Consider the following 55657-nt stretch of genomic DNA (forward strand, 5'->3'; position numbering starts at 1 on the left):
CGGCTGGTTCTTTTTTTTATTATACACATTTGTCCTGTTTTGTTTTGTTTACCGGGCCACCCCACCCCCGTCGTGCTTGGCTCTACACCTCTCCCCCGATCGACGGGGTAGAGGAAGGGCGCGAACTTATGCAGACCGGCGCCTTTCCTCTCCCTCCGGAGGGGGGAGAGGTGGCGCCGCGAAGCGGCGACGGAGTGGGGGAAGTCCTTCGCGAAACGCGAAGCCGCCGAAAAACGGCGGCAACTCGGCCAGCGCAAAAACTCAAACAAGAAATAACGTCATGACCAAGAAGCCGGAAAAGCCGGGCTCCGCCAGCATTCGTGTCCTCAAGACGCGGATCAAGAAGAAGAGCGGCCTGAAGGAATCGTCGCGCCGCTGGCTGCAGCGCCACATCAATGATCCCTATGTCCAGCGCTCCAAGGCCGACGGCTATCGCTCGCGCGCGGCCTACAAGCTGATCGAGATCGATGACAAGCATCATCTGCTGAAACCCGGCATGAAGGTCATCGATCTCGGTGCGGCCCCCGGCGGCTGGTGCCAGGTGGCGGCCGCGAGGACGAAATCGACGGCTGATAATCCACATGTCATCGGCATCGACTATCTCGAAATGGATGCGGTGCCGGGTGCGCCGGTGCTGCTGATGGATTTCCTCGACCCGGAAGCGCCGCAAAAGCTCGCCGAGGCGCTGGGCGGCGACCCCGATATCGTGTTGTCCGACATGGCCGCGCCGACCACCGGCCACAAGCGAACCGACCATATCCGCACCATGCATCTGTGCGAGGTGGCCGCCGATTTCGCGCTGTCGGTGCTGAAGCCGGGCGGGCACTTTTTGGCCAAGACGTTTCAAGGCGGCGCCGAAAACGAGCTGCTGTCGATGCTCAAGAAGAACTTCCGCTCGGTGCACCACGTGAAGCCGCCGGCGTCGCGGGATGAGTCGGTGGAACTGTATTTGCTGGCGAAGGATTTTAAGGGCAGAGACGGCACGGCGTGAAAGACGCTTCGTAGCGTTCCGTCCCTCTGTCCTGCCGGACATCTCGCCCGCAAGGGGGAGATTGGCAGCTGCGACCGTCTCGCCATTCCTTCAAAGTTGCAAGATTGGCGAAAGCCGCGTGATATCCGATCTCCCCCCTTGCGGGGGAGATGGCCGGCAGGCCAGAGGGGGGTGTGAAGGATCGCCGACGTCGACGATTTTCGTCGCGCCGCCCCTTACTTCCCAGCCGTGCTCACCGGCTCCAGTGTCTTCGGCGTCGTCATCCGGCCATGACCCGACACGGCGTTGCCGGCATCCGGCGCCAGCCGCATGAACGATACCGACGCCGCCGCTGACACTACCGCCACGATGAAGAAGGCAATGTGGAAATCGCCGAGCATCAGCGGGCCGCCATGGATCGAGGTCGAGACTTCCAGGATGCCGCCGGCCAGCGCCACGCCGAGTGCGATCGACAGCTGCTGGAACACCGCCGTGATCGGCGTTGCCTTGCTGGTGTCCTCGGCCGACACTTCGGCGTAGGAGAGCGCATTGACGCCGGTGAAGAACATCGAGCGGATGAAGCCGCCGACCAGCAATATGGCCAGCATCAGCGCGTAAGGCGTCTCCGGCGTGAACAGGCCGTAGATGGCGATCGATGCGGCGGCGATCAGCGAGCCCCAGATCAGCACCCGGCGGAAGCCGGCGAGCCGGAAGATCAGCGCGGTGACGAACTTCATGCCAATGGCGCCGATGGCCGAGACGAAGGTGATCATGCCCGACTGGAACGGCGTCAGCCCGAAGCCGATCTGGAACATCAGGGGCAACAGGAACGGCACCGCGCCGATGCCGATGCGAAACAGCGAGCCGCCGAGCACCGAGGAGCGGAACACCTGGTTGCGGAACAGTTCCAGCGCCAGTAGGGGATTCTTGGCGCGCCGCGCATGCAGCAGATAGAGCACGCCGGAAATCAGCCCGACCGCCACGGTGATGAGGCCGGTCGCCGGCGGCAGATAGGGCAGGCTGACCACCGACAGGCCAAAGACGACGCCGGAGGCCGCCAGCCCGCTCAGCACGAAACCGACGAAATCGAGCGGCGGCGTCTCCATCGAGTCGGTTTGCGGCAGGAAGCGCGTCGCCAGCCAGATGCCGATCAGGCCGATCGGCACGTTGATCAGAAAGATCCAGTGCCAGGTGAAATAAGTGGTGATGAAGCCGCCGATCGGTGGTCCCACAAGCGGGCCGACCAGCGCCGGCACCGTCAGCCACGACATGGCGGCAACCAGCTCGCTCTTCGGCGTCGCGCGCACCAGGACCAGCCGGCCGACCGGCGTCATCATGGCGCCGCCTATGCCTTGCAGGAAGCGCGAGACGACAAAGGCCGGCAGCGAGTTGGAGACGGCGCAGCAGACCGAGCCGACGATGAACACGCCGATCGCGGCGCGAAAAATGGTCTTGGCGCCGAACCGGTCGGCCATCCAGCCGCTGATCGGAATGAAGATGGCCAGCGACACCAGATAGGCGGTCAGCGCCAGCTTGAGCGCGATCGGGCTGGTGTGGATGTCGACGGCAATCGCCGGCAGCGATGTCGCAATGACGGTCGAATCCATGTTTTCCATGAACAAGGCGACCGCCAGAATGAGCGGAATGATGCGGTTCAACGAACGCGTCCGAATTGGCCAAAATTGCGTGCCGGCCAATCCAGGCAATGAAAAGGCGGGGCAAGCGATACGAACCGGCGGTTATCACGCCTCAGGCGCGATGTCGCATTAATTTGCTGTCACTTTTGTGCGACCGTGGGCGGACAAGAGGCGTCGCTGCGTTTCGCCACATTGAATGAACTTGCGAAAATTGACCGGGTTCACTATGCTGTAGTGAATATAACTACTATATGGACAATGCCATGGAAGAAGCCGTTTCCGCAGCCGACGCCAACCGCAAATTCTCGCTCCTCCTGCGCGGTGTCCGCGAAGGACAGAGCTATGTCGTGACCAGCCATGGGCGTCCCGTGGCGCGGATCGTGCCTGCAGGGCAGCCCGACCCTGCGGCGTCTCGTTCGCGCACAGCGCTGCTGTCGCGCCTCGAACGCCAGCCTGTTGTAGAAGCCGGGCGCTGGAGCCGCGACGAGCTTTACGAGGACGAGCGGTGAAGGTCGCGCTCGATACCAACATCCTTGTTTATGCCGAGGGGATCAACGGAGCCGAGAAGCGCGACATCGTTTTCGGCCTGCTGCACGACATTGCGCAAGAGGCAGCCGTCATTCCAGTCCAAGTGCTCGGCGAATTGTTCACCGTTCTCACACGCAAGGCCGGACGATCACGTGCACAAGCGCGCGACGCCCTGTTGAGCTGGCGCGACGCGTTTCCGGTTGTCGGCACGACGCCGGAGGTGATGACGGTCGCGGCTGATCTTGCGACCGATCACCATTTCGGCATCTGGGATGCGACCATCCTGTCTGTTGCCTCGCAAACCGGTTGCCGGCTGCTGCTGTCGGAAGATCTGCAGGACGGCTTCACCTGGGGCGGCGTAACGGTCGTCAATCCTTTCGCGTCACCGCGCCATGTCTTGCTCGATGCCCTGTTGGGCAAGTCCGCCGAATAGGCCACGACCGGCTTTTCAACCACGCCGCGACGTGTTACCAGCCAGCGCCAATCCTGAAAGGGAAGAAACGAGTCGGCGCTGTCCATTTCGGTCCAGCGCTTTTTTGTATTCTCCCAGCGCTTTTCGTATCCGAGGACTGGCCATGGCAAAAATCATCGAAACGTCCACCGGCGCGCTGGCGCTGACCTTTGACGACGTGCTGTTGCAGCCCGGTCATTCCGAGGTCATGCCCGGTGAGACCGACATCCGCACCCGCATCGCCACCGACATCGACCTCAACGTGCCGATCCTGTCGGCCGCCATGGACACCGTCACCGAGGCGCGGCTCGCCATCGCCATGGCGCAGGCCGGCGGCATCGGCGTCATCCACCGCAATTTCTCGCCGGCCGAACAGGCCGAGCAGGTTCGCCAGGTCAAGAAGTTCGAATCGGGCATGGTCATCAATCCGGTCACCATCGGCCCCGACGCCACGCTCGCCGACGCGCTGGCGCTGATGCGCACCTATTCCATCTCGGGCATTCCGGTTGTCGAGAATGGCGGCACCGGCGGCCAGAAGATCGGCCGCCTGGTTGGTATCCTGACCAACCGCGACGTGCGCTTCGCCTCCGATCCGGGGCAGAAAGTTTACGAATTGATGACCCGTGAGAACCTGATCACGGTCAAGGAGAATGTCGACCAGGACGAGGCCAAGCGGCTGCTGCACCAGCACCGCATCGAAAAGCTCGTCGTCGTGGACAAGTCCGGCAATTGCGTCGGCCTGATCACCGTCAAGGACATCGAGAAGTCGCAGCTCAACCCGCACGCCACCAAGGATGCGCAGGGGCGCCTGCGGGCGGCGGCCGCCACCAGCGTCGGCGATGACGGCTTCGAGCGCGCCGAGCGGTTGATCGATGCCGGTGTCGACCTCCTGGTCATCGACACCGCGCATGGCCATTCGCAGCGCGTGCTCGATGCGGTGACGCGGGCCAAGAAGCTTTCCAATTCCGTCCGCATCCTGGCCGGCAACGTCGCCACCGCCGAAGGCACGCAGGCGCTGATCGACGCCGGCGCCGATGCCGTCAAGGTCGGCATCGGCCCGGGCTCGATCTGCACCACGCGCATCGTCGCCGGCGTCGGCGTGCCGCAGCTTTCGGCGATCATGTCGGCGGTCGAGACGGCGCATAGATCAGGCGTGTCGGTCATCGCCGACGGCGGCATCAAATATTCGGGTGACCTGGCCAAGGCGCTTGCCGCGGGCGCCAGTGCGGCCATGATCGGTTCGCTGCTGGCCGGCACCGACGAAAGCCCGGGCGAGGTCTATCTGCATCAGGGCCGCTCCTTCAAGGCCTATCGCGGCATGGGCTCTGTCGGCGCCATGGCGCGCGGCTCGGCCGATCGCTACTTCCAGGCCGAGGTTCGCGACACGCTGAAACTGGTCCCGGAAGGCATTGAAGGGCAGGTGCCCTACAAGGGACCTGTGTCTGGCGTGCTGCACCAGCTTGCGGGAGGGCTAAAAGCCGCTATGGGTTATGTCGGTGGCCGCGACCTTGCCGATTTTCGCGAACGCGCCACCTTTGTGCGCATATCCAACGCCGGACTTCGTGAAAGCCACGCCCATGACGTCACGATTACCCGCGAAAGCCCGAACTATCCTGGCGGAGCCTGACCGGCAGCCAGAGCGGTACATGCTCTGGCGCCACCAGGCGACGATCGTGCTGCGGCTGGCGCGCCATGCCGGCGCGCTGTGCTTTGCCGCCGCGGCGGTTTTCATCATCATGACGCTGCTGGAATTCTTCTATTTCCGCCGGCTGAGCGGTGGCCTGCCGTCGCTCGACGTGCGCCTTGGCGGGTTCACGCCCGATGAGGGCATGGCCTGGCTGACGGCACTCGGCCGACGCGGCAGCGAGATCATCCTGGTCTGGCACTATTTGACTTTCGACCTTCTCTTCCCGGCGCTGCTGTCGCTGACCATGGTCAGCCTGATCCTGGCAACGGGGCGGCGGCTGAAGAATTTTCGTGCCATGCCGGTGCAGCTTCAGGCGCTGTTCGCGCTGGTCATCGTGCTGCCCTACACATGCGCCGACTACGCCCAGAACATTGCGGTGGCGCGGCTCTTGTCCGATGCGCTGTCGGCCAACCCGGATTCTCTGTCTTTCGCCTCGTCGCTGATCGTCACCAAATTCGCGCTGCTGGCGATCCCCGTCATCGTCATCGCGTTTTTGATCCTTGCCGCCCAGCGGCGTCCACAGGCATGAACGACAGAGCAGGGGCAACGCCATGAGCCAGACCGCGATTTTCTGGCCGATGCTGGCGCAGGTGTTGCTCGTCTATATCGTCTATGTCGTGATGGGCCGGCGCCGCTACGGCGCGGTCAAATCGGGCGAGGCCAAGGTCGGTCAATACAAGGTGCGCACGACCGAGCCCGGGTCGAGCGTCACGGTTGCCAACAATCTCATCAACCAGTTCGAACTGCCGGTGCTGTTCTATGTGCTGTGCCTGGCGCTGCACGCGACCAATGGCGTCAATTATCTGACCCTGGCGTTGATGTGGATTTTCGTGATTTCCCGCTATGGCCACGCCTGGGTCCACCTCACCAGCAACAATCTGCGGTTTCGCAGCCGCGCCTTCTACGTCGGCGCGATCATTCTCTTGTTGGCATGGATCTGGTTCGCGCTACACCTGCTCGGAGCGGTGTAGGGCAGTCGTTTACCCTCCCCCTTGTGGGGAGGGTCGCTCCGCTCAGCGGAGCGGGGTGGGGGTCTACAAATCGAACACCGCGATCTTGCGCTTGTCGAACTTGATGCCGATTTCGCCGCGCACCAGCTTCAGTGCGGCTTCGCCGAACACGGCGCGTCGCCAGCCCTGCAGGGCCGGCACGTCGGCATCCTCGCCCTCGGCGGCGATGCGGTCGATGTCGTCGCTGGACGCCAGCACTTTCGAGGCGACGCCTTCCTTCTCGGCGACGATCCGCAACAGCACTTTCAACAGCTCGGAGGCGGCATTGGAGCCCTCGGGCGGCTGAAAGCTCTTGGGCAGCTTCGGCATTTCTTCGCGGGGCAAAGCGAGCGCCGTGTTGACCGCGCCGAGCAGCGCCGTTGCCGTCGATGACCGTTCCCAGCCTTTCGGCGTGGTGCGCAGCTTGCCAAGGGCTGCCGCATCGCGCGGCGCCTGCTGGGCGACCTCGTATATGGCGTCGTCCTTGAGCACCCGGCCGCGCGGCACGTCACGCTCGCGCGCCTCGCGTTCGCGCCATGCCGCCACCGTCTGCACGATCGCCAGCTCCTGCGGCTTGCGCAGCCGCATCTTCAGCCGCTTCCAGGCGTCTTCGGGGTGCGGATCGTAGGTCTCGCGCGAAGTCAGCACCTCCATTTCCTCGTTTAGCCAATGGGCGCGGTTTTCCCGCTCCAGTTCGGCGCTGAGATGCTTGTAGACGTCGATCAGATGGGTGACGTCGGCCAAGGCATAGTCGAGCTGCTTGTCCGACAGCGGCCGGTGGCGCCAGTCGGTGAAACGCGAGGATTTGTCGAGCCGTGCGCCGGTGATGCGCTGCACCAGCTGATCGTAGGAGACGCTGTCGCCGAAGCCGCAGACCATGGCCGCGACCTGGGTGTCGAACACCGGATGCGGCACCAGATCGCCGAGATGGACGATGATTTCAATGTCCTGGCGCGCGGCATGGAAAACCTTGACCACCGCTTCATTGGCCATCAGCCGGAAGAATGGGGCGAGGTTGATGTCGGGCGCCAGCGGGTCGACCAGCGCGGTGACGCCTGGCGCCGCCATCTGGATCAGGCACAGAATCGGCCAGAATGTCGTTTCGCGGATGAATTCGGTGTCGACGGTGACGAAATCCGACTTTTCAAAAGCGGCGAGAACGGACTCGAGCTCATTTTGGGTGGTGATGACGTGCATCAAATCGCTTTTTAGTAACGGGTAAGGTTCTCTTTCAATTTCAGCCATGGGCGCTTTCGTCAAGCCGCCCTTCGGTCAAGTATCAGCCGATCCGTCGGAATCGCCATTCCTGCGCGCCAGCCGCGCGAAGACGGTTGATGTGCGCAGCAGCGCCGTGAAGCGGCTGCGCTTGCCCGCCGGCACGCTGCCGCGCACCTGCATGCGGTAGAGAATGACGGCGATGAGGGTGGCGTAGACGACTGCGCTGAAGACAAACAGGGCGCCCGGTCCGAAATGTTGCATCACTGCGGACGCCGCGAAGGGGCCACCAATGGCGCCGAAGGAATAGAACAGCATCAAGGCGGCGTTGATCAGCACGAACTCGCCCTTGTCGGCGCGGTCGTTGGAATGCGCCGCCGACAGCGAATAGAGCGGCATGGCGAAGCTGCCGAAGATGAAGACGATGATCAAATTGAGGGTCGGATCGGCGCCGGCGACGAAGACCAGCGCCAGCGCGGCGAACATGGCGCCGCATGTCGTGGCCAAAAGCACCGCGCGCCGATCCCAGCGGTCGGAGAGGTAGCCCAGCGGATACTGGATGAGGGCGCCGCCGAAGATGCCGACGCTGACGAAGGTGACGACATCGGCCACCGACATGCCGATCTGTTCGGCATAGACTGGCGACAGCGTGCGGAACGCGCTGTTGGTGACGCCGACGCAGATGCAGCCGAAGCAGCCGAGCGGCGAAATCCGCCAGACGCGGGCGAGATCGAGCTTGACGTCTTCCGGCGGCGTCGGGTTGGAGCGGTCGCCGAGCGACACCGGAACCAGCGACAGCGTGATCATCATCGACATGATGGCGAAGATGGCAAAGCCGCCGGGGCCGAAGATCGGGATCAGGAACTGTGCGCCGGTCACCGAGCCGATATCGACCATGCGGTAGATGGCCAGCACGCGCGCACGATCCTTGTTTTCGACGCCGGAGTTCAGCCAGGCTTCCATGACGGTGAACAGGCCGGCAAAGCAGAAACCGCCGGCAAAGCGCACCGCGCACCACATCACCGGATCGATCACCAGCACCAGGAGCAGCGTACTGGCCGCGGCGATGGCGGCCAGTGCTGAAAACGTCCGGACATGGCCGACTGCCTTGAGGATACGGGTGACGGCCAGGCACCCCAACAGGAAGCCGGCGAAATAGAACGTGCCCATCAGGCCGATGTCGGAGGCCGAAAATCCTTCCTGCGCGCCGCGCAGCGCGATCAGCGTGCCCTGCAGCCCGTTGCCGCCAAGCAGGATGCCGGCGGCGATGAGGAGCGGGATCAGCGGGCGGATGGAGGACATACGGAACCGTTGCTTAGGTGGCTCCACAGTTCTGAACCATCGGTGTGGCCAATGCCAGTGGCTTGTCCCGCCGCCAACAGGTGTGTGGCTTCAAGTGCGGCCGTTCAAGCTCCGTCGGCCCTCGCCAAAGCTTCGCTCGCCGGCGCAGGCTTGCCCCGGGCAGCCCTTCGGCCAAGCGAGCCGGCGGTCAGCAGGCTGAGCATGATGAACGGGATGCCGATACCGAAGGCCGAGCGGATGCCCCAATGGTCGGAGACGAAACCGAGCAGCGGCGGGCCGAGCAGGAAGGCGACGAAGGAAATCTGCGACAGCGCCGCGACATTGATCGTCGCGGAGCGGTCCGTCCGCTGGGCTGCCGCCGAGATCGCCAGCGGAAAGAGCACGCTGCTGCCAATGCCAAGTAGCGCAAAGCCCAGCATCGATACGAGCGGGGCAGGCGAGAAGAAGACGAGCAGCACGCCCACCGCCATCGTCGCCAGCAGCACCCGCGCCACGACGCTCGGCGAGTGGCGGTCGACAAAGGAGTCGGCAAAGAAGCGCGTGCTCGCTTGCGAGAATGCAAACAGCGCCACGGTGAAGCCGGCGACGAAAGGGCCCGCATCGAACACGGTGCGCATGTAGATTGCCGACCAGTCGATGCTGGCGCCTTCCATCAGCATCGCCGACAGTGTCACCGCGACGAGGACGAGGATCGGCAGCGTCGGCCGCGCCAGCCTTGGCGCCGTCTCGTCATTGCCGGCGAAGCGGCTCGGCGCCGGTTCGTAACCGCCGAGAAACAGCGCGATTCCTGTCGCCACCATCGGTACGACAATCGCCAGGTGCAGTTGCGGCGAAATGCCGAGATGCGCAAGCGCGGCGCCGAACAGGCCGGCGCCGAAAAAGCCGATGCTCCAGAACGAATGCGCCCGGTTCATGATCCGGCGCTTGAGCAGGAATTCGGTTCTATCGGCCTCGACATTGAGAATGATCTCGACGCTGCCGATCATCAGGCCGACCGGAAACAGCATCAGGAACAGCGCAAGCGGCCCAGGCGCATGCACGGCAATGGCAAAGACAACCGACAAAAGCGGCACCAGCCCGAGCAGCGCGCGGCGGAAGCCGATGCGCTCCAGGATCGGCGCCGCCAGCGTCAGCGCGGTCAAGGTGCCGATCGGCGTCCCGATCAGGCTTAGCCCGAGCGTGCCGTCCCCGATGCCCATGGCGTGCTTGATGTCGGGCAGCCGCGGGAAGATTTGGCCCATGGCGAACGAATAGATCGCAAAGCCGGCGTAGACCCGGTGTTGCGGAGCGAGGCGGAGGCCAAAGGTCATGACGATGCTTTCGGGGAAGAGAGTCGACGGTTGTCACTGTTTGATATGCCTACATCTTGCACAAACATGCAAATCGTGCAAGAACGTGCATGGAAAAAAACAGGATCATGCAATGCTGACCGATGAGCGGCATCAAATTATTCGCGATCGCCTGGCCGTCGAGGGAAGGGTGCTGGCCGGCGAGCTGGCAGGCCGCTTCGGCGTTTCGGAAGACACGGTTCGGCGCGACCTCAGGGAGTTGGCCAAGGCCGGGCAGTGCCGCCGCGTCTATGGCGGCGCGGTCGCGGCCGCACCCTTCGCGGCCACGCCGGTCGGCCTGCGCGCCGGCCATGCGGTCGAAGAAAAGACGCGGCTGGCCCGCGCGACCGTGGCACTGCTTTCGCGCGGACAGACCCTGTTCATCGACAGCGGCTCGACCAATGCCGCGATCGCCAGGGCCATCCCGCGCGACATCGATCTGACCGTCGCCACCAATTCGCTCGAAATTGCCTCCGTCCTGTCAGACCACGCTTTGGTCGAACTGATTGTGCTGGGCGGGCGGTTCGACCGCCATCTCGGCGCCTGCGTCGGCGCCGACACGCTTGCCGCTGTCGCGCAACTTGGCGCGGACCTGTTTGTTCTCGGCTCCTGCGGTCTCGATGCGTCGCGCGGCGTCACGGCCTTCGATTCGGCTGAGGCCGAGGTAAAGCGGGCCATGGCCAAGAACAGCGCAGGCATCGTCATCGCTGTAACCAACGACAAGCTGGCCACAGCCGCACCCTACCGGGTTGCCAGGCCAGAGGCGATCCGCCACCTCGTGGTCGAAAAGACCGCGCCGGCCGCAATCCTCGCCGACTTCGAACGCCAGGGCGCCGAAATCCATTTGGCTTAAACGGAGCTCGGCGCGCGGGCAGTCCGGGACGCAGCATGGGCGACGAACACTTCGACATCTTCCTTTGAATAGCCGAGAAGGGCTCCTTCAAGCCTCGCCAGATCATTCGATGTGAAGATGTCAAAGGCCTCTCCGCTGCGGCACATTCTGGAGATCAACAAGCTCAGTTTGCAGCGCCATTCTTCTGTCGGCAGGCAGTAGCAGCGCTCTTCCACTGAGGTTTTAGGAACAATCTGGGTGAACTTCAGGATGCGACCTTCGTCGACAAACGGTGCAAAACCTGCATCGCCAATATCGTCGGCGTCCATACCCGGTTCCGCCGCGAACAAGGCCATTGATTTGTCGCCCTGAAGCATCAGCTCCAATTCGCGGCCATTATGTGGCCCGACACCCGGCGGGACTGTGGGTTCTGGCATGAAGTATCTCCAGATCATTCGATGACTGCACTGTCGCGAGAAACACTTCTGGCGGCAATGCGCCAAGCCTGGCAAAGACTTCAACACTGACTAGCGGATAGAGAGACGACCCAAACCCGGCTTGCCTTGACAAATCGGGCCTCCCATGCGCTTTTCGCGCAAATTTTGGACCGGGCTTTGATGCTCGACCCACAACCCAGCACCCCGGAATTTTGACATGACAATGCATCGTTACCGCAGCCACACCTGTGCCCAGTTGAGAAAGAGCGATGTCGGCTCTTCGGTTCGCCTGTCGGGCTGGGTGCATCGCGTGCGCGACCATGGCGGCCTGCTGTTCATCGATCTGCGCGACCATTACGGCCTGACCCAGATCGTCGCCGATCCGGATTCGCCCGCCTTCAAGGTGGCCGAGACGCTGCGTGGCGAATGGGTGATCCGCGTCGACGGCGAGGTCAAGGCGCGCCTGCCGGACACCACCAACGCCAACCTGCCGACCGGCGAGATCGAGATCTTTGCCCGCGAGATCGAGGTGCTGTCGGCAGCCAAGGAATTGCCGCTGCCGGTGTTCGGCGAGCCCGACTATCCCGAAGACATCCGCCTGAAGTACCGTTTTCTCGACCTGCGCCGCGAGACGCTGCACAGGAACATCGTGGCGCGCACGAAAATCATCGCCGAGATGCGCAAGCGTATGACCGATGTCGGCTTCACCGAATTCTCGACGCCGATCCTGACGGCCTCGTCGCCGGAAGGCGCGCGCGACTTCCTGGTGCCGTCGCGCATCCATCCCGGCACCTTTTACGCGCTGCCGCAGGCGCCGCAGCAGTACAAGCAACTGATCATGGTTTCGGGCTTCGACCGCTATTTCCAGATCGCGCCCTGCTTCCGCGACGAGGACCCGCGCGCCGACCGTCTGCCCGGCGAATTCTACCAGCTCGACCTCGAAATGAGCTTCGTCGAGCAGGACGACGTGCTGTCGACCATGGAACCGGTGATGCGCGGCGTCTTCGAGACCTTCGCCAACGGCAAGCCGGTGACGCAGACATTCCAGCGCATTCCTTACGATGTCGCCATGCGCAAATATGGCTCCGACAAGCCGGACCTGCGCAACCCGATCGAGATGCAGGCCGTCTCCGACCATTTTCGCGATTCCGGCTTCAAGGTCTTCGCCAACATCCTGGCCAACGATCCGAAGGCCGAAGTGTGGGGCATTCCGGCCAAGACCGGCGGCAGCCGCGCCTTCTGCGACCGCATGAACTCGTGGGCGCAGGGCGAGGGCCAGCCGGGACTGGGTTACATCTTCTGGCGCAAGGAAGGCGACAAGCTTGAAGGCGCCGGTCCCCTGGCCAAGAACATCGGCGAGGAGCGCACCGAGGCGATCCGCCAGCAGCTCGGCCTTGCCGATGGCGACGCCGCCTTCTTCGTCGCCGGCGATCCGAAGAAGTTCGTTACCTTCGCCGGTGCCGCGCGTACGCGTGCCGGCGAAGAACTGAACCTTGTCGACCGCGAGCGCTTCGAATTGTGCTGGATCGTCGACTTCCCGTTCTTCGAATGGAGCGAGGAGGAGAAGAAGATCGACTTCGCCCACAACCCGTTCTCGATGCCGCAAGGCGGTATCGACGCGCTCAACGGCGACGACCTGCTCGGCATCAAGGCCTTCCAGTACGACATGGTCTGCAACGGCTTCGAGATCGCCTCTGGCGGTATCCGCAACCATTTGCCCGAGACCATGGTCAAGGCGTTTGAGACGGTCGGGCTGGACCGCGCCACGGTCGAGGAGCGCTTCGGCGGCCTCTATCGCGCCTTCCAGTATGGCGCGCCGCCGCATGGCGGCATGGCGGCCGGTGTCGACCGCGTGGTCATGCTGCTGGTCGGGGCCAAGAACCTGCGCGAGATCACCATGTTCCCGATGAACCAGCAGGCCTACGATTTGTTGATGAACGCGCCTTCGGAAGCCTCGCCGCAGCAGTTGCGTGATCTGTCGCTGCGTGTCGCGGCAGTGAAGAAGGACTGACGGCAGCGTTGCAGCTGCCCTTTCTCCCCGTCTCTATACGGGGAGAAATGTCCGGCAGGACAATGAGGGGCAGCACGCATGCAGGCGATTGGCGAACGGCCTTAGCAGTTGGCGCCTTCTGACAATCGGTTCAGCATCGAACTACAATTTGCAGGCGTTGGCGCCGCCCCTCATCTGCCTGCCAGCACCTTCTCCCCGTATAGTGACGGGGAGAAGGGAGCGAACTTCGATCAGTCTTCGTTGGCCTTGACGTGGACGCCCAGCGTCTTGGTCAGGTCGGCCGGGTTGGACATGGCGCCGGCCATGATCAGCGCGAACGGCACCGCTGCCGGCGGCTCGGCCGAAATCTCGAGGCTCTTCGGATCGTCGAGGTACTTGCTCACCGCGGCCGTCACTTCGGCGGTCAGTTCGGGATTGTTGAGCTGCGCCATGCCGAACGGCACGATCGCCTTGGCCTGGTTGGCGATGTCCTTGCCCGACATGCCCTGCTGCTTGCCGACATACTCAAGCACTTTGCCGGTGAGCGAATCGTCATCGAAGCGGATCGATGCGCTGTTGAAGGAGAGCTGCTGCAACAGGCCGAGCAGGGCCATGCCTTGCGCCGAATTGTCAGCCCCTTCGGGCTGCGCCGCCATCTTCTTCTGCATCTCCTGCAGCGACTTGACGAAGTCGACCGTGTAGCCGCCGAGGCCGAAGGTCATGCCGAGCGTGCCGGCATTCTCGACCGAGATGTCGTATTTCGACAGGTCCATCTTGCCGTCGCTCGGCTGCCAGGTGCCGCCGATTTCGATATTGCCCGAGATGTTCTGGTAGCCGAGGGCCTCGATGGCTTCCTTGGATTTCGCATCGTCGACCAGGGTCAGGTCGGCGTTGAACTTTTCCGTGGTGGCGGAAAACTCCATCGCCTTGCCGTCGGCCGGCGGCGTGATCTGGACAGCAAGCCCATCCACCGAGAAGGCGGTCTTGTCGGCAACCTTGACCGTCAGGTTTTCGAGTTCGGCCGACTTGTAGATCATCATCGAGCCGAGCGGGCCTGTAGCGCCCTCAGCCGGGATGTTGGCGTCGTGGATGACGAAGGGGGTGAGGTTGAGCGTGACGCCGTCCTTGCTGTGCTCGAAGGCCGAAGTCGTGATGGTCGCGACATCGAAGCCGCCATTGGCTTCGGTCACGCCCTCGAGCTTGACGTCGCCGATCGGCAGCGCCTCCTTTTCGGCCGCCGGTTTGACCGACACGCCCTGCAGCACCATGCTGGAATTGTCGCCGGTAACGCCGGTCCAGGTGATATCGACGCCCTGGACGGCAAGTGCGGCCTTCAGTCGGTCGGCAACCGCCGTGTCTTGCGCAAAGGCGGCATTCAGCGGCAGCGTCAGCAAAAAGGTCGAAAAAGCAAGTTTCTTGAGTGTCGAACGTTGGATTGTCATCGCGAGTTCCCTGAGAGAGTCCTGAAAAAGTGTTTTCTCAATTCTACGCCATCACCATTCCGTGACGAACTGGACGGGAAAAAGGCGCTTTCCCGCAGAGTTGTCGAAAATCACGGCGAAAGGCAAATCGGAGCGGGAGCCTTCGCCCGATGCGGTGAATATGTCATGAAGGTCGGGCTCCCCTGCGTACCGTCTCCTGCCTTAGAGAGGGCGTGTAACAGATTGATGTTGGTTGGCAACAGCACTGCTACCGTTGCTGTTGCACAGGGACGGCAAGGGGGAACATGAAGTCCGTCACATCCATTGTCGGACCTTGAGCCGCCCTCGTAAGCTCAAAGGCTGCAAAGTGCGGATTTCCGCAGCCCCGCCTTGCCGCGAATCACCCGCTCGGCTAGTCCAGCCGCATGGGAAAAAGGATTTTGCCGCCTGAAAATGGCGGCGGTGACCACATCGAACCGGTCGATCTGAAGAAGGCGCTGGAAGAGCGCTATCTCGCCTATGCGCTCTCGACCATCATGCACCGGGCGCTGCCTGACGTGCGCGACGGGCTGAAGCCTGTGCATCGCCGCATCATGCATGCCATGCGGCTGCTCAGGCTCAACCCCGACCAGGGCTTTGCCAAATGCGCCCGCATTGTCGGCGACGTGATGGGCAAGTTCCATCCGCACGGCGACCAGTCGATCTACGATGCGCTGGTGCGCCTGGCGCAGGATTTCTCCATGCGCTATCCCCTCGTCGACGGGCAGGGCAATTTCGGCAATATCGACGGCGATAACGCCGCCGCCATGCGCTATACCGAGGCGCGCATGACCGAGGTGGCGAGCGATTTGCTTGCCGGCATCACCGAGGACGCCGTCGATTTCCGGCCAACCTACAATGAAGAGGACGAGGAGCCCGTAGTGCTTCCCGGCGCCTTCCCGAATCTGCTCGCCAACGGTTCCTCCGGCATTGCGGTCGGCATGGCTACCTCCATCCCGCCGCACAATGCCGCCGAGCTTTGCGACGCAGCGCTGCAGTTGATCGAGCAGCCGGACGCGCCGGTGACAAAGCTGATGGAGTTCGTCCAGGGGCCGGATTTCCCGACCGGCGGCATCATCGTAGACAGCCGCGCATCCATCCTGGAGGCCTATGAGACCGGCCGCGGCGGTTTTCGCGTGCGCGCCAAATGGGGCCAGGAGGATCAGGGCAGGGGCACCTGGAGCATCGTCGTCACTGAAATCCCCTACGGCATCCAGAAGGCCAGGCTGATCGAGAAGATCGCCGAGCTTTTGATCGCGCGCAAATTGCCGCTGCTCGAGGATGTCAGGGATGAAAGCGCCGAGGACGTCCGCATTGTGCTCGTACCGAAGAGCCGTTCGGTCGATCCCGGCATTCTGATGGAATCGCTGTTCAAGCTGACCGAGCTCGAAAGCCGCTTTCCCCTCAACATGAACGTTTTGTCGCGGGGCAAGGTGCCTAACGTCCTGTCGCTGAAGGGCGTGCTGAAGGAGTGGCTCGACCATCGGCGCGATGTGCTGATCCGCCGCTCGAAGCATCGGCTTGGCGAGATCGAGAAGCGGCTGGAAATCCTTGCCGGCTACCTGATCGCCTATCTCAACATCGACGAGGTCATCAGGATCATCCGCGAGGAGGATGAGCCCAAGCAGGTGATGATGGCCCGTTGGTCGCTCACCGACACCCAGGCCGAAGCCATCCTCAACATGCGGCTGCGGGCCTTGCGCAAGCTGGAAGAGTTCGAGATCCGCAAGGAGTTCGACGGTCTCACCACCGAGAAGAAGCAGATCGAGGCATTGCTCGCATCCGACGCCAAGCAATGGTCGACGATCAAATGGGAAGTCACGCAGGTTCGCGACAAGTTCGGCCCCGAGACCGAACTCGGCAAGCGCCGCACCCAGTTCGCCGACGCGCCGGAGCATGATCTGACCGACATTGCCCACGCCATGATCGAGCGCGAGCCGGTCACCGTGGTGGTCTCGGAAAAGGGCTGGCTGCGGGCGATGAAAGGCCATTTGGCCGACCATTCCACGCTCACCTTCAAGGAAGGCGACAGCCTCAAGCTCGCCTTCCATGCCCAGACCACCGACAAGATCCTGGTCTTCACCACCGGCGGCAAATTCTACACCATCGGCGCCGACCGGCTGCCGGGCGGCCGCGGCCATGGCGAACCGATCCGCATCATCGTCGACATGGACAACGACCAGGACATCGTCACCGCCTTCGTCCACGACCCCAAGCGCAAGCTGCTGCTCGTCTCCTACGATGCCAATGGTTTCATCGTGCCGGAGGAGGAGGTCGTCGCCAACACCCGAAAGGGCAAGCAGGTGATGAACGTCAAGGCGCCCGACGAGGCCAAGGCCTGCGTCCCGGTGTCAGGCGATCATCTCGCCATTGTCGGCGAGAACCGCAAGATGCTGGTGTTTGCGCTCTCCGAAATTCCCGAGATGGGCCGCGGCAAGGGCGTTCGCCTGCAGAAATACAAGGATGGCGGTCTGCTCGACCTGAAACCCTTCACGCTGGCGAGCGGCCTGTCCTGGCAGGATTCCGCCGACCGCACCTTCGTCAGGTCGCGCGAGGAGCTGGCGGAATGGATCGGCGCGAGAGCGTCGGCCGGACGGATGGTGCCGAAGGGATTCCCGCGGACGGGGAAATTTGGTTGAAGCTGCTGATCTCCCCCACAAGGGGGAGATTGGCAGCTTCACCAACCATTTGGACTATCGTCACGATTGCGGCACTATAACAGTGCATAAACGCTGTGTAGGCTGGGAGAATTGACCGTTTGAAGGAAGCGAAGATCCAGAAGCCGGAACGTCAGCAGCGCCTGTTCGGCCTGTCGACACCGCTGCGGGCCGCCGTCATCCCGCCGCTGTCGGCGGCGCGCTGGCTGTTGGTGCTGATCGTCGCCGCCGGCGTTTATTTCTTCCACGGGTTCCTGTTTCCCGTGCTGGCAGCCCTCGTCATTGCTTTTGCCAGCTGGCCGCTCTACCGCCGGCTGCTTGCCGGTGTCGGCGGTAACCGCACCGTCGCCGCGACGCTCGCCATCCTGTTCATCCTCGCCTTCCTGGTGGTGCCGATAGCGCTCGCCGGCACCTACGCCATCAACGAGGTCCGCGAATGGGTCGGCTGGGCGATCGAGACCAACAGGCACGGCGCGGTCACACCGCACTGGATCACCTCGCTGCCTGTCGTCGGCGAGTGGCTGAACGAACAGTGGATCGACAATTTCGGCCATCCCGGCGGCATCGGCGAGCTGATCCAGCTGGTCAGCGGCGCCAATATCGGCAGCATCTATCGCGGCGTGCTGGCTGCCGGCGGCAGCGCCTTCGGCCTGTTGCTGACGCTGCTGTTCATGATGATCGCGCTGTTCTTCGCCTACCGCGACGGCGAACACTTTGCCAGCCAGATCGACCGGCTCGGCGAACGCATCCTGCCGACGCGCTGGGAGCGGATTTCGCGCGTCGTGCCGGCGACCATCTCCTCGACCGTTACCGGCATGACCGTGATCGCCATCGGCGAGGGGCTGGTGCTCGGCATCGCCTACTGGCTGGCCGGGGTGCCGTCGCCGGTGACGCTGGGCGCATTGACCGGCGTGATGGCGCTGATCCCCGGCGGCGCGCCGCTGTCGTTTACGCTTGTGTCGATCTACCTCGCCGCCAGCGGCTCGCCGATGGCGGGTCTGGCGCTGTTCATCTGGGGCGCGGTGGAACTGTTCATCGTCGACAAGACCTTGCGCCCGAAGCTGGTCGGCGGACCGATCAAATTGCCCTTCCTGCCCACCTTTTTCGGCCTGATCGGCGGCGTCAAGACGATGGGCTTTCTCGGCCTGTTCATCGGCCCCGTGCTGATGGCGCTGCTGGTGGCGATATGGCGCGAATGGCTGCGCGAGGTGGAACTGGCCGAAGACACCGTTCCCGACGGGGCGGCCGAGCTCGAAGGCGGGCCGCCGCAGATCGAGATTGTCGCCGGCCCGGCGAAGAAAAGTCAGACTGGGTAAGCGACGGCGAGCGCTGCCCGGCGCTTGCGCCCTTCATGCAACTGCCACAGGGAATGCGCGACCAGCGTGACGATCAGGATCACGCCGCCGATCAGGCTGTTGCGCGACGGCGCCTCGGCAAAGATCATCCATATCCAGACCGGCGCCAGAACCGTTTCCAGGAGATAGAACATCGCCACTTCCGGGCCTGAAATGTATTTCGGCCCGTTGGCCAGGCAGAAGAAGGCGAACGGCATGATGACGGCGCCGTTGAAAACGATCCACCATGGCGCTTCCACCTGGAAACCGGTCCTGGAGACCATGAGCGCCGCCAGCCCGAACGGCAGCAGGACGCCGGTCAGCGCGGTGAATCCCATATCCCTGCCGCTGGCGCGTGAAACGGTGATGGCGCAGGCAATCGCCAAGGCCGAACACAGCGCCATCACATCGCCGAACAGATTTCCCGTGCCGACGGAATCGCCGACGATGATCGCGATGCCGACGATCATCAGCGCCATTGCCGCAAGCGTCAGCGGCTGCGGTCGCTCCTTCAGAAACAGCCACGACAGCAGCGCCGAGAACATGGTGGAGAAGGCCAGGATGAAAACCAGATTGGCGGTCGAGGTGTTGTAGACGGCAGTGATGAAGGCGATTGCGCCGAGCCCGTAGAGTGTGGCGACGACGAGCCCCGACCAGCCGGGTATCAGCTGCGGAGCATTCTTGCTGAACGAGCGCCAGATGGCCCATACGATCAGCCCTGCCACGAAGGTGCAGCCGGTGCGCAGCAAAAGGATCGTCCAGGCTTCGCCATGGGCGAGCCGGATCAGGGGAATGTCGATGGTCAGCGCCAGCCCGCCAAGCGCGGTGAGCAGGAGTCCTTTGGTGTGGGCATTGTGAGAGGACATGCAACGGCTTTCGCAATGATTTGAGCAGATGCCGGTCGGCGCAATCGCCCCGCCAACGGGCGGAAGACCAGCATCGTCTCGGCTGAAAATGTTTAGATCAGGATCTGGTAAGAAGAAAAATCAGCGCGTGACCGCTTCGTGGTCGTAGCGTTCCCAGCCCTTCGGGCCGAGATGCTCCTGCGGCATGAAGCGCATTTTATAGTTCATCTTGCGCGAGCCGTTGACCCAGTAGCCGAGATAGACATGGGGCAAGCCCATGGCCCGGGCGCGGGCGATATGGTCGAGGATCATGAAGGTGCCGAGCGAACGGTCCTCGAACTCGGGATTGAAGTAGGAATAGACCATCGACAGGCCATCGGCCATCTTGTCGGTCAGCGCCACGGCGATCAGCTCGCCCTGGCCCTTGCCGGTGATGAATGTGTCGGGGCCGCGGCGCCGGTATTCGATCACCTTGGTGTCGACATGGGTATCCTCGACCATCATGGCGTAGTCGAGCACCGTCATGTCGGACATGCCGCCGCGGCGATGGCGAGCGTCGAGATAGCCGCGAAACAGCGAATACTGCTCGGTCGACGGCTGCGCGTCGTGCATGGCGCCGATCAGATCGGAATTGCGCTGGATCACCCGCTTCATGTTGCGGCTGGCGGTGAACTCCTGCGCCAGGATACGCACCGAGACGCAGGCGCGGCAGGTCTCGCAGGCGGGACGGTAAGCGATGTTCTGCGAGCGCCGGAAACCGCCTTGCGTCAACAGATCGTTCATCTCCGGCGCCTTGTCGCCGACCAGATGCGTGAACACCTTGCGTTCGAACTGGCCCTCGAGATACGGGCACGGCGATGGCGCGGTCAGGAAGAACTGCGGCGACTGGGTCGGATGGTGCGTCATCGAACCTTGGGAACACTCCTGCGAATCGCTCTACCTTTGGCTTGGCTGGCGAAAAATTCAACAGGATTGTGAAGGCGGGGTTGAACGGACCCCTTCACATTTGCGCACAAATGCCTGTTGGCGTCGGTTGAACGCCGGTTCAACGGTCGCTGCGGCTGACGACGGTGCCAAGCAGCAGGTCGTGCAGTGTGCGCTTGCGATCGGAAAACAGCGTCACCAGGAGGACGAGCGGCGTCAGGATGACCGTGCTCGCCCAGAACAGCACCGAATGGACAACGGCGGTGAGGCCGTCGATACGGCTGCCGTCGAGACGATCGAGCCGAATGCCCATCATCTTCATGCCTGATGTGGCCTGGTTGCGACCGCCCAGCGTGTTCCAGATGTAGAGAATGGCGACCGCCGGCACGAGGATGGAATACAGCGCCCAGCCAAGACCGAATGTCAAAAGGCCAAGCACGGCCACCAGGATCGCGAACGGAATGGTGAGCAGCGCCACGATGCAATAGTCGATGATGAAGGCCAGGATGCGCCGCGTGCGCACACCGTCATAGGCCCTGACGTCGTCGAGCCTGCTGGTGATGATTTCGCCGTCAAGTACGCGCGCGTTCATGTCATGTCCTCGTAACAGGCGCCACGCTAGGGTGCGCCGCCACTGAAATGGTGAAGACCGCGGGCGGAATCAAGATCGGTTCGTCCATCGGTCCGGCTCGGCAGTGTGACGAGGTTGAGCCGATTGAATTTGGTGGACGGATGGCGTTAGCTTGCTGCGGCGCAACAAGACGCCGAGGGGACGGGGTTACATGGATTACGACATGCTGGTCATCGGCAGCGGCCCTTCCGGGCGCCGCGCCGCGGTGCAATCGGCCAAGCTCGGCAAATCGGTGCTGGTGGTCGACAGGGGCCGGCGCCTCGGCGGCGTCTCGGTGCACACCGGCACCATCCCGTCGAAGACGCTGCGCGAGACGGTGCTGAACCTGTCCGGCTGGCGCGAGCGGGGCTTTTACGGCCGCGGCTACCGGGTCAAGCAGGACATCTCCATCGCCGACCTGGTCGAGCGGCTGCACAAGACGCTCGACCACGAGGTCGAGGTGCTGCAGCACCAGTTTATGCGCAACGCCGTCAAAAGCGTGCGCGCCATGGCGAAATTCGTCGGCCGAAACAAGGTCAGCCTGACGGCAGACAATGGCGACTACTCGGAGGTTGGTTTCACCAATGCCCTGATCGCGGTCGGCACCAGGCCGCACCGGCCGCGCGACGTGCCTTTCGACAAGATCCGCGTCTTCGACAGCGATGAGATGCTGGAACTCGACCATCTGCCGCGCACGCTGACGGTGATCGGCGCCGGCGTCATCGGCGTTGAATATGCGACGATCTTTTCGGCGCTCGACGTGCCGGTGACGCTGGTGGAGCCGCGCAACACCATCCTCGATTTCGTCGACCGCGAGATCGTCGACGACTTCATCCACCAGATGCGCGACCGCGGCATGACCATTCGCCTCGGCAGTACGGTCAAGGAAATCGTCTCAAAACCCGACTATGCCGAAGTGACCCTCGCCGATGGCCGCACCATCCGCTCCGAGATCGTGCTTTACGCCGCCGGCCGCAGCGGCAATCTCGGCAGCCTCGGCCTCGACGTGGTCGGCATCGAGGCCGATTCCCGGGGCCGCATCAAGGTCGATCCGCAGACCTTCCAGACCAGTGCGCCCAACATCTATGCCACCGGCGACGTCATCGGTTTCCCCAGCCTTGCCTCGACATCGATGGAGCAGGGCAGGGTGGCCGCCTGCCACGCCTTCGGCGTGCAACTGCCACCGCCGCCGGAAACCTTCCCCTATGGCATCTACGCCGTGCCGGAAATCTCCACCGTTGGTCAGTCGGAGGAGCAGGTGCGCGAGAGCGGCGCTGCTTATGAAGTCGGTCTGGCGCGGTTCCGCGAAACCTCGCGCGGCCACATCATGGGCGTCAACTCCGGCTTTCTGAAGCTGCTGTTCTCGGTCGAAACGCGCCGCCTGCTCGGCGCCCACATCGTCGGCGAAGGCGCCACCGAACTGATCCATATCGGCCAGGCGGTGATCAACCTCGGCGGCACGGTTGATTTCTTCGTCAACAACACCTTCAACTATCCGACGCTGGCCGAAGCCTACAAGATCGCCGGGCTCGATGCCTGGAACCGGATGGGACAGGGCTAGGCGACGAGCATCTGCTCAGCTGTTCCGCCGGGCGCCGATGCGGTCTACCAAGGTCTCCTAGCCTGCCTGGCGTGCGACCAATGCTGGTCCCGCCAACCATTGCCGGACGATGGCGGCATCCGGGTCGCCGATTTCGTGACCTGAAGGCACGATGCGCGCATCGACCTCGGCGCCATGTTTGTTGAGCAGCCTCACCAGTGGCGGCGCAAACGGCCCGTAGGTCTCGTCGGCGGCACCGGCGACAATCAGGACGCGCGTTCCGGTCAGATCGGTTGCCGGCGCATCGTCAAGCACGGGCATCGCTCTCAGCAGCACTGCTTTTCGGACTAGGTCAGAGTTGAGCAGCATCAGGCTGGAAACCAGATTGGCGCCGTTGGAATAGCCGACGAAAGTCGCCCGGGCGAGGTCGAGCCCGTGGCGCTTTGCGGCCTCGCTTGCGAAGGCGGCAAAGTACGATGTTTCGGCACGGATGCTCGCCTGTTCAAAACTGGTCGGCGTGATCCGCTCGAACCAGCGGAAGCCGTCTTCTTGGCGGATGCGGCCACGCACCGCGACCAGCGTGGCGTTGGGGGCGATCTGCCTCGCAATCGGCACCATCGTCGTTTCGTCGACACCCGATCCGTGCAGTAAAAACAGGCTCTCGCCGCCGGCATTCTCCGGCTTGAGGAGGCGGTAGGGAAACGCCAGATCCTGATGCAGAAAGGCGTTCTCGTCGCTATATCGATGCACGCTCATATCTCATTGATTTCACGGAGACATTGGTCCTTTGCCAGCTTCAAAACGGAATATTTTCACGCTCCGCGAAATGTGATTGCAACAGGCTCATTTCAGACCGTTTCTGCGCCGATATGCTCCCTGCGGGAGGAATCGAAGCGGTGTGCGCCGATGGTCGCATCCCGGCATGAACAACGCGAGCACCCTTGCTCTCCTTTGAGGCCTTTTGTCGATGACCCTGCCAGTTCCGCCCGATCGCGCCCCGCGTATCGCCGATCGCGCTCCGCGTATCCCCGATCGCGACACGCGCGTTGACGTGTTCCGTGCGCTCGCACTCCTGACCATCTATATCGACCACGTGCCGGGCACCGTCTTCGAAACGCTGACCTACAAGAATTTCGGATTCTCGGACGCGGCGGAAGCCTTCGTGCTGATTTCCGGCATGTCGGTCGCACTCGCATATGGCACCAAGTTCCAGCCGGGCGGCCGGCTGCTGGCGATGTTGAAGATGTGGCGCCGGGCCGGCGTGCTTTACAGCGCCCACATCGTCACCACCATGGTTGTGATGGCGTTGTTCTGCGCCGCGGCGGTGTTCGGCCGGCGGCCGGAACTGCTCAAGCTGATCAACATCGAGCCGCTGATGAAGAACACGCCGGAGGTCATGATCGGCATTGTCACGCTCGGCCACCAGCTTGGCTACAACAACATCCTGCCGGTCTATGCGGCGCTGCTGTTGATGGCGCCGCTCTTCCTGCTCTTCGTCAGCTACCGGCCGCTGCCGGCGCTGGTCTTTTCCGGCGCGCTGTGGCTCGTCGCCGGCCTCTGGCAGATCGCGCCGCCGAACTATCCCGAGCCCGGCTTCTGGTTCCTCAACCCGCTGTCCTGGCAATTCCTGTTCAACATCGGCCTTGCCGGCATGCTGCATGTCAGGCGCGGCGGCACAATTCCCGTCAATCGTTGGCTGGTGGGCGCCGCGGCGACCTATGTCGCGGCAGCGGCGGTCTGGGTGCACAGCCCGCTCTGGGGCGAGATAACGTGGTTTAACCTGCCCGTGGTGATCGGCGGCTTCGACAAGACGTTCCTGTCGCTGCCGCGGCTCCTGCACATATTGGCGGTGAGCTATCTGATCGTCGCCCTGCCGGCTTTCTCGAACCTGTTCCGTCTCAGCCCGGACCATCCGCTTGCCCTGCTCGGCAAGCGCTCCTTGCCGGTGTTCCTCGCCGGCACGCTGATCGCCATGGCGGCGCAGGTGATGAAGCTGATCAATCCGGGCGGCTTTGCCTATGACGTCTTGCTGATTTCGGCCGGCATCGCCATGCAATTCGCGCTCGCCTTCTATCTTGAGTGGCTGTCCGGCATCGGCTTGGGCAAAAAGCCGGTTCGCAAAGAAGCGCCAGCCGTTCACCAGACCTTCGGCATGCCCGCGATGCCAAGGCTAAGCCGATGATCCCACATCAGCCGCCTAGCTAGCAGGCGAGGGGCCGGACGACCCCCGCACCACAAGATCGACCGGCAGCAATTGCCGGTGCTGCGAGCCGTCATTTTCGAGGATCGCCTTGACGGCCAGCCGGCCCATCTCGGCGATCGGCTGGGCGACAGTGGTTAGTGGCGGCTCGGAGTCGGCGCCTTCCGGCACGCCGTCGAAGCCGACGATTGACACATCGCCCGGCACGGCAATGTTACGCTCGCGCAGCCAGTCGAGCGCATGCAGCGCGATCTTGTCCGACATGGCCAGGATTGCCGTCGGCGTCTGCGGCAGCGCGAAAATATGATCGAGGCCGGCCCGAACGCTCGCCTCGTCATTGAGGGTTTCGTAGATTGGCACTTGCGAGACGTCGATGCCGAAGCGGGAGAGCTCGCCGAAATAGCCACGCAGACGGTCGCGTGTGCCCGAGTAGAGGGATGTCGTCTCGACTTGCTCCTGCGTGACGGGACCAAAGCCAGCGTCGGCAGATTCCAGGGCGAGTACGGCAAAGCTGCGATGGCCGAACTCGGCCAGATGGCGCGCCGCCAGACCCGCGCCGGCGACGTTGTCGACGCCGATCGCAGCGACCGCCTCATTTTCCGAATCGAGATCAAGCGCCACGAAAGGCAGTTTGCGTTCGCGCGCCAGTTCGACCAGCCGCGACCCACCCTCGATGCAGAACACGATGAAGCCGTCGACCAGGGCGCTCTGGATGTTCCAGGCGAGCTGCTCGCTGTTGGCGGCCGAGACCAGCGAAATTCCGGCGCCGGTGGCGTCGCAGGCCTGCGAAATGCTGGCCATCATGACGCGGGCAAAGGGATCGTCGAAGAAATAGGACAATGGTTCTGCCGTTGCCACGCCGATGGCGTTGACCTTGCCGGCGCGCAGCAGCCGGCCCTTGGGATCCGGGCCGGCATAGCCCATCGCTTCCGCCGCCGCCTTGACCCGCTCGCGGACCTCTTCGCGCACGATTTCCGGGCGAGCGAACACGTTGGACGCGGTACCGTGCGAGACCCCGGCCGCCTTGGCGATGTCGGCAAGCCGCACTGGTCTCGTCTTGCCGGAGGTCAATGCCGTCATTTTCGTCTCCTGAACCGGAGCCTGTTTAGCACTTTCGTTGGATCGGTTCAAATTTTCCCTTGATCGGACGGCGGAGAGAGTCTATATTTGAATCGATCCAAGGGATTCACCAAGTACAACTTGGATCGATTCAAGAGGAGGGTGCCATGCATCCCGTGAATTATCTGTTCGAAGACATCTATGGCAATGATTGGGGCATAGTCTCCGACGCCGCCACCCGCAAGCGCCGCGACAAGGTCGGGCCGTGGAGGCGTGACCTGCAATACCTTGTGAAACGCAAGCGCAGCTGATCGGCCCCGGCATTTTCGTGCCAGCTGATTGGATCGATTCAAGTGCTTAAAGAGGAGACGAACATGCATCCCGTGAAGCATCTGTTCGAAGACATTTATCGCAACTACTGGGGTATCTCGCCTGCCACGGAGCAGCCGGAAAGGCGGCGGCCGACCAAGTCTGCCAAGCGCAACCGCGACCTGCTGCCGCAAAACCGGCAGGATTAAGCCTCGTGTGATATCTGATGGGGCAGGGTTCTTGGCTCGTCAGGACCGTTGCCGCACGAGCGCCGAGGCCGCGATCACCAGCCAGCCCGCGATGAGCAAGGTGCCGCCGATCGGCGCCGACATTGGGAACAGCCGCGATCCCACGAAATCCCGTGCCAGCAGATCGCCGCAGAACAGAACAAGCCCGACGAGCAGCACCAGGCTGCCGATCCGCAAGATCCGGCTTGCGCCGGCGAGGCCGACGGCCAAAAACACCGGCGCATGCATGAGCAGGAAGGATGCCGCAGTGCCGACGAAGGCGCCGCCGAGATGCGCTGATGCCGCCGACAGCGCCACGCCCGCCGCGCCGGCAATGCCGCCGGCGAAAACGAGGATGCGCGCGCTGTTTGCTGGTGCTGACTCGGCGATGCTCATGTCTCGGGCTCCGTGATTGACGATAGGCGGCGCAACCTCTCTGTCAGGATTTTTCCGATATCGCCAGCATGTCGCGCGTGCGGCGCGCCTGGGCCAGCCAATTATACGCGGCACCGCCCGCCATCAGCACCGACGTGCCGAGAAACACCGCGCGCATGCCGAAATGGCCGCCGACGAAGCCGCCCAGCAGCGGACCCGCGACCTGGCCGACATATTGCGCCGAGATTGCCAGGCCCAGCACATTGCCGCCGACCCCATCGGGAACATTGTGGCGGATGACGCTGGTGATGCAGGGCAACAGCCCGCCCAGCACCAGACCCATAAGGAACCGCAGCCCGACCAACTGCCAGCTCTCGGTGACGAAGGCCTGCGGTATCAACAGCAGCGCCGAGACGGCCAGCGATGCGACGATGACGTTCCAGTGGCCGATGCGGTCGGCGAGCTTACCCAGCCGTGACGCCGACAGGATGGCGCCGAGTGCGGCCGCCGACATGACGACACCTGAGACCAGGGTCACCCGGCTTGCGTCCGCGACCAGTTGCTGGACGTAAACGGTGATGATCGGCTCGATCGACATGTTGGCGAAGGTGAACAGCATGCCGGTTGCCAGCATCGCCACGACAGGGCGTTTGTCGGGGATCTGCGCCCAACCGCCCTTTGGTTTCTCCTTGGGTTGTGCCTGCATTGGCGGGCGAGGCATCTCCTTGATCAGGAACGTCGTCGCCAGCGCCGCCAGGAAAATGACGCCGCCCGCGATGAGGAAGGTGGCGCGAATACCGATCAATGGCGGCAGCGCGCCGCCAAGCAACGGGCCGACCAGGGAGCCTGCGGTGATGCCGGCCGACAGCACGCCAAGCGCCCAGCCGGAGCGCTCCTTCGGCGTCTGCATGGCGACAAGTATGGTCGAGCCTGAGGAATAACCGCCGGCAAAGCCGATCAGCAGGCGCAAAAGCACCAATTGCCAGACGGTCTGCACCATGCCGGTCAGCGACATGCAGATCGCCATGCCGAAACTGGCGCGCACCAGCATCACCTTGCGGCCGTAGCGGTCGCCGAGCCGCCCCCACAGCGGTGCGACAAGGGCCGCGGCAAGGAAGGTGGCGCCGAAGGCGATACCGGACCATTGCACGATCGCCGCGTGGCCCACGGCGCCCAGCTGTTCGACATAGAGCGGCAGGAACGGCAGCAACAGCGTCATCGCCACAAGCGTGCTGAACGATCCGGCAAAGCACACGAGCAGGTTGCGCCGCCAATGAATGTTGTAGGTGGAAGGCGCTTCGGCGGCCTGCGCTGCACTGTCCTGCGGCATGTCCTGTCCTGTCCGCTTGCTGCGGATACCATTTTGGGATACCAACTTGGTACCTCATGGACGCAAAGCCCGGCTGCTGTCAATCAGGCGCTCTCAATGTGATCGGCAAGACCAACGGGCAAGGCCGATCGCCAGCAATGGAAGCAACTATGTCGCAGATGCAGATCGTCGAAAAAGCGCTTCGCGAGATGATCCTTGGCCTCGAGGTTGGTCCTGGCGAGCGGCTGACGGAGCGCTGGATCGAGAGCCGCTTCGGCGCCTCGCGCACGCCGGTCAGGGCAGCCCTGCTGCGGCTGGAGACGGAAGGGCTGATCTGCCGCGACGGGCGCGGCTGGACCGTGTCGCCGATCAACCTTGCCGAACTGGAACAGATCGCGGTGTACCGCGAAGCGGTCGAGGTCGCGGCGGTCAGGCTGACTTCGGCGCTGGCCGACAGGAGCGCAGCCGATGTCATCGAGGCGATGCTGGATTCCTGCGACACTGCCACGCCGCGCGAGGAATGGCACCGCGTCGGCATGGATTTCCATATCGAACTGGCGCGGCTCTCCGGCAACGAGTTCCTGTTTCGGGCCGTGCGCGATGCCATGACGCGCCTGTCGCGGGCGCGCTGGCTGGAGGTGCGCGACGAGGCGGCCCTTGGCCGCGCCTGGAGCGAGCATCACGCCATTCTGGCGGCGGTGCGGGCCGGCGATGCCGATGCGGCGGCGGCGCGACTTTCCGCCCATATAGCCGGCAGCCGCGCCCGCCTGGTGACGTCGTTGCACAATGACCGGCGCGGCCTGCGCGCCAGGGGTTTTGCCGTCGTCGCCGCTTGATACCGGTCACGAAAACGAAAGAACGCCGACGCCATCCGCTTTCGGCCTCGCTTCGCGGACGCCGATGGCGTAAGAGGCGGCCATGGAAAACAACCGATTTGAAACACCCGTGACCGTTAAGTCGGGCACGGAGGGAAGCACTCAGCTCTTGCGTACGGTGCGTGAGGCTTCCGATTACCTGCTCAACAGCTGGCCCGGCAAGCGCAGCCCCAAGCACCGCGAAGCGCTGCAGGCCTGCCATGACGCGCTGGCCGGCGACAAGCCGGCGATGATTGCAAGACGCGCCTTCATCGCCGCCGCGCGCGAGGTCAACGTCTTCGTCAGCGACAAGGCCCCGGCCTGATCACATCGGCCTGATCAGACCGGCATTTTGCCAGGATCCGGCCCGTTTCGCGGGCCGGTGATCCTGTCTTGCCTATTTTTCTGTCTCGGTGTCGGTTTTGGAACTTGCCTCGTTCTCAGGCTCGGCGCGCTCCTTGGCCGCGACCTTGGCGGCGAGCTTCTCCGCCTTCTTGGCGGCCTTCTGCCGGTCGCGCTCTTTGCGTTCCTGACCGTAATTCGGTGGTCGAGCCATATCGTTTCCTTTCGCTGTGCCTGATCCTGCCTAGAAGCATTGGCCGGCAAACACAACAGCGCCGCGAGGGCAGATGCCAGCGGTTCTGGACTTGCGTGATGGCGAACACAATGGTTTAGAAAAGGCTGCGGGACAGTTGCTGGAGCCGCCGCCGACCGATTTCGAATCAAAACGACCGATGGCCACGCTTCAAAGAAACGCACAGAAGCTGATCTACTATGCGCGCAACGCCATGCGCGACATCGCGCCGCCGGTTCTTTTCCGGCGCCGGCTCGGCCGGCTGCTCGATCAGGCCAGGCTTTCCGACGCATCGGTCCGCCAGCGGCTCAATTACTACAACACGCTGCGGGAGCCTTTTAGCCCCAGCCCCGAGGCCGTGCCGGTCAGCCGGCTGCCGTCGGACCGCAGCATGTACTATTACGATCTGAAGGAGTTCACCCGTTATTTCGACCCAGATCTGCGCATCGACCTGGAATTCGGCGACGTCATCGAAGTGCCGAAGATGCCGTCGATCGTCAAGGACCGGCCGATAGTGGGCGACAACGGCAACGGCGTCCTGTTCAAGCTGAACAAGTTCCGTCATTTCTACATGCCGGCCGACGATGTCGCCTTCGCCGACAAGCATCCGCTCGTCGTTTGGCGCGGCGAACTCAACAATCCGATCCGCACCTTGTTGCTGGATGCAGCCCGCAATCTGCCGTTCTGCGATGTCGGCACGCCGAGGGCGACAGCACCTGCGGAATACCGCAAGCCCTATCTCAGCATCGATCAGCAGCGCCGCTACCGCTACATCATCTCGCTCGAAGGCAATGACGTCGCGACCAATTTGAAATGGATCATGAGCTCGAACTCGCTCTGCCTGATGCCGCCGCCGACCTTTGAGACCTGGTTCGCGGAAGGGCAACTCGAGCCCGATGTCCATTATGTGCCGCTGGCGCCCGACTTCAGCGATCTGGCCGAGCGCGTGCACCATCTCGAGAAACATCCGGCCGAGGCCCAGCGCATCGTTGCGGCGGCCAACGCCTATTGCCGCAAATTCGCCGACGAGCGGGCCGAGCAGGCGATCTGCCTGCTCGTGCTCTACAAATATTTCGTGCTCAGCGGCCAGATCGAGACCGATCCGCAGGTCTGGCGGTTTATCGCGGGCTAGCGGCCTCCGGCGCCCTTAAGTCAGATGACGCTGCGGTCCATAACCAGATCGGCCGGGCCGAAGCGGTCCTTCGCGGTGAACTGCTGGTGCCAGTAGGGATAGAGCACCGGCGGCCGGCTGACGGCATCGAGACGCTGGCGTTCATCAAAGGACAGCGTCAGGCTTGCCGCGGCGAGATTGTCTTTCAACTGGGACTCATTGCGTGCGCCGATCACCAGCGAACTGACGGCTGGCCGGCCGAGCAGCCAGGTCAGCGCCACCTGGGCCGCCGAAACGCCGCGTGCCGCACCGATGTCGACCAGCACATCGACGATCCGCCACAGCCGGTCCTCGTCGCGGATCGGCGGTTCCGACCAGCCGCCGATCTGGCGCGCCGTCGGGCTGTCGCGGCGGTATTTTCCCGACAGCAGGCCGCCGGCGAGCGGGCTCCACACCAGCACGCCAAGGCCCTGGTCGACCGAGATCGGCAAGAGCTCATACTCGGCCTCGCGTGCTTCCAGCGTGTAGTGGATCTGCTGGGTGACGAAGCGCGGCTGGTGCTGGCTGTCGCTGATGCCCAGCGCCTTCATGACCTGCCAGCCGGAATAGTTGGAGCAGCCGACATAGCGGATCTTGCCCTGGGCAACCAGCGTGTCGAGCGCGGCGATGGTTTCCTCGAGCGGCGTCGCGCCGTCCCATTCGTGAAGGAAATAGATGTCGATGACATCGGTCCTGAGGCGCTTCAGGCTCTTCTCGCATTCGCGGATCAGATGATGGCGCGACAGGCCTTCGTCATTGGGGCCCTTGCCGATCCGCATGCGCGCTTTGGAGGCGATCAGCACGTCGTTCTTGCGCTTGCCGCCGAGCGCCTCGCCGATGATCTCTTCCGACAGACCGTTGGAATAGACATTGGCGGTGTCGATGAGATTGATGCCGGCATCGATGCAAGTGTCGATGATGCGCGAGGCCTCCGCGAGATCGGAATTGCCGACGGCAGCGAACGGCCCGCTGCCGCCGAAGGTCATGGTTCCCAAGGTCAGCGCCGAAACTTTCAAGCCGGAACGGCCAAGCGTGCGGTATTCCATGTCTGATCCTCGTAGTTTTGGTGGGGAGGCGGTTTTAGCAGGAAAGGGCGGGGAAGCCCGAACGGGTCCGCTATTTGTAGGACAATTTGAGCGGCTTGTCGCCATGCCAGGGCGCTGGATCGGCAATGCCTCGCTGCTTTGCAGTGAAGACCGGCTGGCCGGCGGCTTGCAATAAAACCGTCATTGCCGGCCTATATCAAGTCGGCTCAGGGTTTCATGTCAGCCGGCAAGCGGAGCAGTGGAAATGAATGAGCTAAAGCAGAATTCTGCGGCCAGGGATTGGCTGGAAGCCGAACTCGCCGACACGCTCGACGAGGACTATGAGCTGGAAATCTCGGAGCCGGCGCTGTCGTTGGAGATCGCCAAGATCTACAAGAACGCGCATCCGCCGTCGATCGATCGCATGCAGTATTTCCGCGACCTGATCGGCTTGCAGTCGGAACTGATCAAGCTGCAGTCCTGGGTTGCCTACCACAAGAAGAAGCTAGTGGTGGTTTTCGAGGGCCGTGATTCCGCCGGCAAGGGCGGCGTCATCAAGCGCATCACCCAGCGCCTCAACCCGCGCATCTGCCGCGTCGTGGCGCTGCCGGCGCCGACCGAGCGCGAAAAGTCACAATGGTATTTCCAGCGCTACGTGCCGCATCTGCCGGCCGGCGGCGAGATCGTGCTGTTCGACCGCTCCTGGTACAACCGCTCCGGCGTCGAGCGGGTGATGGGCTTTGCCGAACCCGATCAGGTCGAAGAGTTCTTCCGCGACGTGCCGGAGTTCGAGCGCATGCTGGTCCGCTCCGGCGTCACGCTGGTCAAATACTGGTTCTCGATCACCGACGAGGAACAGCAGATGCGCTTCATGATGCGCATCCACGATCCGATGAAGCAGTGGAAGCTGTCGCCGATGGACCTGCAGTCGCGCGTGCGCTGGGAGCAGTACACCAAGGCCAAGGAAGAGACGTTCGCCCGCACCAACATCCCAGAGGCACCGTGGTACATCGTCGAAGGCAACGACAAGAAGCGGGGGCGGCTGAACTGCATCGACCATCTCCTCAAACAGCTGCCCTATGAGGACGTGCCGCACGAAGAAATCACGCTGCCCGAGCGGGTGTTCAACCCGGAGTACGAGCGCCAGGTCCTGCCGCGCGAGCTTTACGTGCCGGAGAAGTATTGAGCACTTTTCCTTCTCCCCGTTTCACGGGGAGAAGGTGCCCGAAGGGCGGATGAGGGGCAGCGCCGGCATCGGCGAATTCACAGTCGTCGGACGCTGCTAACCTCCAAAAGCAGCGCTGCCCCTCATTGCCTGCCGGGCATTTCTCCCCGTAGTACGGGGAGAAAGAAGCCTGCGCCTATCACTTCGCCACTACACCCGCTTGATCGTCACATGCGTGGCGAGCGCTGTCGCCACCTGCTCGGTGCACTGGTAACCCAGCTTCAGCATATCCAGCCCGGCAAACAGGCTCTCGCCCCTCCCGAGCAACACTGGCGACACAGCCAGATGCAACTCGTCGATGAGCTTCTCCTTGAGATATTGCCGGATAGTGGAAACGCCGCCGCCGACGCGGACATCCTTGCCGCCGGCCGCAGCCTTTGCTTGTTCGAGCGCGGCGTGGATGCCGCCGGTAACGAAGCGGAAAATGGTGCCGCCTTCCATCACAATGGGGTCGCGCTTGTGATGGGTCAGCACGAAGGTCGGCACGTGATAGGGCGGGTTGTTGCCCCACCAGCCCTTCCAGTTCTCATCCGGCCATTCGCCGCGGATCGGGCCGAACATGTTGCGGCCGAGGATCCAGGCGCCGACATTGTCGAAGCTGCGGACGGTGAACCGGTCGTCCACATCGGTGCTGCCGCCATCCTTGCCGACCATCTCGTGGAAGGTGCGGGTGCCGGTCATCCATTTGTGCAGATCTTCGCCACCAACGCCGAGCGGATTTTGCAGGTCCTGGTCAGGACCGGCGCCGAAACCGTCGAGCGACAAGGTGAAGGCATTGACGCGCAGTTTGGACATGGAAGACTCCCTTTGGTGACCAGTTGTGATTTGCAATCAGTATTCAAACTGATTGCATTTTGCAACTAGTATTTTTAGAGGCAAGCGATCTGTGGAATGCGCAGGGACCTCAAGCCGCCACGCGCTTCGGCATCACCGCAAACGGGCTGAGCCCAAGCCAGATCTGCATCTTGCCGGCGACGTCGAGATCGCCGGTCAGGCTGATCTTGTCGCGTTCCTTGTGAACTGTCGTCAGCCCCATCCAGATCGAGGTCATGGTGCACAGATCGGTCGAGACGTAGAGATCGACGTCGAAGCCCGGATCGTACCAGCAAAGATCGACCTCGCCCTGCTTTTCGACGATCAGCCACCACGATCGTTTTGACGCCGGCAGGTCATGGTACAGGAATTGTATCACGGTGCGCCCGTCCGGCAGCGGACTGGGGTTCAGATTGCGCCGCATGTCCCACATCAGCAGCGACGGATCGAGGTTTTTGAGCGACAGCCTGGCCTCGACCCATTTCTGGCCCCAAAACCCCATCGCCTCGACAACCGGGCGCAAATCCCGGCCCGCCTCGGTCAGCCGGTATTCGAACACGCCCTTCTCGGTCGCGATCTCGGTCCGCTCGACGATGCCGCCGGCCTCGAGGTCCTTGAGCCGTTGCGACAGAAGGGTTGGCGACATTTTCGGCACGCCGCGGCGCAAATCGTTGAAGCGGGTCGATCCCGCCACCAGTTCGCGCAGCAGCACCATGGTCCAGCGTGTGCAGAGCAGCTCGGCGGCCATGGAGAGCGGGCAGAATTGCTTGTAACCGGCTTGTGTCATGTGGTGAGCTCCAAAAGATGTTGCCGGACCTTATTCAGAAAACCTGAGTTCAGCCAGTACAGAAGCTGTACTGGCACCCCCGGTACAGTTCTGTGACTGGAGCGGTCCGGCGCCGCCATGCGAGGCAGCGGTCACGTCACCGGGCAGTCCGGTGCCGATCCATGAGGAGTTGGACAATGACCGCTTACGTGATCGCAGACATCAAGGTGAAGGACGACAAATGGGTGCCGGCCTATGCCGCTTCGGTGCATGACCTCGTCCACAAGCATGGCGGCAAGTATCTCGCCCGCAGCGGCAATGTGAAGACGCTGGAGGGCAAGCCGCTCGACACCAGCCTGATCGCCATCATGGCGTTTCCGTCGGCAAAGGCAGCCGAAGCCTTCACCAACGATCCGCAATACGCTCCGTTTGTGGCGGAGCGTCAGAAGGGCAGCGACAGCCGCTTCCAACTGATCGACGATACCGATCTCGCTGGAACGATCCCTTATTTGCCGAAGGCGTGAGGAAAAGCCGGAACCCGGTGTATCAGGGTTCCGGCTAACCCTTCAGCATTTGCGCCACTTCGGGCGCGAAGCAGGTGGACGGGTACTCTCACGCGATTTAGTCTTGAACTCGAAAGTCGGTAAACTGAGCAGGCGCGCACGTGACCATTATTTCACTCATTGCAAAACTGTTTGCCAACCGGAACCGCCCGCAGAATAGGCCAGCTCAAGTCCCAGAGCGGGTTTTCCGCAAAGAGGCGAAATTCAAGAAACATGGAAAATTCTTCCAGATCGGACCGACATATCGCGGCGGGTCCCATTGTCTTCAGCTGGAAAACGCCCAAGCTTTGGTGCCGCCACCCCGCATACTGCTCGGGCCGACGGAGTTTGGGGGATACGGCTTTCCTGAGTACCCGGAGACGCCCAGGCTACGGCCTGAAGCGACAGCCTATTGCAGGCCACCAAAAGACTTAGAAGATTTTCATTGTTACTGGCTTGTATCCGAGCGCCTGAAGGAAGTTCTGCAGTCAGTCGACCCCGATGGGGTCGTGTTTAACGACTGCGACGTATTCTATTTGAGCGGAAAGCCGATCGAACCAAAGCACTACCTTTGCGACATCGTTCGCAAGATTGATGCCGTGGATCTCGAATCGTCGAAGTTTAGGCTTTTGATCGGCGAGAATGGAGGCGTCCACTACGACCGCGCCGGAGGCGCGTGCTTCTATTTCAAGGAGGAGATTGTTGGCGATGCGCATATCTTCAAACAGAAGAACATGGGCATCGTCATTTGCACCGCCAAATTGAGAGAAGCCTGTGTCGAAGCAGGCATCAAGAAGCCCGACTTGTTCCAAGACATGTCGGTTTGCGGGCGTGGTCGGCTGGACTTCGAAACAAGAAATGTCAAAGAGAGTTATGTGCTGGAGTGAATTTATCCCTTCAGCATTTGCGCCACTTCCGGCGCGAAGTAAGTCAGGATGCCGTCGCAGCCGGCGCGCTTGAAGGCGAGCAGGCTCTCCAGCATTGCCTTTTCGCCGTCGATCCAGCCATTGGCGGCCGCCGCCTTGATCATCGAATATTCGCCTGACACCTGGTAGGCGAAGGTCGGCATCTGGAACTCGTCCTTCAGCCGGCGGATGATGTCGAGATAGGGCAGGCCGGGCTTGACCATCAGCATGTCGGCGCCCTCGGCGATATCCTGCTCGGCCTCGCGCACCGCTTCGTCGGAATTGGCGTGGTCGAGATAGTAGGTCTTCTTGTCGCCCTTGAGCAGGCCGGCGGTGCCGACCGCCTCGCGGTAGGGGCCGTAGAAGGCGGAGGCGAATTTCGTCGCATAGGACATGATCGCCACATCCGAAAAACCGTTGGCGTCGAGTGCGTCGCGGATAGCGCCGATGCGGCCGTCCATCATGTCGGACGGCGCGATGATGTCGGCGCCGGCCGCCGCCTGGATGACGGCCGCGGCGGTCACCTGTTCCACCGTCTCGTCATTGACGATGATGCCGTCGCGCAAGATGCCGTCATGGCCGTGCGAGGTGAACGGGTCGAGCGCCGCATCGGTGATGATGCCGATCTCCGGCACTGCGTCCTTGATGGCGCGGGTGGCGCGGTTGATGATGTTTTCCGGGTCGAGGATGTGCGATCCCGTCAGGTCGCGCAGGCTGAGTTCAACATTGGGGAAGGTGGCGATCGCCGGAATGCCGAGCTTAGCGGCCCGCTCGGCCTCCTTGACGGCGAGGTCCAGCGACAGGCGGAAGACGCCGGGCATGGCGGCGATCGGCTCACGCGTGTTCTTGCCGTCGATGACGAAGATCGGCCAGATCAGATCGTTCACCGTAAGCCGGTTTTCCTGCACCAGGCGGCGCGACCAGTCGGCCTTGCGCATGCGCCGCAAGCGCCGGCTGCCGGTGATCTCGTCGACGCTGCGTGCGCCGAGCTTTGCCGGCGCGAATTTGTTGCTCGTCGCGGGGGTGAATTTGTTCATCGCAAAAACTCCGGGTCGAGGCGGCTTTTACCACGAGGCCTTGCCGCTGACCAATGCGACACGATTGTGCCAGCCGATGACGCGGTGCTTACGGCTTTGGCGGCCACGCCAGTTCTGGGCCGGTTTTGAAGAACGACACATTGTTGGTGAAGGTGCTCTCCGGGGCGAGCCGGATCAGGCGCCCGTCCGGATGGCCGATGTCGGCGACATTGTCGATGAACCAGCGGTTCCAGGTCGCCTCCGGGCCGAGATATTTGTGCAGCAGCCGTTTGAAGCGGTTCGGCGCCATCGCTTCTATGGTGGCGACGCCGCGCAGGCCGAGATGCAGCAGGATGCCGGCCTCATTGTCGAATGGACGATCTCCACCGCACAACGCGGATCGCGTTCGAGGTGTTTGACAGCACTTGCCCCGGTCGAGCCCAGCAGCCAGATCGCAGCATCCTCCCAGATGAACCACATCGGCGCGTTGCGCGGCGCGCCATCGGCGGTCACGGTCGCCAGATTGGCCATCAGCGGGCGGCTGAGCACATCGTTCGGGTCGAACTTTTTCGGCATCTCCCAGCCATGGCTCGGCGCTGCGGTTTCAAGCGTCATGCGTTTGTCCCTGCATCAGAAGAAAGGCTGTTTTGCCCGGCAATTTTGCGCGCATTTCTGTCGGGGGCAAAGCACGGTCGCGTTCCCTTGCGAAAATCCAAACCGCGCCCGCCGGTTGACGCACCCATGCGCCACCTTTAGCACTTCAGTCCCGCAGGCGCGGGGAGGGATTCTCTGACGATGGATTTTGGCGGCGGCGACGAGATCCGCTTCGAACGGTTGGGCAAGGCGGGCGTCGTCACGCTGACGCGGCCGCAGGCGCTCAATGCGCTGACACATCGCATGATCAAGGCGCTGGACAAGGCGCTCGACGCTTTTGAGCGCGATACCGGCGTCGATGTCGTCATCGTCAAGGCCGAGGGCAGGGCGTTTTGCGCCGGCGGCGACATCATGCACGTCTACGAGGCCCGCGCCGGAAAGCCGCCGGTCGAGTTCTTCGCCGACGAATACCGGCTCAACGCCCGCATCAACAGTTACAAAAAGCCCTATGTCGCGCTGATCGACGGGATCGTTATGGGCGGCGGCGTCGGCATCTCTTTCCACGGTTCGCAGCGTGTGCTGACCGAGAACGCCCAGTTCGCCATGCCCGAAGTCGGCATCGGTTTCTTCCCCGATGTCGGCGGCAGCCATCTTCTGCCCGACCTTGGCGGCAGCTTCGGCATGTATCTGGCGCTGACCGGCAACCGCATTCGCTATGGCGATGCGCTGTGGTCTGGCCTGGCCACCCACACCATCAAGGCCGCCGACCAGGCTGCCTTTCTCGATCGGCTCTGCGCCAATGGCGATCCGGAATCGGTGCTGCGCGGCTTTTTCGTGCCGGCCAGGCGGGAGACCGGCCAGCCGGTGCTGGAAGCCATTGCCCGGCATTTTTCCCAACCCTCGCTCGCCGAAATCCTCGAGAGCCTGGAGCGGGCGGCAGGCGCCGACGAGTTTGCCGCCAAGACGCTGGCCACCATCCGCACCCGCTCGCCGACCAGCCTCAATGTCGCGTGGCGCCAGATCAGCGCCGGGCTGACGCTGTCGATGGAAGCCTGCATGAAGATGGAGTTCCGTATCCTCAACCGCATGCTGGCCGGGCACGACTTCTATGAAGGCATCCGCGCCGTCCTCGTCGACAAGGGTTCGACGCCGCAGTGGCGGCCGGAAAGCCTGGCCGAGGTCGACGCTGCTTCGGTGGACGCCTATTTCGCGCCGCTCGAACGGGAGCTCGAACTGTGAGCGAGGTCACGTCGCGGCGCATCGTGCTGCAGCCCTCGGGTGTCGAGATCATCTTCGCCTGGTTCCAGCGCGTCATAGCGGGCTATTGCCTGCTGTTCGGCATCCTGTACTGGATCCGGCTGATCGGCTTTTATCCCGGCCCGCTGTGGCGCTTCGACCTGATGCCGGTGCACTGGCAGGTCGTGGCGGTGATGCTGGCCGTGTTCTTCCCCTTCGCCGCCGCCGGCCTCTGGATGCTGGCGTCGTGGGGCCCGGTGATCTGGTTCATCTGTGCTGTCACCGAGACCATCATGTATGCCGGCTTCCCCGATCTGTACGGCCACCGGCCGCTGATCGTCTTCTCGCATGGCGCGGTGGCGCTGCTCTACATCGCCTTCCGCGTCGTTATCTGGATGCGCAAGCGCCCCGCGCGCGCCTGAAACGCCGCCCCGCAGCCATTGGGTAAATCTTTAGGTTAATTATCCTTGCTCGGGTGACCGTTCGTTAAGCGTCTTGCGAAACCTATTACCGGTAAGCTCTTGTTAGCCCTAGCGTTTAAGTCGAATTTTATGAGTATTCGATAGTGTCGCAATCAAGGTGAAAAACAAAAAATCACCAGGGCGACAAACGAGAGGCAAAGACAATGATCAATTCGCGTCCGGCGGCGAAGACCGCCAACGTATCCGACGATCGCCGCGAGGCTATCCGTTCGCTTTACATGGAATCGCTGCAGCTGGTGGAGCGTCTGCATCGCCGTCTGCTTGACGTGATCAAGGACGAGTTCGACCGCAACGGCCGTTCCGACATCAATGCCATCCAGGCGCTGCTTCTGTTCAATATCGGCAATTCCGAACTGACCGCCGGCGAGCTGCGCTCGCGTGGCTACTATCTCGGCTCGAACGTCTCCTACAATCTGAAGAAGCTGGTCGATCTCGGCTTCATCAACCACCAGCGCTCGCGCATCGACCGCCGTTCGGTCCGCGTTTCGCTGACGCCGAAGGGCAATGAAGTGGCGGAAGTCGTCGCCGGTCTCTATGAGCGCCATGTCGGCTCGATCGAACAGGTCGGCGGCATCAACAGCGAAGAGTTCAAGCAGATGAACCGCGCGCTGCAGCGCCTCGACCGCTTCTGGAACGACACCATCGCCTACCGGATGTAATCAGCGGGCCATTGAATAGCAGCTGCGCCGGAAGAAGCGCGGCCGGAGGAAAGTCTCAGCCAACAGGCCGGTGCCGAAAAGCACCGGCCTTTTCTTTTCGAGCCGCCGGCGCTTCCAAATTCGGCGTAAGCCACGTTGCCGCCATATTCGCGGTGGAAGCGGGGATGCGGGTGATGCGGCGGCGAAAGCTGTTCGCGCGCCTGTAATGTCGCATCGCGGTCCGCTTTTCACGGCCAAGTGATGCAGGTCATGGTTGGCTAATTGTTAACAGTGCCAACTTTAGAGTGCGGGCGATATCGCCCAAGATCGAGCACGTAGCCGAACGCTGCAACAGCCAAACGCTAGAAGCCAAACACGACAAGAATGTCTGGAACGTCCATGAGAACCAGCCGCCGCCTTTTCCTTTCCGGAGCTTCCGCGCTCGCCGTTGCCATGGTTGCCAATGCCGCCAGCGCGCAGGATGTGATCGACGATATCCTGAAATCGTCGGGCCGCGGCAATTGGGACGACCAGTTCGATGCCCGCGCCTCGGAGGGCGGCAAGGTCGCCTCGACGCTGCCGATCTTCAGCCTGCAGACGGTCGCCTTCACCGAACAGGCGGTGGCGCAGTATCAGAACATCGTCGCCCAGGGCGGCTGGGGCGAGGTGCCGGCGACCAAGAAGCTGCAGCTTGGCGTCGACGATCCGGACGTGGTGCCGCTGCGCAAGCGGCTGATGGTTTCGGGCGACCTGGCGCAGAGCGCCGGCATTTCGACGTCGTTCGATTCCTACGTCGACGCCGCGGTCAAGCGCTTCCAGGCGCGCCATGGCCTGCCGGCCGACGGCGCCATGGGCAAATACACCTATGCCGCGATGAACGTTTCGGCGCAGATCCGCCTCGGTCAGCTGCAGACCAACCTGGAGCGCCTGCGCGAAAAGGCCGGCACGCTGGGCAGCCGTTATGTGCTGGTCGATATCCCGGCGGCACAGATCGAGGCGGTCGAGAACGATCGCGTCGTGCTGCGCCACACCGCAATCGTCGGCAAGATCGACCGCCAGACCCCGGTGGTCAATTCCAAGATCAACGAGATCATCGTCAATCCTTACTGGAACGCGCCGGTCTCGATCGTGCGCAAGGACATCATTCCGCTGATGCGGAAGAACCCCGACTATCTCAAGGACAGCCACATCCGGCTGTTTGCGCCTGATGGCAGCGAAGTCGATCCGATGACTGTCGACTGGTCGACGGATGATGCCGCAAAATACCGCTTCCGCCAGGATCCGGGTTCCGGCAACGCCATGGCCTCGGTGAAGATCAACTTCCCCAGCCCCGACGGCGTCTACATGCACGATACGCCGCAGCAAAGCCTGTTCGGCAAGATGATGCGCTTCGATTCCTCGGGCTGCGTGCGTGTCCAGAACGTGCGCGACCTCGTCACATGGATCCTGCGCGACACACCCGGCTGGGACCGCCAGCATTTCGAGGCGACCATCAAGACCGGCGAGAACACGCCGGTGCAGGTCGTCAACCCGGTTCCGGTCCACTTCCTCTATGTGTCGGCCTGGTCGACGGGTCCGGGCGTCGTGCAGTTCCGCGACGACGTCTACGCGCTCGATGGCGCCAGCGAACTGCAGATCACCTCTTCGCTCTAAGCGGCTGATCTCCTTCAGGAAAGGCCACCGCAAGGTGGCCTTTTCCGTTCGACATCCCAACAGAAGAAGACTGGTGGCCGCCAGCCATGCAGGCCATGAACACTGCCGGACGTTGCGCCGCAGGCCCATCTGGACGGACTAACGGCAATTGCGCATGGTCCTCAAAACAGCCGGAATCGCGCCATGCAGGTCGCAATCTTCATCCTCGCCGTGCTGGTCTTCGTCGCTCTTTCCGGCGCACTGGTGCGGTTGGTTCGGGTGCCGCTGCCGGTGCTGCAGATTGCCATCGGCGCCGCGCTCGCCTGGCCGGTGAAAGGCATCCATGTCGAGATCGACCCCGAACTCTTCCTGCTGGTGTTCATTCCGCCGCTTTTGTTCGGCGATGCGTATGGAGCGCCCAAACGCGAGTTGATCGCGCTGCGCGGACCGATCCTCGATCTGGCCATCGGGCTGGTCTTCTTTACCATTGTCGGCTTCGGTTATGCCTTGCACTGGTTGGTGCCGAGCATCCCGCTGGTCGTCGCCTTCGCGCTCGCCGCCGTGCTGTCCCGACCGACGCCGTGGCGGTGTCCTCGATCGTCGACAGAAGCCTGGTGCCGGCGCGGCTGATGCATATTCTGGAAGGCGAGGCGCTGCTCAACGACGCCTCGGGCCTGGTCATGTTCCGCTTCGCCGTCGCCGCCGCCGTGACCGGCAGCTTTTCCTTCGCCGATGCATCGCTGTCCTTCGTCTATGCCGTCGCCATCGGCATCCTGGCCGGCATCGCCGCGTTGTTCATCGCCGCCAGGCTGCTGCAGCTTCTGAATCGCATCGGCGGCGTTCCGGCCGAGGCGCAGGTTCTGGTCATGGTCCTGCTGCCCTTCATTGCCTATCTCGTCGCCGGACATCTGCATGCCTCAGGTATTCTGGCGGCGGTCACCGCCGGGCTTTTGACCGGCGGCTCCGGCGTCTTCCGCTTCCTCGGCGTCTCGGCGCGCATGCAAACGATCTCGCTGTGGACGACCTTGTCCTTCGTCTACAATGGCGCGCTGTTCATCGTGCTCGGCATGCAGCTTCCCGAAATCATTCGCCGCGTGCCGCCCGAACTGACCGGCCATTACCCGATCATCCAGCCGGTCGCGACGGTGATAGCGCTGACGCTGTGCCTGATCGCGCTGCGCTTCCTCTGGATCTGGGTCGGCGATATCGCGGCAGGCCTCAAGGCAAAATGGGGAAAGCGCAAGGCCGAGCCGTTTGGCATGCGTGTGCGGCTTGCCGGCTCGGTGGCGGGCGTGCGCGGCGCGATCACGCTGGCCGGCATCCTGTCGCTGCCGGTTGCCATGCCGGACGGCTCGTCTTTTCCGGCGCGCGACCTGGTGATCTTCCTCGCCGCCGGCGTCATCATCTGTTCGCTCGCCATCGCCAGCGTGGCGCTGCCGAAGATAGCGCACGGACTGGTCGAGCCGGGCGAGGATGGCAGCGCCATCGAGGAGCGTCTCGCCCGCATCGGCGCCGCCAAGGCGGCCATCGCCCGCATCGAAAGCATGGCGGGCGCCAGCGACGACGACCAGGGCGAGGTGCCCGGCGCCAGGCTTGCCGCCGCCGAAAACATCGTCGCCGGCTACCGGCGCCGCATCGCCACCTCGGACGAGGCCGACGACGCCCGGGCGGAGGCCCGCGAAGTCGGGCGGCTGGAGCTCGAAATGCGGCTTGCCGGCATCGAGGCCGAGCGCATCGCCGTGCGCGACATGTTAAGCAGCGGCGCGATCAACGACCATACGGCGCGGGCGCTGTTTACCGAGATCACGCTCACCGAAGCCTTGCTGCAGGGGCGGCAGGAGCGAAAATAGCGGTTCAGGGCCGCTCTGGCGCAATCCGGCCAGCAAATTTCGCGCTGCAAACGTGGCGAGGCGAAAACAACTGTGTTAATGGCGCGGCAATGCATGTCGCCCGGAACCGTGCAGCGGTTTCGGGCAACGATATGCATAGATAAATGCCCCGAACCGAAGGATTTCAGGCCATGGCAACTGCAGCGGCAGCGTCGAACAAATTCGAATCCTTCTTCGAAACCACGCTGGAAGATGCCGATCCGGAGATCTTCGGCTCGATCCGCAACGAGCTTGGCCGCCAGCGTCACGAGATCGAGCTGATCGCCTCGGAAAACATCGTTTCGCGCGCCGTGCTCGAGGCGCAGGGCTCGATCATGACCAACAAATACGCCGAGGGTTATCCGGGCAAGCGCTATTATGGCGGCTGCCAGTTCGTCGACGTCGCCGAGGAACTCGCTATCGAGCGCGCCAAAAAGCTGTTCGGCTGCAACTTCGCCAATGTCCAGCCGAATTCCGGCAGCCAGATGAACCAGGCGGTCTTCCTGGCGCTGCTGCAGCCGGGCGATACCTTCATGGGCCTCGACCTGAACTCCGGCGGCCACCTGACGCACGGCTCGCCCGTCAATATGAGCGGCAAATGGTTCAAGGTCGTTTCCTATGGCGTGCGCAAGGACGACCATCTGCTCGACATGGATGCGATCGAAAAGACCGCGCATGAGACCAAGCCGAAGCTGATCCTGGCCGGCGGCACCGCCTATTCGCGCATCTGGGACTGGAAGCGCTTTCGCGAGATCGCCGATGCGGTCGGCGCCTATCTGATGGTCGACATGGCCCATATCGCCGGCCTGGTTGCCGGCGGCGTGCATCCGTCACCGCTGCCGCACGCCCATGTCGTGACCACGACCACGCACAAATCGTTGCGAGGCCCGCGCGGCGGCATGATCCTGTGCAATGACGAGGACATCGCCAAGAAGATGAACTCGGCGGTTTTCCCCGGCCTGCAGGGCGGCCCGCTGATGCATGTCATCGCCGCCAAGGCGGTCGCCTTCGGCGAGGCGCTGAAGCCGAGCTTCAAGCTCTATGCCGAGAGTGTCGCCGCCAACGCGAAGGCGCTGGCGTCGAGCCTCAAGGAAACCGGCCTCGACATCGTCTCCGGCGGCACCGACAACCATCTGATGCTGGTCGATCTCAGGCCCAAGAACGCCACCGGCAAGCGCGCCGAGGCAGCGCTCGGCCGCGCCAACATCACCTGCAACAAGAACGGCATCCCGTTCGATCCGGAAAAGCCTTTCGTCACCTCTGGCGTGCGTCTGGGCACGCCGGCCGGCACCACGCGCGGCTTCGGCCAGGCCGAGTTCCGCGAGATCGGCAAGCTGATCGCCGAAGTGCTGGACGGGCTGAAGGTCGCCAATTCCGACGAAGGCAATGCGGCTGTGGAAGCAGCCGTGAAGGCCAAGGTCGTGGCGCTGACCGATCGTTTCCCGCTCTATCCCTATCTCGGTTGACCGCCAGCGGCGCTTCGTCTTTTATCCCGCGCTCTGCGCCGCTTGCTGTCCGGGCGGCGCGGCCTGTGGAGATCTGACGATGCGCATGTTCCATCCTGCCGTTCTGGCCTTCCTCGGCTTGCTTGCCGCTTTCACCGCGTCAGGCGCGATCGCCCAGGAGCAGACGCAGCCGGGCACGGATATCCCGGCCACCAACACCTTTGGCAGGTGGACCACCATCATCGATGCGCTCGACACCGGCCAGGATTCGCACAAGACCTGTGCGGCCTCGACAGCCTTTGTCGACGGCAACGGCAATGCCGGCACGCTGACGCTTTCGATCTCGACTGGCGACGCCCTGCCGCCCGATGCCTATCCGGCGATCATGTTCACCATCGCCAACAAGGAGCTGCCGACCGGCAAGAAGATCGCCGCGACCTTCGGTGACCCCGGCGTCAAGGTTTCCGCGACCGTCTATTCCAATGATGCCGGCCGCCCGAGCTGGACCGTCGACAACCAGGCCAAGACCAGTCTCGCTTTGTTGCGGGCCATGCGCCAGGTCATCTCGCTCGACGTGACGTTCGGCAAGCAAGCCGTCGCCAGCATCCCTATGGACGGCTTCACCAAGGCCTACCGCAACCTCGGAACGTCCTGCGGCTTCCCGACCAAGGACGTCGCGCCCTGACATATCTGGCGCGGCTGGCAATTTTCCTCCCGCCTCGCTATCTCTGAGGGCGCGAGCGGCCGTTGCCGAACCTTTGCCGTCCCGGCAAAAACCTCTAAGCCTATCGTTCCGCCAGAATCGCCAACCTGAAGGCTCTCCATGCGCTGTCCCTATTGCCAGTCTGAAGATACGCAGGTGAAGGATTCGCGCCCCGCCGAGGATGGCGCGGCGATCCGCCGGCGGCGCGTCTGTCCCGATTGCGGTGGCCGTTTCACCACTTTCGAGCGCGTCCAGTTGCGCGACCTCGTGGTGGTGAAGAAGTCCGGCAGAAAGGTGCCGTTCGACCGCGACAAGCTCTTGCGTTCGGTGGAGATCGCGGTGCGCAAGCGCAATGTCGATCCCGAGCGCATCGACCGCGCCGTCACCGGCATCGTGCGCCAGCTCGAAAGCTCCGGCGAGACTGAAATCGCCTCGGGCGAGGTCGGCCGGCTCGTCATGGAAGCGCTGAAGTCGCTCGACGACGTCGCCTATGTCCGCTTCGCGTCGGTCTATCGCAATTTCCGTGAGGCCAAGGACTTCCATGACGTGCTGGGTGAGCTCAAAGGTGACGAACTCAAAGGCGACGAGCTGAAGAGCGAAGAGGACGCCGGCTGAGCATGGCAAGCCAAACGTCAGGGAAGGCCGATCAGCAGGCCCTCGATCGCCGCTTCATGGCCGCGGCGCTGAGGCTCTCGCGCAGAAATGCCGGCCGCACCTCGACCAACCCTTCCGTCGGCACCATAATCGTTCGCGACGATGGCGCCGGCCCGATGATCGTCGGCACAGGGGTCACCGCTGTTGGCGGCCGGCCGCATGCCGAGACCGAGGCGCTGACTGAAGCCGGCGAGTTGGCGCGCGGCGCCACCGCCTATGTCACGCTGGAGCCCTGCGCCCACCATGGCCGCACCCCGCCTTGCGCCAACGCGCTGGTCAATGCCGGAGTGGCGCGGGTCGTCGGCGCCGCCAGCGATCCCGATCCGCGCGTCTCCGGCAAAGGCTATGCCATCCTGCGCGCCGCCGGCATCGAAGTGGTCGAAAAGGTGCTGGTCGAGGAAGCCGCCGAGCAGATGGCCGGCTATTTGATTCGATCCATGAAAAAGCGTCCGGAAGTGACTCTGAAGCTTGCGCTTTCCAGCGACGGCAAGATCGGCAGGCATGGCGCCGGCCAGGTCGCGATCACCGGCGATATCGCCCGCCGCGAAGTCTATCTGATGCGCGCCGAAGCCGATGGCATACTGGTCGGCATCGGCACGGCGCTGGAGGATGATCCCGCGCTCACCGTGCGGCTGCCGGGGCTGGAGAACCGCTCGCCGGCGCGCATCGTGCTCGACCGCCAGATCAGGCTGCCGGAAGCCTCGAAGCTGGTCTCCGGCACCGACCGGGTGCCGCTCTATGTCGCCGCGAGCCTGGAGGCTGATCCGCTACGGCGGTCGGTGCTGGAGCGTGCCGGCGTGCGCTTCATCGGCACCGAAACCCATGAAGGCGGCGTGGCCTTGCCGGAACTGCTCGAGGATCTCGGCGCGCTCGGCATGGCCAGCGTTCTGGTCGAAGGCGGCGCCAAGGTGGCCAGCGCCTTCCTCGCCGAAGGACTGATCGACCGCATCGTGCTGTTCCAGGGACCGGAAGCGATCGGCGAGGGCGGCATTGCATCGCCCATCGACGCCAACCATATCCCGGCAGGCTTCCGCAAATTGCGCGAGATGCGCTTCGGGGAAGACAGCTATGCCGAATGGGTGAGAGATATCTGAAATGTTCACTGGAATTGTCACCGATATCGGCACCGTCGCGGCCGTCAAGCCGTTGAGCGAAGGCGTCGGCCTGCGCATCGACACCGCCTATGACCCCGCGACGATCGCCATCGGTGCCTCGATCTCCTGCGGCGGCGTCTGCCTGACGGTGACGGCGCTGCCAGATGGCGGCTCGAACGCCCGCTGGTTCGAGGTCGAAGCCTGGGAAGAGGCCCTCAGGCTGACCACGGCGTCGGGCTGGAAATCAGGCACCAAGGTCAATCTCGAGCGGGCACTGAAGATCGGCGACGAACTTGGCGGCCACATCGTCTCCGGCCATGTCGATGGCATGGCCGAAATCGTCGAGCGGAAGGATGAAGGCGATGCCGTTCGCTTCACGCTGGAGGCGCCGCGCGAACTGGCAAAATTCATTGCCCCAAAAGGCTCCGTCGCACTCGACGGCACCTCGCTCACCGTCAACAAGGTCGAAGGCGCCCGTTTCGATGTGCTGTTGATCCACCATTCGCTGACCGTGACCACTTGGGGCGAGCGCAAGGTCGGCGACAAGGTCAACCTCGAGATCGACACCATGGCCCGCTACGCCGCGCGGCTAGTCGAGGCGGCGAAAGAGGGGCTTTGATGGCCGCAAGACTCACAATCGAACAGAAAAAGCGGCTTACGCGCGAAGCAATGGCCGATGTAGACGCGGGTCGTGTAGTGGATCACGAAGCTGTTCTCGTCTGGGCTGAAAGCCTCTGCAGCGAGTGCCCGCTACCGACGCCCAGCCCAAAGACGCGCTAGGCCAGGCTTCGCCTCCAGCAATCTTCCGCTTGCGATCAAACCGGCTTCGGCCTAAGTCACCGGCTACCCCCGGAGACATTTATGGCTGGCACATCCCAACACGGCAAAGCGTTCATTCGCCCGAAGAAGAAGGCCCACCTTCTGATCATCGAGGCGCGCTTTCATGACGATCTTGCCGACGCACTGCTCGACGGCGCGACGAGCGCGCTCGACGAAGCCGGCGCGACCTATGACGTCGTCACCGTTCCCGGTTCGCTGGAAATTCCAGCCGTGATCACTTTTGCGCTCGACGGCATGGGCGAGGGCGGCAAGGACTATGATGGTTTTGTCGCGCTCGGCACCATCATCCGCGGCGACACTTATCATTTCGACATCGTCGCCAATGAATCGAGCCGCGCGCTGATGGATCTCTCGGTGCAGGAAGCGATTGCGATCGGCAACGGCATCCTGACCACCGAGAACGACGCGCAGGCCTGGACGCGCGCCAAGCGCTCGGAGGGCGACAAGGGCGGCTTTGCCGCGCGCGCGGCGCTGACCATGATCGCGCTCAAGGAGAAGCTGGGAGCGCAATCGTGAGCGAACCCGCTTCGCCCGGCCAGCCCGCGATACGCCACGCCAACAAGCGTGGCGCCGCCCGTCTGGCCGCCGTGCAGGCGCTTTACCAGATGGACGTGGCCGGCAGCGGCGTCTTCGAGATCACCGCCGAATACGAGGCGTTCCGGCTCGGCAAGGAAGTCGACGGCGCGCTTTATCGCGAGGCCGACGCGCAGTGGTTCCGCGCCATCCTGGCCGGCGTCGTCGAGAACCAGACGACCATCGATCCGATCATACGCCAGGCGCTGACGGAAGACTGGCCGCTGTCCAGACTCGACTCGACGTTGCGCGCCATCCTGCGCGCCGGCGTCTACGAACTGATGAAGCGCGACGACGTGCCGGTGGCCGTCATCGTTTCGGAATATGTCGACATCGCCAAGGCCTTCTACGAGGAAGACGAGCCGAAGCTGACCAACGCCGTGCTCGACCGTGTGTCGCGCCGGGTGCGGGGCGAGGGGCGCGGCAAGGACGCATTGTGACCGGCACCGTCGCCGGCGCAGCAAGGGAAGCGCGCCGCACGGCGATCATCCTGGCGACGTCGCAGGCGATTATCGGTTCGGCCGCGCCGATTGCCATTTCCATGGGCGGGCTGGCCGGGCAATATCTGCTTGGCCCCGATAAGTCGCTGGCAACGGCGCCAATCACCGGCTTCAACATCGGCGTGGCGCTCGGCGCGTTGCCGGCCGCGGCCATCATCCGCTGGCTCGGCCAGCGCGGCGGCTTCATGACCGGCACCATCGTGACCGCGCTTGGCGGCGTCATCTCCACGCTGGCACTGTTCCACGCCAGCTTCTGGCTGTTTGCTTTCGCCCTGCTGGTGATCGGCGTCGGCGGCGCCTTCGTCCAGCAGTTCCGCTTCGCCGCCGCCGATAATGCTCCGCCCGAACTCAAGGCGCGCGCCATTTCCTTCGTGCTGGCCGGCGGCGTCATCACCGCGATCCTCGGGCCGCAGATCGTCATCTTCACCCGCGAATTGCTGGCGCCGGTGATGTTTGCCGGCTCGTTCGTGGCCATTCCGGTTCTGGCGGCGGCCGGCGCCATCATCCTGTCATTCCTGCGCATCCCGGCCAAGGCTCCCGGCCACGCGGAAGTCGCGTCAAGCGACGCCCGGCCGCTGTCCGAGATCGTCACCCGGCCGCGTTTCGTCGCGGCACTGTTTTGCGCCGTCGGCAGCTATGCGCTGATGAGTTTCGTCATGACCGGCGCGCCGCTGGCCATGGTCGGCTGCGGCCTGTCGACTGACGACGCCACGCTCGGCATTTCCTGGCATGTGATGGCGATGTTTGCGCCGAGCTTCTTCACCGGATCGCTGATCCATCGCTTCGGCGCCGAACGCATCGTCGCAACCGGCCTGGTCCTGCTCATCGGCTGCGCCGCGGTGGCATTGTCCGGCCTGCATTTGTGGCAGTTCTGGACGGCGCTGATCCTGCTTGGCCTCGGCTGGAATTTTGCCTTCATCGGCGCCACCTCCATGGTCGCCGACAGCTACCATCCGTCCGAAAAGAGCAAGGTGCAGGGCTTCCACGACTTCGTCCTGTTCGGCTCCGTCGCCTTCGCCTCGCTAATGTCGGGCGCCATCTACAATGCGTGGGGCTGGGAGATGCTGAACTGGCTGGTTTTCCCGGTCGTCGCCCTCTGCTTCGTCGCCCTTGGCGCGCTCAAACTGACCGGATCGCGCAAAGCCCGCGCCTGATCCGGTTCTATCTTTGGCTTGGCACGACGTGTCAGCATCGCGGCGGCCGAAATCGCGGCGACCGCACAAAATTATTGCGTCTGTACCCATTGTTATGAAACCGTGTGCCCCGACGGGGCGTTGAAGCCATGCTCATATGCGGCCACCGCATTTCGGTCCAAAGCAAGGGGTTTTCACAATGTTTTCAGTCAAGATTCTGGCCGGCGCGGCGTTGGCGCTCGGCATCACGGCCGCCTCCGCCAATGCCCAGGTGGTCGTCTCCTCGAAGATCGACACCGAGGGCGGCGTGCTCGGCAACATCATCCAGCTTGTGCTCAACGCCAACAACATCAAGACCACCGACCGCATCCAGCTCGGCGGCACGCCGGTGGTACGCAAGGCGATCACTGCCGGCGAGATCGACATCTATCCCGAGTACACCGGCAATGCCGCTTTCTTCTTCGAGAAGGCCGACGATCCGGTCTGGAAGGATGCCGCCAAGGCCTATGAGACCGCCAAGAAGCTCGACTATGACGCCAACAAGATCGTCTGGCTGTCGCCGTCACCGGCCAACAACACCTGGGCGATCGCGCTGCGCAAGGAGGTTGCCGAGACCAACAAGCTGGCGACCCTGACCGACTTCGGCAAATACGTCGCCGGCGGCGGCACGGTGGTTTTGGCGGCGTCGGCTGAGTTCGTCAATTCGGCGGCAGCCCTGCCGGCGTTCCAGACCACTTACGGCTTCACGCTGAAGCCGGAGCAGTTGATCACGCTTTCGGGCGGCGACACCGCCGCGACAATCGGTGCTGCCGCCAACCAGACCAACGGCGCCAACGCCGCCATGGTCTACGGCACCGACGGCGGCATCGCGCCGTCCGGCCTGGTCGTGCTCGCCGACGACAAGGGCGTGCAGCCGGTCTACCAGCCGGCGCCGATCATCCGCGAAGCGGTGCTGAAAGAGCATCCGGAGATCGAGACGCTGTTGAAGCCGGTGTTCGCCAAGCTCGACCTCGTCACGCTGCAGGAACTCAACGGCCGCGTCCAGGTCGGCGGCGAGCCGGTCAAGGGTGTCGCCGAGGACTTTTTGAAGAAGAACGGGTTTTTGAAGTAGTCAGCGCATAGCTGATCGTGACGCTGGTGCGAGACACCCCTCTCTGGAAGCTGCTGATCTCCCCCCTTGCGGGGGAGATGTCCGGCAGGACAGAGGGGGGTGCTGTCCCGCCGACCTCACAACCGGTAGCAGGTGCGTGCCTCGACAGGGTTGCTTCCGAACAGGCCGACGCTCGAAAGCTGACGATCCTTCACACCCCCCTCTGGCCTGCCGGCCATCTCCCCCGCAAGGGGGGAGATCGGACTTCGCGTCGGCTTGCGCCGATCACCAGCGTAGTCTGCGCAACGTGGAAAATCGCTCCTCATGAGGGGCATCCATGACCCTGCGTTTCGACAAGCTCGGCATGGTTATCGCGGCGATCGTTGCCTATGCGGCGTTTCTGGCTCCGTTCGCCACCTTCCGCGCCAATCGTATCGTTCCCGGTCAGGCGCGCTCGATCCTGGAGGCGCTGCCGGCCACAGTCGGGCCGCTACTGCTGGCGATCGTCGTCGTGGCCGCAATTGTTGCCTTGCTGAAAACCCCGCTTGTCCTGCGCCTGGCCGCAAGCGTCGTGGCGCTCGCCGCCCTTGCCATCCTGATCGGTGTCGCCGGCACCTTCCTGATGCCGGCCGGCAACACCTTCGCCCGCATCTCGCCGGCTTCCGGGTTCTGGCTGTTGATCTTTGCCTTCACATTGTTGCTCGCCGACGTGCTGACCAGGCTCAACCTGTCGCCACCGGCCCGCGTCGGCGTGCTCGTCGTCGCGGCGCTGGCCATCGGCTTGTTGCTGATATCGGGGCAGTGGGACAGCCTGTCGATCCTCAAGGAATATGCAAACCGCGCCGATAGTTTCTGGGCCGAAGGCTCCAAGCACATCACACTGGCGCTGGGGTCGCTGGCGGCGGCGGTGATCGTCGGCCTGCCGCTCGGCATCCTGTGCCACCGCGTCGAACGGTTGCGGGCCGGCGTGCTCAATGTGCTCAACATCGTCCAGACCATACCCTCGATCGCGCTGTTCGGCCTGCTGATCGCGCCGCTGGGCTGGGTCGCCGCGCATGTTCCGGGTGCCGCAGCGCTCGGTATCAGAGGCATCGGCACCGCGCCCGCCTTCGCGGCTTTGTTCCTCTATTCGCTGCTGCCGGTGGTGGCCAACACCGTGGTCGGGCTTGCCGGCGTACCCCGCGCGGCCAATGATGCAGCGCGCGGCATGGGCATGACCGATGGCCAGCGCCTGTTCGGCGTCGAGTTTCCGTTGGCCTTTCCGGTGATCCTCACCGGCATCCGCATCGTGCTGGTGCAGAACATCGGCCTGGCCACCATCGCCGCACTGATCGGCGGCGGCGGCTTTGGCGTCTTCGTCTTCCAGGGCGTCGGCCAGACCGCAATGGACCTGGTGCTGCTCGGCGCCGTGCCGACGGTGGCGCTGGCCTTCGCCGCGGCCATCATCCTCGACGCAGTGATCGAAATGACCGCCACCAGGCGCAGGGTTGAAACGGCATGATCGAGATCGAAGGCATTACCAAGCGCTATGACGCGACGACCGTGGTCGACGACGTGTCCATGGTCGTCGAGCCGCGCACGGTTTGCGTCATTGTCGGTACCTCCGGTTCCGGCAAGACGACGCTGCTGCGAATGATCAACCGGCTGGTCGAGCCGACCGCCGGCGTCATCAAGCTCGACGGCAACGACAACCGCACGCTGCCCGGCTACGAGCTGCGCCGCAGCATCGGCTACGCTATCCAGGGCCACGGCCTGTTCCCGCACCGCACCGTTGCGCAGAACATCGCCACCGTGCCGGTCCTGCTGGGCTGGGACAAGGACCGCATCAAGGCCCGCGTCGATGAGTTGATGACACTCTACCAGCTCGACCCCGAGGCCTATGGCCCGCGCTACCCGCACGAACTGTCCGGCGGGCAACAGCAGCGTGTCGGCGTCGCCCGCGCGCTCGCCGCCGAGCCCAATGTGCTTCTGATGGACGAACCGTTCGGCGCACTCGACCCGATCATCCGCACCAAGGCGCAGGGGGACCTGCTGGCAATCCAGAAGCGCTTCGGCACCACCATCATCCTCGTTACCCACGACATGGAGGAGGCGGTCCATATGGGCGACAAGATCGCCGTCATGGATGCCGGAAAGCTGGTGCAATACGCCAAGCCGGAAGAGATCCTGGCGCGGCCGGCGAACGCCTTCGTCGAAACCCTGGTCGGCGCCAGCGAAAAGCCGTTCCGGCTCTTGTCGCTCGGCCGCGTGCGCGAGGCCGTGGAAAAGGGGTCTGCCGAAGGCGAGGCGATCCCAGGCGACGCCAGCCAGCGCGACGCGCTGGCCGAGCTTCTGTGGTCGGGCCGACCGGCGCTGCCGGTCAAGGGCGAAGACGGCAAGCCGCTCGGCCGCGTCACCGTCGACGGGCTGGTGAAGCGCGCGGCGAGGCCGGCATGATAGGGGCCGGTCTAAAAGCCTGGCTGCCTTCGCTGCTCAGGCTTGCCCTGGTGGTGCTTCTCATAGCCTTCGTCACCAATCCCGGCTGGTTCGAGCCGCTGTTGAAGCCGCTGACCGAAAACAATGCGCCGGCGATCTACAATCAGGGCAGCCTGCTGACGCTGACCCTGCTGCATCTCAGGACCGTGCTGATCGCTACCGTCGCCGCAACCATCGTTGCCGTGGCGCTTGCCATCCTGGTGACCAGGCCGGCGGGCGCCGAATTCCTGCCGCTGTCGCGCAGTCTGGTCAATATCGGCCAGACCTTTCCGCCGGTGGCGGTGCTGGCGCTGGCGGTGCCCGCCGTCGGTTTCGGCGAGAAGCCGACGCTGATTGCGCTGTTTCTCTACGGCCTGCTGCCGATCTTCGAGAACGCGCTGACCGGCCTCACAACGCTGCCGGGCAACATCATGGAGGCCGCGCGCGGCGCCGGCATGACGGGCTGGCAAAGACTGGTCAAGGTCGAATTGCCGCTGAGCGCGCCGATCATTCTGGGCGGAATAAGGCTGTCGGTGGTGATCAGCCTGGCCACGGCGACGATCGGCTCGACGGTTGCCGCCAAGACGCTGGGCGAGGTGATCATCGCCGGCCTGCTGTCCAACAATCTCGCCTTCGTCCTGCAAGGCGGCCTGATCGTCGCTGCCCTTGCGGTGCTGATCTATGACGGCCTTTCGGCGGTCGAACGCTACACGGCGCGCAAGATGGGGCAGGAGACTGGCGACTGACCTTCGCTGGACTGCGGGCAAGCAGTGACTGACGCAGCGTCATTTCAACCGATCTAATAGCAAGGCATCGGCCACGGGAATGTTCTGGCCTAAACTTTTGGCTGAAAGCGGGGCAAAAACCGAACAATATCTTGACGTTCCGAGCCCTGTTTCGCATACACCGCTGGGAAGGACGGATTCCGCCTAGGCTTTATCCGCTCCCCGCACCAACGGCCCAGGGAGGGGTTCTTTTGGGCCATCAATCGAGGAAAATTCGGCAATGACCATCATTTCTGCCGTCATCGCCTGCGGCTTGCTTTCAATCCTTTACGCCATCTGGGCGACACGATCGGTTCTTGCAGCCGATCAGGGCAACGCACGCATGCAGGAAATCTCCGCCGCCATCCGCGAAGGCGCGCAAGCCTATCTGGCGCGCCAGTACACCACCATCGCCATTGTCGGCGTGGTCGTGCTCGTGCTCGCCTGGTGGCTGCTTTCGATCACCGCCGCGGTCGGCTTCCTGATCGGCGCCGTGCTTTCGGGCGCCGCCGGTTTCATCGGCATGCACGTCTCGGTGCGCGCCAATGTGCGCACCGCGCAGGCGGCGTCCAACAGCCTCGCCGCCGGTCTCGACATCGCCTTCAAGTCGGGCGCCATCACCGGTATGCTGGTGGCTGGCCTGGCGCTGCTCGGCGTGTCGATTTACTACTATATTCTGACCGGCCCGATGGGCCTGCAGCCCAATGACCGCATCGTCATCGATGCGCTGGTTTCGCTCGGGTTCGGCGCATCGCTGATCTCGATCTTCGCCCGTCTGGGCGGCGGCATCTTCACCAAGGGCGCCGACGTCGGCGGCGATCTCGTAGGCAAGGTCGAAGCCGGTATTCCCGAAGACGATCCGCGCAACCCGG

Annotated in this window: 58 protein-coding genes and 1 pseudogene (1 of these 59 cut by a window edge); 39 read left to right on the top strand and 20 right to left on the bottom strand. The window is 63.3% G+C overall.

Translation table 11 applies throughout. From position 1 onward, the window contains the following. Positions 1–280 precede the first annotated feature (280 nt). Positions 281–991, top strand: a complete 711-nt coding sequence (locus NKH22_RS22450; RefSeq protein WP_023694903.1) for an RlmE family RNA methyltransferase — start codon at positions 281–283, stop codon at positions 989–991. Positions 992–1206: 215 nt separating this feature from the next. Here the strand turns inward: NKH22_RS22450 and NKH22_RS22455 are convergent, their stop codons facing one another. Continuing rightward, positions 1207–2628, bottom strand: a complete 1422-nt coding sequence (locus tag NKH22_RS22455) for an MFS transporter (RefSeq protein ID WP_352911027.1) — start codon at positions 2626–2628, stop codon at positions 1207–1209. 242 nt (positions 2629–2870) lie between these two features. On the opposite strand from NKH22_RS22455, the gene NKH22_RS22460 reads away from it, so the two are divergent. From NKH22_RS22460 to NKH22_RS22480, 5 genes are all read left to right on the top strand, one after another. Beyond that, positions 2871–3116, top strand: a complete 246-nt coding sequence (locus NKH22_RS22460) for a type II toxin-antitoxin system Phd/YefM family antitoxin (protein ID WP_023673036.1) — start codon at positions 2871–2873, stop codon at positions 3114–3116. Then, a complete protein-coding gene (locus NKH22_RS22465) occupies positions 3113–3568 on the top strand; it encodes a PIN domain-containing protein (RefSeq protein WP_023673035.1) in 456 nt (151 codons plus the stop codon). The genes NKH22_RS22460 and NKH22_RS22465 overlap by 4 nt, the downstream gene beginning before the upstream one ends. A 142-nt stretch (positions 3569–3710) precedes the next feature. After that, positions 3711–5213: an IMP dehydrogenase gene (guaB, locus tag NKH22_RS22470; RefSeq protein ID WP_023734161.1), complete on the top strand. Its 1503-nt coding sequence runs from the start codon at positions 3711–3713 to the stop codon at positions 5211–5213. A gap of 19 nt (positions 5214–5232) precedes the next feature. Then, a complete protein-coding gene (locus NKH22_RS22475; RefSeq protein WP_023749016.1) occupies positions 5233–5802 on the top strand; it encodes a hypothetical protein in 570 nt (189 codons plus the stop codon). A gap of 22 nt (positions 5803–5824) precedes the next feature. Next, the gene (locus NKH22_RS22480) at positions 5825–6244 is read left to right on the top strand and encodes an MAPEG family protein (protein ID WP_023673032.1); all 420 of its coding nucleotides are present in this window, start codon (positions 5825–5827) and stop codon (positions 6242–6244) included. 63 nt (positions 6245–6307) lie between these two features. Here the strand turns inward: NKH22_RS22480 and rnd are convergent, their stop codons facing one another. From rnd to NKH22_RS22495, 3 genes are all read right to left on the bottom strand, one after another. Continuing rightward, the gene (gene rnd / locus NKH22_RS22485; protein WP_023705815.1) at positions 6308–7459 is read right to left on the bottom strand and encodes a ribonuclease D; all 1152 of its coding nucleotides are present in this window, start codon (positions 7457–7459) and stop codon (positions 6308–6310) included. Between the two features lie 75 nt (positions 7460–7534). Further along, positions 7535–8779, bottom strand: coding sequence for an MFS transporter (locus NKH22_RS22490; RefSeq protein ID WP_023750462.1), 1245 nt, complete (start codon positions 8777–8779; stop codon positions 7535–7537). 104 nt (positions 8780–8883) lie between these two features. Beyond that, positions 8884–10089 carry an MFS transporter gene (locus tag NKH22_RS22495; protein WP_023734159.1) on the bottom strand — a complete coding sequence of 402 codons (1206 nt, stop codon included), beginning with the start codon at positions 10087–10089 and terminating at the stop codon, positions 8884–8886. Between the two features lie 112 nt (positions 10090–10201). On the opposite strand from NKH22_RS22495, the gene NKH22_RS22500 reads away from it, so the two are divergent. Then, on the top strand, positions 10202–10960 hold the full coding sequence (locus tag NKH22_RS22500; protein ID WP_023734158.1) for a DeoR/GlpR family DNA-binding transcription regulator: 759 nt from the start codon (positions 10202–10204) through the stop codon (positions 10958–10960). Here the strand turns inward: NKH22_RS22500 and NKH22_RS22505 are convergent. Beyond that, complete coding sequence (locus NKH22_RS22505; RefSeq protein ID WP_023734157.1) at positions 10957–11376, bottom strand: hypothetical protein; 420 nt, start codon at positions 11374–11376, stop codon at positions 10957–10959. The genes NKH22_RS22500 and NKH22_RS22505 overlap by 4 nt on opposite strands. A 223-nt stretch (positions 11377–11599) precedes the next feature. Between NKH22_RS22505 and aspS the strand changes: the two genes are divergently transcribed. Further along, complete coding sequence (gene aspS / locus NKH22_RS22510; protein ID WP_023682421.1) at positions 11600–13387, top strand: aspartate--tRNA ligase; 1788 nt, start codon at positions 11600–11602, stop codon at positions 13385–13387. Positions 13388–13617: 230 nt separating this feature from the next. Here aspS and NKH22_RS22515 read toward each other — a convergent pair whose 3' ends face one another. Further along, positions 13618–14808, bottom strand: a complete 1191-nt coding sequence (locus tag NKH22_RS22515) for an aq_1923 C-terminal domain (RefSeq protein ID WP_023697470.1) — start codon at positions 14806–14808, stop codon at positions 13618–13620. 404 nt (positions 14809–15212) lie between these two features. Between NKH22_RS22515 and parC the strand changes: the two genes are divergently transcribed. Together parC and NKH22_RS22525 are read left to right on the top strand one after the other, a co-directional pair. Then, positions 15213–17465 carry a DNA topoisomerase IV subunit A gene (parC, locus tag NKH22_RS22520; protein ID WP_352911034.1) on the top strand — a complete coding sequence of 751 codons (2253 nt, stop codon included), beginning with the start codon at positions 15213–15215 and terminating at the stop codon, positions 17463–17465. A gap of 119 nt (positions 17466–17584) precedes the next feature. Beyond that, a complete protein-coding gene (locus NKH22_RS22525; protein WP_023819331.1) occupies positions 17585–18799 on the top strand; it encodes an AI-2E family transporter in 1215 nt (404 codons plus the stop codon). On the opposite strand, the gene NKH22_RS22530 is transcribed toward NKH22_RS22525, so the two are convergent. The 3 genes from NKH22_RS22530 to NKH22_RS22540 form a co-directional block, all read right to left on the bottom strand. Then, complete coding sequence (locus tag NKH22_RS22530; RefSeq protein ID WP_352802447.1) at positions 18787–19683, bottom strand: DMT family transporter; 897 nt, start codon at positions 19681–19683, stop codon at positions 18787–18789. The genes NKH22_RS22525 and NKH22_RS22530 overlap by 13 nt on opposite strands. 120 nt (positions 19684–19803) lie before the next feature. Continuing rightward, a complete protein-coding gene (locus NKH22_RS22535; protein ID WP_023682417.1) occupies positions 19804–20568 on the bottom strand; it encodes an arginyltransferase in 765 nt (254 codons plus the stop codon). A gap of 139 nt (positions 20569–20707) precedes the next feature. After that, positions 20708–21178 (bottom strand): RDD family protein, encoded by a 471-nt coding sequence (locus NKH22_RS22540; protein WP_023673020.1) that lies wholly within the window; start codon positions 21176–21178, stop codon positions 20708–20710. Between the two features lie 190 nt (positions 21179–21368). On the opposite strand from NKH22_RS22540, the gene sthA reads away from it, so the two are divergent. Beyond that, entirely contained in the window at positions 21369–22757 is a 1389-nt protein-coding gene (sthA, locus tag NKH22_RS22545; RefSeq protein WP_023730842.1) for a Si-specific NAD(P)(+) transhydrogenase, read from the top strand. Positions 22758–22814: 57 nt separating this feature from the next. Here sthA and NKH22_RS22550 read toward each other — a convergent pair whose 3' ends face one another. Beyond that, entirely contained in the window at positions 22815–23486 is a 672-nt protein-coding gene (locus tag NKH22_RS22550; protein WP_352460107.1) for an alpha/beta hydrolase, read from the bottom strand. Positions 23487–23703: 217 nt separating this feature from the next. Between NKH22_RS22550 and NKH22_RS22555 the strand changes: the two genes are divergently transcribed. After that, complete coding sequence (locus NKH22_RS22555) at positions 23704–24918, top strand: OpgC family protein (protein WP_352911040.1); 1215 nt, start codon at positions 23704–23706, stop codon at positions 24916–24918. A gap of 15 nt (positions 24919–24933) precedes the next feature. On the opposite strand, the gene NKH22_RS22560 is transcribed toward NKH22_RS22555, so the two are convergent. Continuing rightward, on the bottom strand, positions 24934–26016 hold the full coding sequence (locus NKH22_RS22560) for a LacI family DNA-binding transcriptional regulator (protein ID WP_023682412.1): 1083 nt from the start codon (positions 26014–26016) through the stop codon (positions 24934–24936). Between the two features lie 146 nt (positions 26017–26162). Between NKH22_RS22560 and NKH22_RS22565 the strand changes: the two genes are divergently transcribed. Both NKH22_RS22565 and NKH22_RS22570 read left to right on the top strand, forming a co-directional pair. Beyond that, the gene (locus NKH22_RS22565) at positions 26163–26306 is read left to right on the top strand and encodes a hypothetical protein (protein ID WP_023705079.1); all 144 of its coding nucleotides are present in this window, start codon (positions 26163–26165) and stop codon (positions 26304–26306) included. A 63-nt stretch (positions 26307–26369) separates the two neighbouring features. After that, on the top strand, positions 26370–26513 hold the full coding sequence (locus NKH22_RS22570; RefSeq protein WP_023673014.1) for a hypothetical protein: 144 nt from the start codon (positions 26370–26372) through the stop codon (positions 26511–26513). Between the two features lie 39 nt (positions 26514–26552). Here the strand turns inward: NKH22_RS22570 and NKH22_RS22575 are convergent, their stop codons facing one another. Beyond that, positions 26553–26927, bottom strand: coding sequence for a DUF423 domain-containing protein (locus NKH22_RS22575; RefSeq protein ID WP_023711546.1), 375 nt, complete (start codon positions 26925–26927; stop codon positions 26553–26555). Between the two features lie 43 nt (positions 26928–26970). Continuing rightward, the gene (locus NKH22_RS22580; protein WP_023736462.1) at positions 26971–28236 is read right to left on the bottom strand and encodes a multidrug efflux MFS transporter; all 1266 of its coding nucleotides are present in this window, start codon (positions 28234–28236) and stop codon (positions 26971–26973) included. A 149-nt stretch (positions 28237–28385) separates the two neighbouring features. Here NKH22_RS22580 and NKH22_RS22585 point away from each other — a divergent pair, with 149 nt between their 5' ends. Next, complete coding sequence (locus NKH22_RS22585) at positions 28386–29051, top strand: GntR family transcriptional regulator (RefSeq protein WP_023689520.1); 666 nt, start codon at positions 28386–28388, stop codon at positions 29049–29051. A 109-nt stretch (positions 29052–29160) separates the two neighbouring features. Beyond that, positions 29161–29394, top strand: a complete 234-nt coding sequence (locus tag NKH22_RS22590) for a DUF982 domain-containing protein (protein WP_245259900.1) — start codon at positions 29161–29163, stop codon at positions 29392–29394. Positions 29395–29466: 72 nt separating this feature from the next. Here the strand turns inward: NKH22_RS22590 and NKH22_RS22595 are convergent, their stop codons facing one another. Next, on the bottom strand, positions 29467–29625 hold the full coding sequence (locus tag NKH22_RS22595) for a hypothetical protein (RefSeq protein WP_023673009.1): 159 nt from the start codon (positions 29623–29625) through the stop codon (positions 29467–29469). A gap of 178 nt (positions 29626–29803) precedes the next feature. Between NKH22_RS22595 and NKH22_RS22600 the strand changes: the two genes are divergently transcribed. Next, positions 29804–30775 (top strand): glycosyl transferase family 90, encoded by a 972-nt coding sequence (locus tag NKH22_RS22600; RefSeq protein ID WP_352911044.1) that lies wholly within the window; start codon positions 29804–29806, stop codon positions 30773–30775. 20 nt (positions 30776–30795) lie between these two features. Here the strand turns inward: NKH22_RS22600 and NKH22_RS22605 are convergent, their stop codons facing one another. Beyond that, entirely contained in the window at positions 30796–31839 is a 1044-nt protein-coding gene (locus NKH22_RS22605) for an aldo/keto reductase (protein WP_023689518.1), read from the bottom strand. 244 nt (positions 31840–32083) lie between these two features. On the opposite strand from NKH22_RS22605, the gene ppk2 reads away from it, so the two are divergent. Then, positions 32084–33004 (top strand): polyphosphate kinase 2, encoded by a 921-nt coding sequence (gene ppk2 / locus NKH22_RS22610; protein WP_023705076.1) that lies wholly within the window; start codon positions 32084–32086, stop codon positions 33002–33004. A 189-nt stretch (positions 33005–33193) separates the two neighbouring features. Here the strand turns inward: ppk2 and NKH22_RS22615 are convergent, their stop codons facing one another. Together NKH22_RS22615 and NKH22_RS22620 are read right to left on the bottom strand one after the other, a co-directional pair. After that, entirely contained in the window at positions 33194–33838 is a 645-nt protein-coding gene (locus NKH22_RS22615) for a dihydrofolate reductase family protein (protein WP_023689515.1), read from the bottom strand. 109 nt (positions 33839–33947) lie between these two features. Then, a complete protein-coding gene (locus tag NKH22_RS22620) occupies positions 33948–34643 on the bottom strand; it encodes a winged helix-turn-helix transcriptional regulator (RefSeq protein ID WP_023682403.1) in 696 nt (231 codons plus the stop codon). 176 nt (positions 34644–34819) lie between these two features. Between NKH22_RS22620 and NKH22_RS22625 the strand changes: the two genes are divergently transcribed. Next, positions 34820–35146, top strand: a complete 327-nt coding sequence (locus tag NKH22_RS22625) for a DUF1330 domain-containing protein (RefSeq protein WP_023693250.1) — start codon at positions 34820–34822, stop codon at positions 35144–35146. Between the two features lie 140 nt (positions 35147–35286). Further along, positions 35287–36051 (top strand): imm11 family protein, encoded by a 765-nt coding sequence (locus NKH22_RS22630; protein ID WP_023713510.1) that lies wholly within the window; start codon positions 35287–35289, stop codon positions 36049–36051. Between the two features lie 2 nt (positions 36052–36053). Here the strand turns inward: NKH22_RS22630 and hemB are convergent, their stop codons facing one another. From hemB to NKH22_RS22645, 3 genes are all read right to left on the bottom strand, one after another. Beyond that, positions 36054–37106 carry a porphobilinogen synthase gene (hemB, locus tag NKH22_RS22635; protein WP_352911049.1) on the bottom strand — a complete coding sequence of 351 codons (1053 nt, stop codon included), beginning with the start codon at positions 37104–37106 and terminating at the stop codon, positions 36054–36056. Between the two features lie 88 nt (positions 37107–37194). Then, positions 37195–37479 carry a hypothetical protein gene (locus tag NKH22_RS22640; protein ID WP_352911172.1) on the bottom strand — a complete coding sequence of 95 codons (285 nt, stop codon included), beginning with the start codon at positions 37477–37479 and terminating at the stop codon, positions 37195–37197. Further along, on the bottom strand, positions 37401–37700 hold the full coding sequence (locus NKH22_RS22645) for a pyridoxamine 5'-phosphate oxidase family protein (protein WP_352911052.1): 300 nt from the start codon (positions 37698–37700) through the stop codon (positions 37401–37403). The genes NKH22_RS22640 and NKH22_RS22645 overlap by 79 nt, the downstream gene beginning before the upstream one ends. A 180-nt stretch (positions 37701–37880) precedes the next feature. Here NKH22_RS22645 and NKH22_RS22650 point away from each other — a divergent pair, with 180 nt between their 5' ends. From NKH22_RS22650 to NKH22_RS22735, 19 genes and pseudogenes are all read left to right on the top strand, one after another. Further along, positions 37881–38918, top strand: a complete 1038-nt coding sequence (locus NKH22_RS22650; RefSeq protein WP_352911053.1) for an enoyl-CoA hydratase/isomerase family protein — start codon at positions 37881–37883, stop codon at positions 38916–38918. Next, on the top strand, positions 38915–39337 hold the full coding sequence (locus NKH22_RS22655) for a DUF6163 family protein (RefSeq protein WP_352911056.1): 423 nt from the start codon (positions 38915–38917) through the stop codon (positions 39335–39337). Before NKH22_RS22650 ends, NKH22_RS22655 begins: the two co-directional genes overlap by 4 nt. A 203-nt stretch (positions 39338–39540) precedes the next feature. Further along, complete coding sequence (gene ldtR / locus NKH22_RS22660) at positions 39541–40056, top strand: transcriptional regulator LdtR (protein WP_023672997.1); 516 nt, start codon at positions 39541–39543, stop codon at positions 40054–40056. A gap of 378 nt (positions 40057–40434) precedes the next feature. Then, a complete protein-coding gene (locus NKH22_RS22665; RefSeq protein ID WP_023708671.1) occupies positions 40435–41688 on the top strand; it encodes a L,D-transpeptidase family protein in 1254 nt (417 codons plus the stop codon). Between the two features lie 183 nt (positions 41689–41871). After that, positions 41872–43517: pseudogene (locus NKH22_RS22670) on the top strand (Na+/H+ antiporter). Between the two features lie 170 nt (positions 43518–43687). Then, positions 43688–45001 (top strand): serine hydroxymethyltransferase, encoded by a 1314-nt coding sequence (gene glyA, locus NKH22_RS22675; RefSeq protein WP_023669349.1) that lies wholly within the window; start codon positions 43688–43690, stop codon positions 44999–45001. Between the two features lie 79 nt (positions 45002–45080). Continuing rightward, positions 45081–45665, top strand: coding sequence for an invasion associated locus B family protein (locus NKH22_RS22680; RefSeq protein ID WP_023821122.1), 585 nt, complete (start codon positions 45081–45083; stop codon positions 45663–45665). Positions 45666–45803: 138 nt separating this feature from the next. Then, entirely contained in the window at positions 45804–46298 is a 495-nt protein-coding gene (nrdR, locus tag NKH22_RS22685; protein WP_023669351.1) for a transcriptional regulator NrdR, read from the top strand. Positions 46299–46300: 2 nt separating this feature from the next. Next, entirely contained in the window at positions 46301–47431 is a 1131-nt protein-coding gene (ribD, locus tag NKH22_RS22690) for a bifunctional diaminohydroxyphosphoribosylaminopyrimidine deaminase/5-amino-6-(5-phosphoribosylamino)uracil reductase RibD (RefSeq protein WP_023753654.1), read from the top strand. Between the two features lies 1 nt (position 47432). After that, on the top strand, positions 47433–48050 hold the full coding sequence (locus tag NKH22_RS22695; RefSeq protein WP_023823267.1) for a riboflavin synthase: 618 nt from the start codon (positions 47433–47435) through the stop codon (positions 48048–48050). Between the two features lie 50 nt (positions 48051–48100). Beyond that, positions 48101–48211 (top strand): hypothetical protein, encoded by a 111-nt coding sequence (locus NKH22_RS31560; RefSeq protein ID WP_488482040.1) that lies wholly within the window; start codon positions 48101–48103, stop codon positions 48209–48211. A gap of 81 nt (positions 48212–48292) precedes the next feature. Continuing rightward, a complete protein-coding gene (gene ribH, locus NKH22_RS22700; RefSeq protein ID WP_023693260.1) occupies positions 48293–48787 on the top strand; it encodes a 6,7-dimethyl-8-ribityllumazine synthase in 495 nt (164 codons plus the stop codon). Then, positions 48784–49284, top strand: coding sequence for a transcription antitermination factor NusB (gene nusB / locus NKH22_RS22705; protein WP_023682390.1), 501 nt, complete (start codon positions 48784–48786; stop codon positions 49282–49284). Before ribH ends, nusB begins: the two co-directional genes overlap by 4 nt. Then, the gene (locus tag NKH22_RS22710; RefSeq protein ID WP_352911060.1) at positions 49281–50498 is read left to right on the top strand and encodes an MFS transporter; all 1218 of its coding nucleotides are present in this window, start codon (positions 49281–49283) and stop codon (positions 50496–50498) included. Before nusB ends, NKH22_RS22710 begins: the two co-directional genes overlap by 4 nt. 178 nt (positions 50499–50676) lie before the next feature. Beyond that, a complete protein-coding gene (gene osmF, locus NKH22_RS22715; RefSeq protein WP_023689505.1) occupies positions 50677–51588 on the top strand; it encodes a glycine betaine ABC transporter substrate-binding protein OsmF in 912 nt (303 codons plus the stop codon). 316 nt (positions 51589–51904) lie between these two features. Continuing rightward, positions 51905–53068, top strand: coding sequence for an ABC transporter permease (locus NKH22_RS22720; protein WP_023821118.1), 1164 nt, complete (start codon positions 51905–51907; stop codon positions 53066–53068). Then, the gene (locus tag NKH22_RS22725) at positions 53065–54003 is read left to right on the top strand and encodes an ABC transporter ATP-binding protein (RefSeq protein WP_352911064.1); all 939 of its coding nucleotides are present in this window, start codon (positions 53065–53067) and stop codon (positions 54001–54003) included. Before NKH22_RS22720 ends, NKH22_RS22725 begins: the two co-directional genes overlap by 4 nt. Next, positions 54000–54767, top strand: a complete 768-nt coding sequence (locus tag NKH22_RS22730) for an ABC transporter permease (RefSeq protein WP_352911067.1) — start codon at positions 54000–54002, stop codon at positions 54765–54767. The genes NKH22_RS22725 and NKH22_RS22730 overlap by 4 nt, the downstream gene beginning before the upstream one ends. Positions 54768–55026: 259 nt before the next feature. Beyond that, positions 55027–55657, top strand: the beginning of a protein-coding gene (locus NKH22_RS22735) for a sodium-translocating pyrophosphatase (protein ID WP_023689501.1). The gene runs 1511 nt beyond the window's last position; 631 of the gene's 2142 nt are visible here — the first part of the coding sequence; it begins with the start codon at positions 55027–55029; the stop codon falls past the right edge of the window.

This window comes from Mesorhizobium sp. M1252 (genome assembly GCF_040318265.1).
In the GTDB taxonomy this organism is placed as follows: domain Bacteria; phylum Pseudomonadota; class Alphaproteobacteria; order Rhizobiales; family Rhizobiaceae; genus Mesorhizobium.

Excerpts from the sequence above, each read along its gene's own strand:
- NKH22_RS22490 (WP_023750462.1), bottom strand. The coding sequence starts at position 8,779 with ATGTCCTCCATCCGCCCGCTGATCCCGCTCCTCATCGCCGCCGGCATC.
- glyA (WP_023669349.1), top strand. The coding sequence starts at position 43,688 with ATGGCAACTGCAGCGGCAGCGTCGAACAAATTCGAATCCTTCTTCGAA.
- NKH22_RS22595 (WP_023673009.1), bottom strand. The coding sequence starts at position 29,625 with ATGGCTCGACCACCGAATTACGGTCAGGAACGCAAAGAGCGCGACCGG.
- NKH22_RS22495 (WP_023734159.1), bottom strand. The coding sequence starts at position 10,089 with ATGACCTTTGGCCTCCGCCTCGCTCCGCAACACCGGGTCTACGCCGGC.
- NKH22_RS22600 (WP_352911044.1), top strand. The coding sequence starts at position 29,804 with ATGGCCACGCTTCAAAGAAACGCACAGAAGCTGATCTACTATGCGCGC.
- NKH22_RS22540 (WP_023673020.1), bottom strand. The coding sequence starts at position 21,178 with ATGAACGCGCGCGTACTTGACGGCGAAATCATCACCAGCAGGCTCGAC.
- NKH22_RS22725 (WP_352911064.1), top strand. The coding sequence starts at position 53,065 with ATGATCGAGATCGAAGGCATTACCAAGCGCTATGACGCGACGACCGTG.
- ribD (WP_023753654.1), top strand. The coding sequence starts at position 46,301 with ATGGCAAGCCAAACGTCAGGGAAGGCCGATCAGCAGGCCCTCGATCGC.
- NKH22_RS22560 (WP_023682412.1), bottom strand. The coding sequence starts at position 26,016 with ATGACGGCATTGACCTCCGGCAAGACGAGACCAGTGCGGCTTGCCGAC.
- NKH22_RS22650 (WP_352911053.1), top strand. The coding sequence starts at position 37,881 with ATGGATTTTGGCGGCGGCGACGAGATCCGCTTCGAACGGTTGGGCAAG.
- ldtR (WP_023672997.1), top strand. The coding sequence starts at position 39,541 with ATGATCAATTCGCGTCCGGCGGCGAAGACCGCCAACGTATCCGACGAT.
- NKH22_RS22530 (WP_352802447.1), bottom strand. The coding sequence starts at position 19,683 with ATGTCCTCTCACAATGCCCACACCAAAGGACTCCTGCTCACCGCGCTT.
- ribH (WP_023693260.1), top strand. The coding sequence starts at position 48,293 with ATGGCTGGCACATCCCAACACGGCAAAGCGTTCATTCGCCCGAAGAAG.
- osmF (WP_023689505.1), top strand. The coding sequence starts at position 50,677 with ATGTTTTCAGTCAAGATTCTGGCCGGCGCGGCGTTGGCGCTCGGCATC.
- NKH22_RS22615 (WP_023689515.1), bottom strand. The coding sequence starts at position 33,838 with ATGTCCAAACTGCGCGTCAATGCCTTCACCTTGTCGCTCGACGGTTTC.
- NKH22_RS22680 (WP_023821122.1), top strand. The coding sequence starts at position 45,081 with ATGCGCATGTTCCATCCTGCCGTTCTGGCCTTCCTCGGCTTGCTTGCC.
- NKH22_RS22620 (WP_023682403.1), bottom strand. The coding sequence starts at position 34,643 with ATGACACAAGCCGGTTACAAGCAATTCTGCCCGCTCTCCATGGCCGCC.
- ppk2 (WP_023705076.1), top strand. The coding sequence starts at position 32,084 with ATGAATGAGCTAAAGCAGAATTCTGCGGCCAGGGATTGGCTGGAAGCC.
- nrdR (WP_023669351.1), top strand. The coding sequence starts at position 45,804 with ATGCGCTGTCCCTATTGCCAGTCTGAAGATACGCAGGTGAAGGATTCG.
- NKH22_RS22605 (WP_023689518.1), bottom strand. The coding sequence starts at position 31,839 with ATGGAATACCGCACGCTTGGCCGTTCCGGCTTGAAAGTTTCGGCGCTG.
- sthA (WP_023730842.1), top strand. The coding sequence starts at position 21,369 with ATGGATTACGACATGCTGGTCATCGGCAGCGGCCCTTCCGGGCGCCGC.
- NKH22_RS22480 (WP_023673032.1), top strand. The coding sequence starts at position 5,825 with ATGAGCCAGACCGCGATTTTCTGGCCGATGCTGGCGCAGGTGTTGCTC.
- NKH22_RS22555 (WP_352911040.1), top strand. The coding sequence starts at position 23,704 with ATGACCCTGCCAGTTCCGCCCGATCGCGCCCCGCGTATCGCCGATCGC.
- NKH22_RS22575 (WP_023711546.1), bottom strand. The coding sequence starts at position 26,927 with ATGAGCATCGCCGAGTCAGCACCAGCAAACAGCGCGCGCATCCTCGTT.
- NKH22_RS22645 (WP_352911052.1), bottom strand. The coding sequence starts at position 37,700 with ATGACGCTTGAAACCGCAGCGCCGAGCCATGGCTGGGAGATGCCGAAA.
- NKH22_RS22565 (WP_023705079.1), top strand. The coding sequence starts at position 26,163 with ATGCATCCCGTGAATTATCTGTTCGAAGACATCTATGGCAATGATTGG.
- NKH22_RS31560 (WP_488482040.1), top strand. The coding sequence starts at position 48,101 with ATGGCCGATGTAGACGCGGGTCGTGTAGTGGATCACGAAGCTGTTCTC.
- NKH22_RS22515 (WP_023697470.1), bottom strand. The coding sequence starts at position 14,808 with ATGACAATCCAACGTTCGACACTCAAGAAACTTGCTTTTTCGACCTTT.
- NKH22_RS22580 (WP_023736462.1), bottom strand. The coding sequence starts at position 28,236 with ATGCCGCAGGACAGTGCAGCGCAGGCCGCCGAAGCGCCTTCCACCTAC.
- aspS (WP_023682421.1), top strand. The coding sequence starts at position 11,600 with ATGCATCGTTACCGCAGCCACACCTGTGCCCAGTTGAGAAAGAGCGAT.
- NKH22_RS22535 (WP_023682417.1), bottom strand. The coding sequence starts at position 20,568 with ATGACGCACCATCCGACCCAGTCGCCGCAGTTCTTCCTGACCGCGCCA.
- NKH22_RS22460 (WP_023673036.1), top strand. The coding sequence starts at position 2,871 with ATGGAAGAAGCCGTTTCCGCAGCCGACGCCAACCGCAAATTCTCGCTC.
- NKH22_RS22505 (WP_023734157.1), bottom strand. The coding sequence starts at position 11,376 with ATGCCAGAACCCACAGTCCCGCCGGGTGTCGGGCCACATAATGGCCGC.
- parC (WP_352911034.1), top strand. The coding sequence starts at position 15,213 with ATGGGAAAAAGGATTTTGCCGCCTGAAAATGGCGGCGGTGACCACATC.
- NKH22_RS22500 (WP_023734158.1), top strand. The coding sequence starts at position 10,202 with ATGCTGACCGATGAGCGGCATCAAATTATTCGCGATCGCCTGGCCGTC.
- NKH22_RS22665 (WP_023708671.1), top strand. The coding sequence starts at position 40,435 with ATGAGAACCAGCCGCCGCCTTTTCCTTTCCGGAGCTTCCGCGCTCGCC.
- NKH22_RS22475 (WP_023749016.1), top strand. The coding sequence starts at position 5,233 with ATGCTCTGGCGCCACCAGGCGACGATCGTGCTGCGGCTGGCGCGCCAT.
- NKH22_RS22450 (WP_023694903.1), top strand. The coding sequence starts at position 281 with ATGACCAAGAAGCCGGAAAAGCCGGGCTCCGCCAGCATTCGTGTCCTC.
- NKH22_RS22720 (WP_023821118.1), top strand. The coding sequence starts at position 51,905 with ATGACCCTGCGTTTCGACAAGCTCGGCATGGTTATCGCGGCGATCGTT.
- NKH22_RS22695 (WP_023823267.1), top strand. The coding sequence starts at position 47,433 with ATGTTCACTGGAATTGTCACCGATATCGGCACCGTCGCGGCCGTCAAG.
- NKH22_RS22730 (WP_352911067.1), top strand. The coding sequence starts at position 54,000 with ATGATAGGGGCCGGTCTAAAAGCCTGGCTGCCTTCGCTGCTCAGGCTT.
- rnd (WP_023705815.1), bottom strand. The coding sequence starts at position 7,459 with ATGCACGTCATCACCACCCAAAATGAGCTCGAGTCCGTTCTCGCCGCT.
- NKH22_RS22585 (WP_023689520.1), top strand. The coding sequence starts at position 28,386 with ATGTCGCAGATGCAGATCGTCGAAAAAGCGCTTCGCGAGATGATCCTT.
- guaB (WP_023734161.1), top strand. The coding sequence starts at position 3,711 with ATGGCAAAAATCATCGAAACGTCCACCGGCGCGCTGGCGCTGACCTTT.
- hemB (WP_352911049.1), bottom strand. The coding sequence starts at position 37,106 with ATGAACAAATTCACCCCCGCGACGAGCAACAAATTCGCGCCGGCAAAG.
- NKH22_RS22570 (WP_023673014.1), top strand. The coding sequence starts at position 26,370 with ATGCATCCCGTGAAGCATCTGTTCGAAGACATTTATCGCAACTACTGG.
- NKH22_RS22625 (WP_023693250.1), top strand. The coding sequence starts at position 34,820 with ATGACCGCTTACGTGATCGCAGACATCAAGGTGAAGGACGACAAATGG.